Below are 57,671 nucleotides of genomic sequence, written 5' to 3'. Positions count from 1 at the left end.
CGATAAGTTGTTTTATTTTATTTTATATCTTTGCGCTCTGGAAATAGCGCCCTATCTGATTGTAGTTAAAATAGTTTTTTGATCGAGATCTGGGAGGGAAAAACTAAACAAATGGTCAATATGAAAGTGAAAACAATCTTGGTTTCTCAACCGGAGCCAAAAGTAGAAAATTCACCATATTTACAGCTTGTAGAAAAGCAAAAAGTAAAAATAGACTTCAGGCCTTTTATTCATGTGGAGGGGGTTAATGCAAAAGAGGTAAGGCAGCAAAAGATAGATTTGACCAAGTTTACTGCTATTATTCTTACCAGCAGAAACTCTGTTGACCACTTTTTTAGGATAGCCGAAGAAATGCGTTTCAAGGTTCCGGATACTATGAAGTACTTCTGTCAATCTGAAGCAGTAGCCTATTATTTACAGAAGTATGTAATATACCGCAAGCGCAAAATTTACGTGGGAAAACGAACCTTTCAGGAGTTGGCTCCTATGATTAAGAAATACAAAGACGAAGCCTTTCTCTTGCCTTCTTCCGATGTGTTGAAACCAGAAGTTCCTGAGATCTTAGACGAACTCAAGATAAACTGGAAAAGAGCCGTGCTGTACAAAACTGTTATCAGCGATCTTTCAGACCTGAGGGATGTGTATTACGACGTCTTGGTGTTTTTTAGTCCTTCGGGCATAGAGTCACTCTTCAAAAACTTCCCTGATTTTGAGCAAAAAGACACTCGCATTGCCGTATTTGGAAACACAACGGTAAAGGCGGCTACCGATGCCGGACTGCGCATTGACATTCAGGCGCCTACTCCCGAAACACCATCTATGACCATGGCATTGGAGAAGTATATTCTGGAGGTCAATAAAAAATAAGACATCCTTATTTTTAGTTTCTACAAGGAGTAAACAAAATACACTACAAACAAATCGGGCTGTCTTTTCAGAAAAGACAGCCCGATTTACTTTCAGTATTCACAATAGATTATTTCGGAGCTCCAGCCAAGATTTCCTCGTTGGCATTAGCTTCAAACTTGCTAAAGTTTTCTTTGAAAGCCTCTGAAAGACTTTCCAACTTTTGGTCGTATGCCTCCTTATCTTCCCAGGTATTTCTCGGATTGAGTACCTCTGAAGGTACATCTGGGCAAGATTGCGGTACTTCCAGACCGAAAACCGGATGCTTTTGGTATTCCACATCTTTGAGATCCCCTCTGAGTGCGGCATTGATCATAGCACGAGTATATTTGAGTTTCATACGTGTTCCGGTACCGTAAGCTCCACCGGTCCAACCTGTATTCACCAACCACACTCTCGTTCCAGTCTCCTTCATTTTAGCGCTGAGCATATCGGCATAAACCGTGGGATGCAGCGGCATAAAAGGAGCTCCAAAACAAGCAGAAAAAGAAGGTTCCGGCTCATTGACACCAGCTTCAGTACCCGCTACTTTTGCTGTATATCCAGAAATAAAGTGATAGGCTGCCTGCCCCGGACTAAGCCTAGAGATTGGAGGTAACACCCCAAAAGCATCTGCCGTGAGGAAAAATATATTCTCCGGGTTGCGACCCGCTGATGGGCGCTGAATATTATTTATGTGGAATATAGGATAACTAACCCTTGTGTTCTGTGTGATAGAAGCATCTTCAAAATCTACGTTGCCATCGGCGTCGAGAATCACATTTTCTAGCAAGGCTCCCTCTTTAATCGCTCCGTAAATATCCGGTTCGTTTTCCTGACTCAGGTTGATCACTTTTGCATAGCATCCACCTTCAAAATTGAATACCTCGTTTTTGGCTGTCCATCCGTGCTCATCATCTCCTATCAATTTGCGGTTCGGATCTGCCGACAGGGTAGTCTTTCCAGTACCTGACAGACCAAAAAACAGAGCCGTAGCACCATCTTCGCCCACATTAGCACTACAATGCATAGGTAAGGTGTTTTTGAAAACTGGCAGTTCGAAATTCAGTGCGGAAAAAATTCCCTTCTTTATCTCTCCAGTATATCCTGTACCTCCAATTAGAATAATTTTCTTGCTAAAATTCAGTATCGAAAAATTGCCCTGTCTCGTACCATCTGTCTCCGGATCTGCAAAAAAACCAGGAGCGTTGATTACGGTCCACTCTACCTCAAAATTTTCAAGTTCGCCCTCTTCAGGCCTCAAAAACATATTGTAGGCAAACAGATTGCTCCAAGCGTATTCGGTAATCACGCGAATATTGGCGCGATAATCTTCCGCTGCACAGGCGTAGCAATCGCGAACAAAAATTTCCTTTCCAGAGAGGTAAGTAGTCACCTTATCGTACAATTTGTCAAAATCAGCGGATTCAAAAGGGATGTTTACCGCTCCCCACCATACCTTATCGGCAGTAATTTCATCCTTTACAATAAAGCGGTCTTTGGGAGCTCTCCCTGTAAATTCTCCGGTGTTGATCGCGAGTGCTTTTGAAGATGCCTCAACACCCTGACCATTTGCAATAGCAATTCGCTTTAATTCTTCCGGAGGAAGTTGATAATTCACCTTGGCATTTTCAATGCCGTAATCGTCTGTAGAAAACATTTTTGTTTTTAGTGTGTTGTTAATCATTATAAAAAATAATTAGTGTGTGTTTACAGTACAAAAGTAAAAATTAATCGAAACGAAAACGTTTTCGTGTTGTATTTATTTGTTTTTAAGTCTTAGAACGTTATAAAACAATACCCCCCAAGCAGCTACGAGTAGCGTTCCTCCCAATGGAGTAATCAGCGCTATACTCCTGAAATCGAAAGCGCTGAGTTCATTGGTCGCCAATCCGTATACCGAACCTGAAAAAAAGATAACTCCTATTGTAGTAAGCCAGAAAATAGCCGTTCGAGCCTTTTCGGAAATCAAGGCTGTACTTCCTACAAACAGCAAAAACAGGGCGTGATACATCTGGTATTTTACTCCTGTCTCAAAAGTGAGTAGAGCAGCTTCATCTATCAGTTTTTTTAAACCATGGGCCCCGAAAGCACCAAGTACAATAGCAGTAAGCCCAAAAAAGGCAGCCGTAACAAGAATGTTTTTCTTCATTTTTTATTTTTTTTGTTACAAAAACAACGTTTTTGTATATTTGTGTTATAAATTAACAGCATACATGATATATGTATTCTCTAGTAAACAAAAGTACGTGATAAAAAAGTTTCACACACTTCAAAGGAGGATAATCGTGTTTATGAAAACTTTATCTCATTTCACATCCGGTAAAATAACTGTTCAACCCTAAACTACACACTCTTGAAAAACATTCTTATTATAGGTACAGGAAAATCTACTTCATATCTCATCGACTATTTGTACCGAACAACTAAAAGAGAAGAGGTTGGGATTACCTTAGGAGACAGAGACAGTGCACAACTCGCCCCTCTCAAGGCAAAATATCCGGGAATAAGCACTAAAGCTATAGACATTGCCAACCACGATTTGCTTCATAGCTGCGTACAAGCTGCAGATCTAGTTATTTCTATGCTTCCTGCAAACCTCCATATCGAGATCGCAAAAGCCTGTCTCAACTCGAGCAAGCACCTGGTAACAGCTTCTTATGTAAGTCCGGCTATGCAGGCATTAGACGAGGAAGTACGAAATAAAGGACTGGTGTTTATGAACGAAGCCGGGCTAGATCCAGGGATAGATCACATGAGCGCCATGCAAGTCATAGACCGCATCCGGGAACAGGGAGGTAAGATGTTGCTTTTCGAATCTTTTTGCGGGGGACTAGTAGCTCCGGAAAGCGACACCAACCTGTGGAACTACAAATTCACCTGGAACCCGAGAAACGTGGTTCTTGCAGGACAGGGTGGCACTGCCAAATTCATACAAGAAGGAGCCTACAAATACATCCCCTACCACAAACTGTTCCGGCGAACCGAATTTCTCGATATAGAAGACTATGGTACATTTGAGGCTTATGCCAACCGTGACTCCCTCAAATACCGCGAAGCTTACGGCTTGCGAGACATACTCACCTTGTACAGAGGAACCATGAGAAGAGTTGGTTTTTCGAAGGCGTGGAATATTTTTGTGCAGTTGGGCATGACCGACGACAGCTACATTATGGAAGGCTCTGAAAACATGAGTTACCGCGATTTTATCAATGCGTTCCTGCCGTTCTCTCATACCGATTCGGTAGAGCTCAAACTCCGGTATTACCTAAAAATAGACCAAGACGATATTATGTGGGCCAAACTTGAGGAACTCGGATTATTTGACAATCGCAAAAAAATCGGTCTTAAAAATGCCAGTCCGGCGCGTATACTCCAAAAGATACTGGAAGAGAGCTGGAGTTTAGACGAACACGACAAAGATATGATTGTCATGTACCACAAATTCGGTTACGAATTAGACGGAAAACGACATCAAATTGACACCAATATGGTAGTTATCGGTGAAGATCGAAAATACACCGCCATGGCAAAAACTGTCGGACTTCCCGTCGGTATGGTGGCACTAAACATCCTCAACGGTAAGATCACCGTGCCCGGAGTGAGAATACCTATCGACAAGGAAGTCTATGCGCCTATACTCACCGCTTTGGAAGAACAGGGTATCCGCTTTTCAGAGACCAAACACCCCTATACCGGATACAACCCTGATAAAGCGTCCAAATAATCGCTTCTATATCTTGCCATCTATACTTTTTTAAACACTCAAAAAGCTCAAACTCATACTACACCCTTAAAAGAGCTTTACAGGCTACAACAAAAATCGTTTCAATCTGTAAATAATTAGTGTTGTTTGAATGTTACATTGCCCATAATATTGTACATTTAGTTGCTTTTTTAAACATTCACCATGAAAATAGTCAATGAAACCGTCAATATAGATGGTATAGACAAAGAGATTTTGCGTTCTCTGATGAACGACGCCCGCAGACCGATACTGGAAATCGCGAGAAAAATAGGTATTTCAGGTGCCGCCATACATCAAAGACTCCGCAAGCTGGAAGAATCCGGGCTCATTTCCGGTTCTCGCTTTATCATTAATCCGCGCATTTTGGGATATACCACTATGGCCTTTATCGGCATCTATCTGGACAAGGCCATTCGAAACCCCGAAGCCGTAAAACAGCTAAAAGAAATACCAGAAGTCTTAGAATGCCATTACACCACCGGCAACTGGAGCATCCTGATCAAAATACTATGCAAAGACAACGAACACCTCATGGAATTGCTGAACCACAAAATTCAATCTATTGAGGGTATATCGCGTACGGAAACCTTTATCTCACTCCACCAGCAAATCGAAAGGCAAATCCAGCTTTAGTCCCACACACACCGTTGTCCACAGCTACAATCGGGATGGTGTAGACATAGAGCACAAACAGTTTGTATTTATTCTAAATAATGATTACTTTCGCCTCCGAAATGGAAGAGATTGTATTCAAATCGAAACACTACACTGCCTATCAATCGGATAGGGTACGGCGTTTTTCGGTGGAAATTCAGGGGCGCAAAATAGCGATGTCGTTCTGCCAATTGCTCGCTTTCCGCCAGAAAGTAATGGCGATTGATATCGATGCCCACTTTGATACTGAACGCAATCCTCACGGTTTTGATATCCTGACTCTCTGTAATGGAGAACACCTCTTTATACTCAACACCCTCGAAATCGTAGACCTCAAGATTTTTGTCGAAGGAATATTCTCGCTTTCGAGTGTTGGAGATATTATACCTGTCTGAAAAACCCACCTCTTATTTTTCGCAAAAGCTCCAAAGGAGCAAAAGTGTAATAAAAAAATTCATACTTTTAACACATTCATCTAACCTGAAATTATTTTCAATTATGAGCGAAGAACATAAAGAAGAAAAAGACTTCACAGAAAAAGCCAAAGACACCGCAAAAGAGATAGGTTCTGAGGCAAAAGAAGCCGCAAAAGAATTTGGCGAAGGGGTAAAAGAGGTGGTAAACAGCGGAGAAAATAAAAAAGTGCTCGCAGGAGTATTGGCTATTATTCTCGGAGGACTTGGCGTACACAAGTTTATCCTCGGCTACACCAAGGAAGGAATTATTCAAATTTTGCTTTCCTTTTTATGTGGTCTTGGCGGGATTATAGGTCTTGTAGAAGGTATTATCTACCTAGTCAAATCCGACGAAGAGTTTTACAACACTTACCAAGTAGGCAAAAAACCTTGGTTCTAAAAGGCACATCGACTCTCTCCGGAGAGTTTTTGACGACTAATTGTCGTTAAACAACACACAAGACCGTCAGCAGATTGAGATCTCGACGGTCTTTTGCTTTATGTAATCCACGCTGATTTCAGTATCTTTGTTCAACACTGAGCACAGCAATTCTATGTTAGAAGTAAAAGATATTTCTTTTGGTTTTTCCCAACATCCCGTACTCCGAGGAATCAGTTTTTCTTTAGATGAAGGGCAAATTCTCTCCGTTATAGGAGAAAGCGGATCGGGTAAGAGCACTTTGCTAAAGGCGCTATACGGACTTTACGACCTCGACAGAGGTACAATTAGGTGGAGTGATAAAAAAATACTCGGCCCCGCATACAACTTGGTTCCGGGAGAAGAATACATTAAATACCTCGCTCAAGACTTCGATCTGATGCCTTATATTTCAGTGCGTGAAAACATCGGAAAACACCTCTCCAACTTTTATCCCGAAGAGAAGGCAAACAGAATTTCGGAATTACTCGAAATAGTAGAACTCTCCGAACACGCGGAAAAGAAGCCCGGCGAACTAAGTGGGGGACAGCAACAACGGGTCGCTCTCGCCAGAGCTATGGCTCTTGAGCCCGAATTGCTGTTGTTGGACGAGCCTTTCAGTCATATCGACAGTTTTCGCACCAGCGCGCTGCGGAGAAATCTTTTTTCCTTTATCAGAAAAAAGGGAATCACCTGTGTTATCGCATCGCACGACAGCGTAGATGCACTGTCCTTTGCCGATAAAACCCTCGTTATGAAAAACGGAGAGGTTATCAGAGAAGACCATCCAAAAAAAGTGTATTCCGAACCCGAGACGTACTACACTGCCTCTCTCTTTGGCGAGGTAAACGAAATACAAGTCTCGCAAATGTTTCCCGAGCTACACACGGAAAAAACGATTTTTGCCTACGCAAACGAATTACAAGCGGACGAAACTTCACCTCTAAAAATAAGAGTAAAGGCGTCTTATTTCGAAGGGGGATATTACCTTATCCGTGGGCTTCACCAAGGCAAAACGCTGTTTTTCAACAGTCCGAATCCCATCCCTGCCGAGCAGATTGTCGCCGTTAGAGCTCCGATAGACCTCGTAAAAAAAAGACTGAATGCCAAAGACTAAATGTAGACTATTCCTTATATGTGAATTTTTGTACAGATGAAAAAAATATTATCCTATCCCATATCTGCGATTTACTATCTATGCTTTGGGTTTTCGCTAGTTTTATTTCACCCTATTCAGTGGATGTGCCTAAAACTGGGTTATGAGGCGCACAAGCGGAGCGTTTCCATACTCAATCTGTTTCTGGTGCGTTGTACCAATTTACTCGGCACCACCTACAACTTCGAAAATCGGGATTTAGTACCCGAAGGGGTTCCTCTGATTATCGTTTCCAACCATCAGAGCATGTACGATATCCCCGCTATCATATGGTATATGCGAAAATTCCACCCGAAGTTTATCAGTAAAAAAGAGTTGGGTAAAGGGATCCCGAGTGTTTCCTTTAACCTCAGGCACGGTGGCTCGGTACTGATAGATCGCAAAGATCCACGACAGGCGCTTCCCGCCATTAAGAGCATGGCCGAATACATAGAAAAACACAAGCGGTCGGCCGTAATTTTCCCCGAAGGCACCCGCAGTAAAAACGGCGTCCCTAAACGATTTTCCGAAAACGGCTTGAAAGCACTTTGCAAATACGCTCCCTCAGCCTATATCGTTCCTCTGAGTATAAACAATTCTTGGAAACTTGTGAGGAACGGGAATTTTCCTTTAACTTTGTGTAACCATCTGACCTTTACCGTACACCAGCCTTTTGCTGTGCGAGATGTTCCTTTTGAAGATCTTTTTGAACGAACTGAAAATGCAGTTAAACAAGGAATAATCAAATAATTATGTCTGTAAAAAACATTAGACTGGAAGTGATGAAACTCCTGGAAAAGGATATAGACACCTATGTCGACCAATACCTTATTCCAGTCGACACCATCTGGCAGCCCAGTGATTTTCTTCCAGATTCAGAAAACGATAAATTTCTTGAAGAAGTAAAAGAGCTTCGGGAACTTGCCAAAGAAATGCCCTATGATTTTTGGGTAGTTCTGGTAGGCGATACTATTACCGAAGAAGCCCTACCTACCTACGAGTCTTGGTTGATGGATGTAGAAGGCGTAGACCAGATAGCCAACAACGGATGGTCTAAATGGGTAAGACATTGGACCGGAGAAGAAAACCGTCACGGCGATGTACTCAACAAATATCTCTATCTCTCCGGAAGGGTAAATATGAGAGAGATTGAACGCACTACGCATCACCTTATCAACGACGGTTTTGACATCGGTACAGATACAGATCCCTATAAAAACTTTGTGTACACCAGCTTTCAGGAACTGGCGACCTATATCTCACACAATCGAGTGGCCAAACTGGCCAAAAAGTACAGCAATCACAAGCTCGCCAAAATGTGCCGTATCATCTCAGGTGACGAAATGCGCCACCACCAGGCATACAGTGAGTTCGTAAGGAGAATTTTTGAAGTAGACCCCAGCGAAATTATGCTTGCCTTCCAATATATGATGAAACAGAAAATCACTATGCCAGCACATTTCCTCAGAGAATCTGGGCAGAAACTTGGAGCCGCTTGGGAACATTTTTCCGATTCCGCACAGCGCATAGGGGTTTACACGGCAATGGACTATGTAGATATCATTCAGAGCTTGTTGTCTAAATGGCAAATAGACAAGGTTTCCGGACTTACCGATGAGGCCGAGAAGGCCAGAGACTACCTGATGAAACTGCCAGAAAGAATGCGCAGAGTCTCAGAACGCATCAAGATTCCGGACGAATCACATATATTTAAATGGGTACAACCCGCCCTAGTTCGATAAAATTTATGACCGATTCTCCCCTTATAACGGCTACCGTTTCTTTTGTAAAACAACAACTCCAGAATGCCGAAGGGGGTCACGACTGGTTTCATATAGAACGAGTATATCACAACGCCATGCGCATTGCCTCTGGCGAAAAAGCTGATATAACTGTAGTGCGATTGGGAGCCCTGCTTCACGATATTGCAGACAGTAAATTTCACGGAGGAGACGAAACCGTAGGTTCGAGTATTGCCCGAGACTTCCTAAGACGCCAAGACGTGGAACAACACATCGTCGAACACGTCATAAATATGATCAAACACATCTCCTTTAAAAACAGCTTCGAAGCGAAGGAGTTTAGCTCTATAGAGCTCGATATCGTACAAGATGCAGACCGTCTCGACGCTATCGGAGCCATCGGAATTGCCCGTACTTTTAATTACGGAGGCTTTAAAAACCGCGAACTCTACAATCCTGACATCCCTCCCGTGCACCATACCTCTGGAGAAAGCTACAAAAACAACACCGGGCCTACCATCAATCACTTCTATGAAAAGTTACTGCTGCTCAAGGATTCCATGAACACTGAAACCGGAAAGAAAATGGCTCTGGAAAGACACCGTTTTATGGAAAATTTTCTCCAGCAGTTTTTTGCCGAGTGGAAAGGAGAGCGCTAATTTGTGTTTAAAACAGCTTCAACTGCCCGTCTTTGTAACTCTCATGCAAAGTGGTATTCAGGTGAGGATAAGTGCTGTCTGCAAAATACTTCTTCCTCGCTATACGCACCATACTGCTTATCTGATCGGCAATTTTGCCCTCGCCAACCATCCGGGTACCATAACGGCTGTCGTTTAGACTTCCACCATGGCATTCCGCAATCTGGTGCAGCACGCGATCGGCCCTATCAGGCAGGGCCTTCCTTATCCAGTCTGAAAACAATTCGCCCACCACTCCGTTGAGCCTCACTACAGTGTGCCCTATGGAAACCGCCCCACAATCTGCTGCCGCCTTAGCCAATGGCAAAATTTCATGACTGTTTATTGACGGAATAATAGGAGCTATCATGACATTTACAGGAATATTTCGCTCCGACAGTTGCCTTACCGTTTCCAGTCGACGGCTGATGGTGGCTGTTCTCGGTTCGAGTACTCTCCTGATCTCCTCAGAAAGCGACGTAATCGAAATATTTACGGCAACCAACCCATCCGCTGCTAGCCCTTCCAGAAGGTCGAGGTCGCGAGTTATCAAAGCATTTTTGGTGATAATTTCCACCGGGTGGCGGTAGCGGTAAAACACCTCCAGGCATTTTCGGGTAATCCTGAATTTCTTCTCCGCCGGCTGATAGCAATCGGTATTGCCCGACATCATTATAGTGTAAGCCTTCCAGCTCTTTTTCCTCAGCTTTTCTTCTAGTAACTGCGCGGCGTTTTCCTTGACCAGTATTCGCCTTTCAAAATCAAGTCCTGCACTATACCCCCAATATTCATGGCTATTCCTAGCATAACAGTAAATACACCCATGCTCACACCCCTGATACATATTCATGGAGTACCTCATCCCCACATCGGTGCTGTTCACCTTGTTCACTATAGTTTTAGGGAACACTCGTATAAACTGCGTCTTATCGCTTTCTACTTCCTCTCCCTCTCTTCGACAGTACTCCAAAAAATCATCGCGAAACTCGTGAGACATTTCGAGAAAACTGTTTTTTACATTTCCCTGAGCACCTCTTCCCTTTATATATCCCTCCTTCTTCATAGCTATAAATTTACAGAAAACTGTTTATATACGGTCATTGAGAAGTGTCCAATTTTGACGAGGTAAATCCGTTTGTGAAATGTGAGGAATTCAGATGGGGGGAGGAGGTTACTGGGCTAATAGGTTATTGAGTTAATTAGACCATACCTAATAACTCAATAACCGAATAACTTAATAACTGAGTAACCAAACCAAGTTTACATACGCGTCAACCAACTGCGCATATCCGTTTCTTTCAGTATGATGGAGCGTACCTCATCAATGGCTACGCGTTGCTGTTCCATGGTATCGCGATGGCGAATAGTCACTGTATTATCTTCAAGAGTTTGGTGGTCGACAGTGATACAGAAAGGCGTTCCCGCGGCATCCTGCCTGCGGTATCGGCGCCCTACAGCGTCTTTCTCGTCATACTGCACCATAAAATCCCATTTCAAATCATTCACAATCTTTGTGGCTACTTCAGGAAGTCCGTCTTTTTTTACTAAAGGCAATACCGCTGCCTTATAAGGTGCCAGTACCGCCGGTATTCTGAGTACCGTACGAGTAGTTCCGCTCTCGAGTTCCTCCTCTCGAAGCGAATTTGAAAATACGGCCAAGAACATACGATCGAGCCCGATAGAAGTTTCTATTACATAAGGCACATAGCTTTCATTGAGTTCCGGATCGAAATACTGTAATTTCTTACCGGAGAATTTCTCGTGATTTCCAAGATCGAAATCGGTTCGAGAATGTATACCTTCCAATTCTTTGAATCCAAAGGGAAAACGAAACTCTATATCGGTAGCCGCATCGGCGTAATGAGCCAGTTTTTCATGATCGTGAAAGCGGTAATTATCTGCTCCCATTCCCAGTGAAAGGTGCCATTTCAGGCGAGTTTCCTTCCAGGTCTCATACCACTCTTTCTGAGTATTGGGTCGCACGAAGAACTGCATTTCCATCTGTTCAAATTCCCGCTGACGGAAAATAAACTGCCGAGCTACAATCTCGTTTCTGAATGCCTTTCCGGTTTGGGCAATACCAAACGGAATCTTCATTCTACCCGTTTTCTGTACATTCAGAAAATTGACAAAAATTCCCTGCGCCGTTTCCGGACGCAGATACAAGTCCATCGCACTATCTGCAGAAGCTCCGAGTTTGGTGCCAAACATCAGGTTGAACTGTTTGACATCGGTCCAATTTTTCGATCCGGTTTCGGGATCGGCAATTCCCAGCTCTTCAATCAGTGCCTTCACATCGGCCAAATCTTCATTCTCCAGCGATTTTCCCAATCTTTTGAGAATAGCATCGCCCTCTTCCCGGTATTTTATCACCCGCGGATTGGTGGCGAGAAACTGCTCTTTGTCAAACGAGTCTCCAAAACGCTTTTGAGCCTTGGCCACCTCTTTTTCTATCTTACCTTCTATTTTGGCGACATAATCTTCTACCAGCACATCTGCGCGATAGCGTTTCTTGGAGTCCTTATTGTCGATCAGCGGATCGTTGAAGGCATCTACGTGCCCCGATGCCTTCCAGGTTGTGGGGTGCATAAATATAGAAGCGTCTATCCCCACAATATTCCCGTGCATCTGAACCATCGCCTTCCACCAGTATTCCCGGATATTCTTCTTCAACTCCACCCCATTCTGGGCGTAATCGTATACTGCACTGAGCCCGTCATAGATTTCGCTGGAAGGAAAAATATAACCGTATTCCTTCGCATGGGCTATTACTTTCTTGAAATGTTCGTCTTGATTTGCCATGGCGCAAAAATAGGATTTTTTAAGGGGGAAAGATAAGATATTGCCCGCGAAAAAAGGGGATTTCCTCCTTATTTTTGTTGCAGACAACAAGTTCTCTGAACTCTGGTCACCGCAATCGGCAAAAGCGAACCAAAAAGAAGGTGTTTATATTGTTGTTTTGTAGGTTTTTACTTATTTTTAATTTTATTTTCAAGCCATATGAAATTCACAAACATTTTTGCCGATATATTCAATCTCTTCTTCCCTCAGTGTTGTCCGGGCTGTTCTTCACCTCTCTCTGCGGGAGAACAAATGCTGTGCACTTGGTGTAGGCACAATATTCCTGCAACTACCTACCACTTACAAGAACAGAATCCTGTGGTCAGATTGTTTTACGGGCGAATAAGGATTGTTTTTGCCACCGCTCTGCTGCGTTTTCGCAAAGAGGGCATCACTCAGCAACTCATCCACCATCTCAAATACAGAAATCGTCCTGACATAGGGCTGTTTCTCGGCAAATGGTACGGCTGTGTGTTGCGAGAAAGTCCTTTTCTCAAGGCGGTGGATCTCGTAGTTCCAGTACCTCTACATCCCAAAAAACAGCGAAAAAGAGGATATAATCAGGTAAATTACTTCGCTCGTTGTTTAGCCGAGGCTCTTCACGCACAGTATTGTACTACACTTCTGATAAAAAAGAAAGATCCCGGAGCGCAGGCATTTAGAGGCAAGGCTGGTCGCTGGGAAGAAACATACAACCTATTCGACATCAAGTCTGATCAGAATATTTGCAATTGCCACATACTGCTCGTAGATGACGTGGTAACCACCGGAGCTACCCTCGAACGCTGTACCTTGGCACTTCAGAAACTCTCGAATGTTAAAGTGAGTATTGCAACCATGGCCTTTACCGTGTAATTATTAAAAATAATCGTTACTTTGTCTGGCGATAATCAACGATCTCCGGATGAGACAAAAACTGATCAATACAGGCTTATTCCTCTTTATATTTCTCACCCTGCTCAACTGTGCCAAAAGGGGTACACCGACAGGAGGAGCAAAAGATATCACTCCTCCTAAAATGGTTTCGGCAGAGCCCGATACTTCCAGCATTCACTTTAAAGCGAAGAGAATTCGTATCTACTTTGACGAATACATCAAGCTGAAAGATTTGCAGAAACAGCTTATCGTATCACCTCCGATGAAAACCACCCCCGAGATCATGCCTCAGGGAACGGCGAGTAAGTATATCGACATCAAAATAAATGATACCCTAAAAGAAAACACCACCTATGTACTAAACTTCGGACAGAGTATAGTAGACAACAATGAGGACAACCCCTATTCGTTTTTCAAATATGTGTTTTCTACCGGAGACTATGTCGATTCACTCAAGGTAAAGGGGTATATTACCGATGCTATACAAAAAGAAGCAGACGATTTTGTCTCCGTTCTGATGTATGAAGTAGACACTACCTATACCGATTCTATTGTTTACAATCAGCTGCCCACTTATATCACCAATACGCTCGACAGCACCACTCTCTTTGAGATTACCAATGTCAAGGCGGGAAAATATCTGCTTATTGGTCTCAAAGACAATTCATCGACCAACACCTATGTCCCAAAAACGGATAAAATTGCTTTTATCAGCGATTTTATCGATGTTCCTACAGATTCTGTATACCATCTCAACCTTTTTGAAGACAATACTTACTATCGAGCTTCGCGCCCTGCATTGGCAGCTAAGAACAGAATAATTTTCGGTTACGAAGGTACGGCAGACAGCCTTGACATCGAGCTGCTATCGCCAGCTGAAGCTCCGGATGACTTTGCATACCGACTCGTAAAAGACAAGGAGAAAGACACCTTGCACTACTGGTTTAAAAACCTCGAAGCCGATTCCTTGATATTTCAGGTAACCAACCCCTTGTCGATGGTAAGGGATACTTTTACCGTAAAGATAAAAGAACTGTACAACGACACCCTTTTACTCAACCCCAACCAGCCCAATCTGTCGTTTAAAAAACCGTTTACCATAAGCGCCAACACCCCTATTAGCTCTGTTTCGGATACTTTTATCTCACTGATAGACAAGGATTCTGCAGAGGTAGAATTCGAAGCTACTGTCGACCTAAAGGAAAACAATGCCGTTATTAAATGGGATGTACAACCTGATCAGAAGTACCAACTCTCTCTGCTTCCTGGGGCAATCGAAGATTTTTTCGGAGAGCTAAACGACAGCTTGAGTTTTAACCTCAGCACTCGTGCTTTGGACGAATACGGTACGCTGAGAATGATACTTCACAATGTCGAATCATATCCCATTATCGTACAGCTCACTGACGACAACGGGGAGGTGAAAGACGAAATTTTTGCCGATGAGGAACAGCCTAGTTACGACTTCAATTATCTGGAACCCGGAAAATACCTGCTTCGCGTGATCTATGACGACAACGGCAACCGACAGTGGGATACAGGAGACTACCTCGAAAAAAGGCAACCCGAAAGGGTGAGACATTTTCCCGGAGAGCTGGACATCAAGGCCAACTGGGAGATTGAACAAGATTTCAGAATAACACCACCCTCACCACCACCTCCGCCGAAACCAAAAGACAGCATTCCGAATACAGACTAAGACTCGCTTAATACGAATTGATCTCTATCGTCTAGAAAACGAAATTTATTGCGATTGTGCGCTATTTCACTGCGATCGAGCAAAGTGTAAAGCGTTTCATCTCGATCTGAAAAAGCAAGTCGATTTCCCAGTACATCATACGCAGCCGAATGCCCCGGATACTTATGCCCGTTAACGTCTTCTCCTATGCGGTTTAGTCCGACGCAATAGCTCATATTCTCAATGGCTCGGGCTTTTAAAAGCGTATCCCATGCGGCTATTCTCGGCAGAGGCCAATTGGCCACATACACTATCAAGTCGTATTCAGAGGTATTGCGCGACCACACCGGAAAGCGGAGGTCGTAGCACACCATAGGACAAATCTTCCAGCCCATATACTCCACCAAAAGTCGCTTGTTTCCGGCATCGTACACCTCATCTTCACCCGCTAGAGTAAAGGTATGCCGTTTGTCGTAATACTCGACTTCTCCATCGGGATGAACAAACAGCAAACGGTTGTAATATTTTCCATTTTCAGTGATGACGACACTTCCTGTAATCGCGAGTTCTCTCTCCGAAGCCATGTTTCGCATCCATATTACCGTTTCCCCTTCCATCGTTTCCGCTACTACTTCCGGGTTCATAGTAAATCCGGAGGTAAACATCTCGGGAAGAATGGCGAGTTTGCTGTCCTTTTCCAAGGCTTTAATACGAGTTTCGAGAAGCGTTCTGTTGGCTTTAGGATCTTCCCATTCCAAGGTGGTTTGTATCAGTGCTACCTTCATAATGCCGTAATTTTCCACTAAGTTATGGTTTTTTGCGGTCTTTTTATCGCTTCCCCAATCCGCTTACATCATCCTTCGGATACACAATAATATCCCATTCAACCTCATTGTAGTTCGAATTAGGGGAAGTTATCCTCGTTTTCCTTCTAAAAGTTTTATCTGCACCCCAAATGTGATCTCCTCCAATTCCCACCCTGTCAATAAGTCTGTCATTCTTCAACAATACCACCTGATCATTGCCATTAAAGCTCATCGGAGTTCCTGATGTTCCTGCAATTTCTCCCGAATATATCAAGGCGCGGGTATGGGCGTACACTTTTGTCTCTCCCGCACCGATTTCTCCTTCGAGCGGCAATACATATCTTTCTCCAAATACACCATCCCCGTTGTTGTCCCTTCCCAAAGCATACCACTTCAGATCCACAGAACGAGATCCGGGGTTGTAAATTTCGATATATTTATTGTAGGATGAGCCCTCTATGTATTCGGTAATCATCAGCTCAGCACGCCTATCACATTGCTCCCTTTCTCCCTTAAAGTCGATCTCTGTAATATCGCGAAGTAAGAGGAAGGGCTGTCCGTCTTTAAAAGACATCATCGCTGTAATGCTCCCTTTCCCGGAGGGAACGGCCATTTCAGAAAAGCTAGCTTCTTCTGAGGTATACAGCCCTATATAATTCGCACAATCTGTAAGCAGGCTCTCGCCCAAAAAGGTACGCTCAACATGGTCGAACTGCAAGTGATCTATGCGCACCAAAGTACTTTCATGGGCAGCTAATTCTCCCGAAATCGATATTTCCGTCGGTTTTATAGAGGCCCCTTCTTCTGCAGAAATAATCCTTTCTTTAGTAAGTCTGCCAACACTCATTCCGCCCTCGTCTACTTCTAAGACGGCTCCGGATAGGTCGATCGTTATACTATCGTTGCGATTTAGAGCGTGTGCCTCCTCAAAAACACAACGCATTCCCCCTGTTTCATCCTGTATTATCGCCACTGTTTCGGGAGTAGTGCCAGAATTTCTATCCGATATTACCGTAGCGCTCACCTGTATACCTTCCGGGACGAGGGTTTTCTCTCCCTCGTAGAGCTGTCTTACAAAGTCCAACGAAACCCCTTTTCCTTCTTTACAGTCTTCCAGTACTACGCTATCACAGCGTTCGTCAGTGAGTTTTACATCACTTGTATCTCTTACTACAAGCTGATACTTTCCCGAATATTTTTCCAGAACGCCGACAACAGTTCCATTTCCTTTGGGAAGCACAACTTCTTGAAAATCTGCATATCCGCTATTGCGGAGTACTATTTCATTTCTTTCGCAGTCTTGCAATACCCTTTCGGTAGCAGACTCTCCAGCTATGGCATAGGTAGAGCACAGCTCTTTAACGGCGATTTCCAGTCCGTCTAGTTGTACTAGGGTTCCAATCAAGCTATCGTCTAAGTGTGTAAGCTTTATTTTTGTGGCTGCGATCTTCACAGGTGGGTCGCAAGTCGCAAAAAGGTGAAATTTAACCTGAGATGCCGGGAGTCTGCCAACAGACAGATTTCCACCTGCATTGGCGTACACTCCCCCTACGGCGTAGCTCTCCCGGCTTTTTCCCAGGTACATCCCTTGAAGGTTCACCACTACCTTCTGCCCCACGGGATAGTTCAAATAAGCATCTCTTATATCCAAGTCGACCCTCAATCCCTGCTCGGGCGAATCTGGGCTGTCTTGGAGATAAAGGCTACCATAAAAATTTCCGGCCTTATCATCAGAGATCACATACCCCTCCACCACAAGAGGTTCTGTTATTCGCATTACTCCATCAGTATACTGCTTTTTCAATTCAGAAAAAGTGGTATTGGCTTTTATCTCTTCCTGAACACAATCAGCTCCGGGAGCATCGTATTTGTCTGAAATACATCCACTTATAAATAAAATAGACAACAGTATATTTCGATATGTTTTCATGAAAGTGCTGTTTTATACCATTGATCGTTTGTCTCCTATCAGATCGCAACTGCTCAGTAGCTCAGTACCAGATTTAAAAAATAGGTTCGTCCAAACCCGTACCAGTATTTATTCCCAAATGAGGGTCTTCCTCCTTTGCTATCGGCTTCCATCTGTCCGAAGTTCCCATTTCGACTCTGTTCATAGCCCCCTGTTCGATACAGCTGATTGAACACATTGTTTACACTGACAAACAGTCCTATGTACTTTCCTTTGACAAGCCAAGATTTTCCACCGGTCAGATTGAGCAGATAAACCGGGTCTAAGCTCTCCTGTTCGAGCAGGGCTTCGAGCCGATTGCTGGTGATATCCGGAAAGGTTTCGCCGGTTTCCGGATTGAGGAGAAAACTCTGTGTTCGGGTAATTGCAGACACATCCACAAAACTGTCTGCCAAATAATTTGCTGTGAGTCCTACCCACCAATAGTCCGGATCTCGGTATTCGACACCGACACTTATGGCTCGTTGTGATCCGGTAGACAGGCGATACCCTTTGAGCTTTGCCGTGCCGAGATCGAGGAAGCCATCGGGACTAATTAGGTCTTCCTCTCTTCCTGCTGTGTCAAAATTGATGGCTGTACGGGGGTTTCGAGAGTATTTGAAATTACCGATTGCGCCTACCGCAGTGAGTTTCACCTCGGGAGAAAACTCGTAAGACAAGCTCAGTTCTCCTCCTACATATCGCTTGCCGATACCGCTGAGTGTCTGTTGCACAAAATCACTTCCCACTCCGGCATCTACATAAAAAAAGCTCACTTTAGCTGCATTGTCGATCTCTGTGAGGTACCCGCTAAATTTCAATTTAAGCCTTTGCAAGCGCAACAGATATGAAGCGTCTGCCGTCCACAAACTTTCCACTCCTATATCTTCTACGATATTATTGTTTTCTCTCGGGTTTACAAATACATTCTGCATGAGGGGAGCCCTTTGTATATAAGCTGACTGTAAGCGTAAAATATGTCGATCGGTAAAGCGGAATCCTATCCCGGCTTTGACTCCATAGTCGGAAAAACTCAAAGCCTCTCCCTGCCCCTCAGAGTTTTCGGGAAAACGTCCGTTTCTATAGTGCCCGATCCTCCTGTATGATGTACCTCCTATATTTCCCGACAAAAAGGCATCCCACTTTCTCCCCTCAGCTCTCGCTTGTACAAACCCCTCATATTTTGTAGCATCTACACTATAATTGTAGTTAAACCTCTCTCCTTGCCGCTTTTTCAAAGCACCATTTATATCGTTGGAAGTATCTGTAAAAGGGTCTTTATCCGTGTGAAAATCTGCTGCGAGCAGATCTCTGATTTCTGCGTAATTATGTGAATCCACACTGCGAGCAAAAACCCCTGCATCTAGAGTGAATCGGGGAGTAATGCGATAAGTAGCTGCGAGATTAAATGCGAGAGTTCTATCGTCGGTATGGTCTGCATACAGCATATAGGCCGCCTGCCCGTGCAACTCAGGATTGCGATTGGCTCCATAGAGAGAATTCCAGTCCAATTGAGGTGCTCTCAAAAAGCTATCTCTCGCGAGAAGTGCATTGTCGAAGTTTGCTCCCGAAGGGCTGTTGATATAAAAGCTGGGCATATAGCGATAGTATACCGGGTCTGGGTTTGGAGCGTTAAAATACCCCAAACGATCGCGCGCAAAACTTCCCGCCTGCCACATGGCTCCCGTGTGAATTTCTAGGTGCTCCCCTTCGTAATTATAGGACAACAGAGCCATAGGTTCGGAAATACGTCGCTCTCTGGAATTCCGAATCTTCCCGTCCTGTGTACCCCAATACGGGTTGTATCTGGAACCTGCAAGCTCAAATACCTCTTCAGTCAATGCTGCAGAGCCACCCCTGCGATTGGGAGTCCACATTCCCATAAGCTGAATGCTATTTCGGTCGTTCCATCGGTATTCCACAGCTCCAAAAAATGACCAGGCATCGTATAGCGTGCCATCGGTATAGGCTTCGGAAGCCCATCGTCGGGAAGTTGACACAGAAAATGCCAGGCCACTGGCCTGTGCTCCCGAATTGTAAGTAGCCATCAGTCGATTGTTGTAAAACCGATTAGAGGCCGAGGCCGATAGGCGAAAACCCGGACGAAAAGCAGAAGGACGGATACGGATATTGGTAGTACCGAGTATCCCTCCAAAATGAGAGGTCGAAGGTGACAACCCAAAGGAGAATTCCTGATCCCTCGTCACATCGTTCAATCCGTCCCAATTGTTCCATTGCGGACGTCCGTTGAACAGTTTATTTACGGGAATGCCATTGAGCATAACCACCCCTTCGGCAGCATCGTACCCCCGCACTTTAAAAAAAGCCTGTCCAAAATCGAAAGCTGCTCGTCTCAGATAAATATCTCCAAAGGCCTGTAATATACCCGGTGCTACCTCAGCACCGCTTTCGTCATCTTCCAGTTCGTCAGCCGAGATCATCCCTGCGCTTTCAGACATCTCTTCTACCAAGTCAAGGCTTAGAAATACCACTCCCAGATCGACTCCCGGCACTCCTTCTTCAGGCGGTTGTAAAGTATACTCGGCCTCCACATAATCTTTGGCTCCAATGTGCAATACGATTTCTTCTTTTTTGGAAACCCACAGCACAAAAGAACCGTCTTCCTCGCTCAACACCTCTATTCTTTCTTTATCTACAGTGTAAATATGGGCCCCGAAAATAGGAAGATGCGACCTGGAATCGGCAAGCTTTCCCTCAATATAAAAGGAAGATTGGCCAAATGCAGAACAATACACTGTAGAACAAATCAAAAATAAAAATTTCATTTTAGATATATTTTCCTACTCAAATATAAGAAAAATATTAATTTATTGATAAGTTATTTTTTTCATAACTTGATTGCGATTAAAAAGAACACCAGATGAAAGCAGCTGTTTACCCGATAATTTTGATTTTTAGTTATCTCCAGCTTTCTCCTTCTTTGCACGGACAGGAATACTATCACATCCGCACCATAGCCTTTTACAATACCGAAAATCTGTTCGACACCATCAGTAGTTCAGTATGGGATGAAGACCGCAGTCCACATGGCTCATATCGATGGACTTCGGAGCGCTATTTTGACAAGATCTCCAAATTGGCTAAAGTAATTGCTGGTATAGGGAGAGAACTAACCGCCACCGCTCCTGATATCGTTGGTTTGGCAGAAGTGGAAAATGCAGAGGTACTGCACCATCTGAGTTCACATCCCTTACTGCTGCCTTACAACTATGGGATAGTACATTTTGACAGTCCCGACCGCAGGGGAATTGACGTTGCCCTTCTCTATAAGAAAAAGACCTTCTTCCCCATAAGCACTTCCTCCATCCCTCTTAAAATATACGACGAAGAGGAAAACAGGCGCTATACCCGAGATCAGCTGCTGGTAAGTGGCATTTTGGACGAGGAGTTGATTTATTTTATCGTAAACCACTGGCCTTCGCGTTACGGTGGAGAAAAACACAGCCGTCCACACCGTCTGGAAGCGGCAAAACTGAACTTGCGGATTATAGATTCCATTCGCTCCATACTTCCCGAAGCCAAAATTATCAGTATGGGCGATCTGAACGACGACCCTTCCGACCCCAGTTTGAAAAAAGTGCTAAAAACTCTGGGGAAAAAGAAAGACACTGCTTCCGGCTACCTCTATAACCCCATGGAAGAGCTGGCTCGGAAAGGCATGGGAAGTCTCGGCTATGGCGATAGGTGGCATCTGTTTGACCAGATCTTTTTTACTTCCTCCTTACTCGACACCTCCACCACTTCTTATCGCTACTGGAAAGCAGGAATCTACAACAAAGCTTTTCTGATCACCCCTTCTGGAAAATATAAGGGGTATCCACTGAGAAGTTATGCGCTCGGAACCTATTCCGGGGGGTATAGCGATCACTTCCCCGTATATCTGTACCTCGTCAGTAAAAAAGCGAGTCCTTGAACAATTTTTAAAGCGATACTGTCATTTATCTGAATTATTCAATTGCAACATCGTTTATTAGGAATCAAAAAATTTGAAAAAGCGCAATTATTTTCGGATATTTGTTTATTATGATCCCGATATGGCAAGGTTTATTATCATATCTTCAATACCTCATTAAACGCAATCCGGAATGAGGCAGCTTGGCTTTTGTATTCTTTTATAAAGTTTAACCAAAACAAGCAGAGTATGCCTTTTTATCACAAGTTGGGGAAAATTCCCCATAAGCGACATACCACTTTTCGCAAACCTGACGGCAATCTCTATCGCGAACAGCTGTTTGGTACCATAGGTTTTGACGGGATGTATTCCAATATATATCACCAACACCAGCCAACGCAGGTAAAGGAGATAAAAGGTAGTACGGATGTCGCCCCTCGGATTGCGGTGGAGAACAATATACAATCATATCGCTTTCACGGGTTTAAAATAAAGCCCGAGAACGATTATCTGCAAAGCAGAAAGACTGTGCTTACCAACAGTGACTGCAGCATTATTCTAGCTGCGCCTAAACACAGTAGGGAAGATTATTTTTACAAAAATGCCGATGCAGACGAGCTGATTTTTATACACAGAGGCGAGGGAAGGCTGCGCACTCATCTCGGGAATCTGGATTTTAAATACGGTGACTACCTGCTGGTACCTCGGGGTGTTATTTACAAAATGGACTTCGACACCGAAGACAACCGTCTCTTTATCGTAGAGTCGCGACGCCCGATTTACACTCCAAAAAAGTACAGGAACTGGTTCGGGCAACTCTTGGAGCACTCGCCCTATTGCGAGCGCGACATCCGCAGGCCGGAAACACTGGAGACCCACGACGAAAAAGGAGATTTTCTGATCAAGATTAAAAAGAAAGACGAGATCTTCGACTTGATTTATGCCTCTCATCCTTTTGATGTGGTAGGCTACGACGGTTTTAACTATCCGTATGCCCTGTCTATCCACGATTTCGAACCCATCACGGGGCGCATTCACCAGCCGCCACCGGTACATCAAACTTTTGAAACCGATGCCTTTGTGGTGTGCAGTTTTGTGCCAAGGCTCTACGATTACCATCCGGAAAGCATCCCTGCTCCCTACAATCACAGCAATATAGACAGTGATGAAGTACTGTATTATGTAGACGGTGATTTTATGAGCAGAAACGATGTTGCCGCAGGTCATATCTCCCTGCATCCGGCTGGAATTCCGCACGGACCTCATCCCGGGGCTGTGGAACGAAGTATCGGTAAAAGAGAAACTGATGAACTCGCGGTAATGGTCGACACTTTTAAGCCACTGATGCTCACCAAAGAAGCCGTGGAAATCGCAGACGACTCATATTACAGGTCGTGGTTGGAGGAATGAGATAGCACGTGAGTTCTTTTGTATAGATTGATATATTAAAAGATATATCGCAAAATCACCTCCATAACCAAAATGGGAAAAAATCCCTGTACAATCCTCTTGTCCATTGATATATTGGTCAATTGGTATCTTTTCAAATTAACAATTTATCCTATTAAAAAATGAAAACAGACAATACATCATTACAGCTAGAAAAAACGGTTCCGCAAGCAGAAGATTTTCTGCCAATACTGGGCACCGACTATGTAGAACTCTACGTGGGCAATGCCAAGCAGGCGGCTCACTATTACCAATCTGCCTGGGGATTTCAGCCAGTGGCTTATGCCGGACTGGAAACGGGGGTAAAAGACCGGGTGTCGTATGTGTTACAACAAGACAAAATAAGACTGATGCTCACTTCTCCACTGCAATCGGACGGAGACATCAACAGGCATATCAACGCCCATGGAGACGGAGTAAAGGTGGTAGCCCTTTGGGTAGATGATGCTACAAAAAGCTATGAGGAAACCACCTCGAGAGGAGCGAAAAGTTATATGAAGCCCAAAACTGTAGAAGACGAACACGGGAAAGTAGTGCTCTCCGGAATACACACCTATGGCGAAACCGTGCATGTTTTTGTGGAAAGAAAAGATTACAAAGGCGTGTTTATGCCGGGCTTCAAGCCGTGGAATCCGACTTATAAACCCTCGGGTACCGGACTGAAATACATAGATCACATGGTGGGTAATGTAGGCTGGAACGAGATGAACAAATGGTGTGAATTCTATGCGAAAGTGATGGGGTTTGCACAGTTGATTTCCTTCGACGACAACGATATCTCTACCGAATACACCGCACTGATGAGCAAGGTGATGAGCAATGGCAATGGAAGGATTAAGTTTCCCATCAACGAACCTGCAGAAGGCCGCAAAAAATCGCAGATAGAAGAGTATATCGATTTTTACAATGGAGCTGGAGTACAGCATATAGCCGTAGCTACCGACAACATCATACAAACAGTAACTGAATTGCGCGACCGAGGAGTAGAATTCCTCAGCGTCCCCGAAACCTATTACGAAACCGTACTGAATAGGGTAGGAGAAATAGATGAAGATCTGGAACCTCTCAAGGATCTCGGAGTGCTGATAGATCGAGACGACGAAGGCTATCTGCTTCAAATATTTAGCAAGCCCGTACTGGATCGTCCTACCATGTTTTTTGAGATTATTCAGCGCAAAGGAGCCCAGTCATTCGGAAGAGGGAACTTTAAAGCCCTATTTGAAGCTATAGAACGGGAACAGGAACTGCGCGGCACCCTTTAACAAGAGGGTCAACCCATCCGCAAACAGACATTACAAACCCCTCTCCCCGAGGGGTTTTCTCATTTTAGACACAACCTCAACCACTGGAACACAAACACCCTACACCCCTTATTTACTGGGGTTTCCACGCATCAAAGATCTATTCGATACATATTTGTATCGAATAAATTTATTAAATTCTCTTTCAGAAATCTTGCCTATCGTATTACATCAATTCGTCAAGGGGGGGGGGGGGACGCAATATATTGCGTCTCTACGGCGTCTGGTACATATAAATTGTGCTCCTAACAACTAAGAACTAAAAAACTACAAATTAAAAAAGCCGCTCTGTACAATTACAGAGCGGCTTTTTTATGTCTTGGTCTGAAACAGTAATCAGTCTGCCAGAACGATAATTTTATTATTTCTCATCTCCACGGTTCCGGAGTCTATAGGCAGCAGGGTTTCTCCCTTCTCTCCCTTTGAGAATTTTTCCTCAAAGCTGGGTTCGACACTGATTTCACCGTAAATTTTCACATTCCCTTTTCCCAACAAAGAAACGATAGGGGCGTGATCTTTTAACATTTGAAATTCCCCGTTTATTCCCGGAACGGCAACCGAAGTCACTTCTCCACTAAAAAGGGTAGCCTCGGGGGACACTATTTCTAAATACATCGGTTTGCGTTTAATGGTTTGTTAGTTTGTAGTTTGTAGTTTGTAGTTGTTAGGCAACCAACTTTGTAACACTAAAACTGCAAACACCTATGCTTCTGCCAGCATTTTTTCTCCGGCTTCAACAACTTCTTCTATGGTTCCTTTCAAGTTAAAGGCAGCTTCTGGAAGGTGATCTAATTCACCGTCCATAATCATATTAAAGCCTTTAATAGTATCCTTGATGTCGACCAGTACTCCGGGGATTCCGGTAAATTGCTCAGCTACGTGGAAAGGCTGTGAAAGGAAACGCTGTACCCTTCTCGCACGTCCTACTGCTTGTTTGTCTTCTTCAGAAAGCTCTTCCATACCGAGAATCGCGATAATATCCTGGAGCTCTTTATATCGTTGCAACAGCTCTTTTACACGCTGTGCACAGGCATAATGATCGTTTCCAAGAATTTCAGGAGTAAGGATTCTAGAAGTAGAATCCAACGGATCTACCGCAGGATAAATACCGAGCTCAGCGATTTTACGAGACAGTACCGTAGTTGCATCGAGGTGGGCAAAAGTCGTTGCCGGTGCCGGGTCAGTAAGGTCATCCGCAGGTACGTATACCGCTTGAACCGAGGTAATAGACCCTCTTTTAGTCGAGGTAATTCGCTCTTGCATGGCACCCATCTCAGTAGCGAGAGTAGGCTGGTAACCCACTGCAGAAGGCATACGCCCAAGAAGTGCAGACACCTCAGAACCCGCTTGTGTAAATCGGAAGATATTGTCTACGAAAAACAGCACGTCTTTTCCTTGTCCGTCCCCTGCTCCATCGCGGAAATACTCCGCTATGGTCAGACCCGAAAGCGCTACTCGAGCACGTGCTCCGGGAGGTTCGTTCATCTGCCCGAACACGAAAGTAGCCTTAGATTCTTTCAGGCTCTCTTTGTTCACTTTGTTCAGATCCCATCCACCCTCTTCCATAGAGTGCATAAAATCGTCACCATATCTAATAATACCAGACTCCAGCATCTCTCTCAGCAGGTCGTTCCCCTCACGGGTACGCTCACCCACTCCGGCAAAAACTGAAAGTCCTCCATGCCCTTTGGCAATATTGTTAATCAATTCCTGAATCAGTACGGTTTTACCCACACCAGCTCCACCGAACAGTCCAATCTTACCTCCTTTGGCATAAGGTTCGATAAGGTCGATAACCTTAATTCCGGTAAACAACACTTCGGTAGAAGTAGAAAGTTCGTCAAATTTCGGCGCTTCTCTGTGTATCGGCAGACCTTCGTCTCCAGCTTTTGGCAGGTTGCCCAAACCGTCGATAGCATCGCCCATAACATTGAACAGACGACCGTAAACCTCGTCTCCAATAGGCATTTGTATCGGACTTCCAGTAGCTACTACTTCAGCTCCTCGGCTCAGACCATCTGTAGAGTCCATAGAGATTGTTCTCACAGTATCTTCACCGACGTGCGACTGTACTTCCAGCACGAGTTTTGAACCATCTTCTCTCGCTATTTCAAGAGAATCGTAAATCTTCGGGAGCTCGGCATCCGCAGCAAACGCAACGTCTACTACCGGACCAATAATTTGCGCAACTTTACCTGTAACTTTCGACATTATTTAAATCTTTAAAAATATAGCTTTTATAGTCCTTGAAAAAAACCGACATCTCAGGTTATCAACCTGTTGTCAACAGGGCTTTTTTCGCGCTGCAAAGATATATTTTTTATGAAGATATGGAAATTGTTTAGCCTTGTTTTTTACAAAAAATTAAATCTTCTGATTATATTACCTGACAGATATACACTCGATTATAAATTTTATTGTGCCTATCTCAGGCAAATATTTTGTAAATCTACATAAAACCGAATGTTTATCACCCAAAACCAGCAAGCAACTTCCGGAAGCCCATACCCTCCACCAACAGTCAGGTCTGCGATACTCCCACCTGCAAAAGCCCTTTATTCCCACTTAAATTCTTACTTTTGAAAATCTCAACAACAAACAACAAACCATAAACAACATGAAACATCACGTAACCACCAAATGGCTGGGTAAAATGGCTTTTGAGTCTACCAACCCGGCGGGAAGCCTCAAAATAGATGCCAGTCCCGAAGACGGAGGGGAAGGCAACGGACTTCGTCCAAAAGCGCTTATGCTCTCTGCTGTGGCAGGGTGCTCCGGACTCGACGTAGCTTCTCTGATAAAAAAAATGAAGCTGAAAGTAGACGATTTTGTCATTGAAACCGATGCTGAACTCACAGACGAACACCCTAAATACTACGACAAAGTAGCCATCGAGTATCACTTTTACGGCGCTGCCTTGGACGAAAAGAAACTACAGCGCGCAGTGGATCTCTCTGTAGAGAAATACTGTGGCGTTATGGAGATGTTCCGCCATTTTGCCAAGATCGATATCAAGACCTTTTTTCACCAAAAATAAATTCGAGGACACCCCTGTGTCCTTCCCCTGCCTCAAGACCAAAGAAAATAACTATGCGCTGGAAAAAAAAGACACCGCCAGACCGACTTGCAGTAACACAACTGGCCAAGGAGCTGGAGGTAGACGAGCTCATCACCTACTTGCTGGTGCAGCGGGGTATTTCCAGTTTTGAAGATGCCCGTCGCTTTTTTCGGCCCTCGTTGAACGACCTGCACGATCCTTTCTCGATGAAAGATATGGACAGAGCGGTAGAGCGCATAGAAAATGCCGTGGCTCGAGGAGAGCGGATACTAGTATACGGAGATTACGATGTAGACGGTACCACATCGGTAGCCCTGATGTCGTCTTACCTCCGCAGCTTTTATTCCGAGGTAGACACTTATATCCCCGACCGTTACAGCGAAGGTTATGGCATCTCCTATCAGGGTATAGACTACGCTTCCGACAATGGGATATCACTTGTCATAGCCCTAGACTGCGGCATCAAAGCCGTAGACAAAATCGCCTATGCTTCTACAAAGGGCATTGATTTTGTAGTATGCGATCACCATCGCCCGGGAACTGAACTCCCGCCAGCAGTGGCTGTTCTCGACCCCAAACGCCAGGATTGTAATTACCCCTACGACGAACTCTGTGGTTGCGGAGTCGGCTTTAAGCTCATTCAGGCACTGGCCTCTCGAAAAGGACAAACTATCGAAAGCATGATTCCCTATCTCGACTTGGTGGCTACAGCTATCGGCGCCGATATTGTACCTATTACCGGTGAAAACAGGGTATTGGCCCATTTCGGTTTAAAACAGATAAACCATTCGCCAAGACCCGGAATCAAAGCGCTTATTCACAGTCTAGAAAAAAAACAACTCAACATCACAGATGTCGTTTTTGTCATAGCCCCTCGCATCAATGCCGCTGGCAGGATAAAACACGGATTACACGCTGTAGAACTGCTCACCGAAACCGATACAGAACAGGCAAAGACATTCGCAGCTGAAATAGAACAGTTTAATCAAGACCGCAAACAACTGGACAGAAATATCACCGAAGAAGCCCTTCAACAGATCTTAGAACAAGGAGAAGAAAACCGCCATACTACGGTAGTTTATCACGAAAACTGGCACAAGGGAGTGATAGGCATTGTCGCCTCTCGACTCACAGAAACCTATTACCGCCCTACTCTGGTATTTACCAAAACAGGCGACAAACTGGCCGCCTCGGCTAGATCGGTAAAAGGATTTGACGTGTACAACGCTTTAGAGCAGTGCTCTGAGTATATCGAACAGTTTGGCGGACATAAATACGCGGCTGGACTCACACTGCTTCCTGAACAATACGAAAATTTCAAGCAACAATTCGAAACCGTAGTCTCCCAAACCATTAGTCCGGAGTTGCTCATCCCCGAAATTAGTGTCGATATGCAGATCTCACTCGGTGATATCAATCCGAAATTCTATCGTATTCTCAAACAATTCGCTCCTTTTGGACCCGGAAATCCGGCTCCGGTATTTCTCACCGAAAACCTGAAAGACACGGGGTACGGAAAACCTGTCGGTGAAAACGGCAAGCACCTCAAGGTTTCAGTTCGACAGGGCAATTCTGATATATTCGGAGGTGTCGGATTTAATCTGGGCGACAAATACTCCCTTGTAAAAGGGGGAAAGTCATTTGACGCGGTGTATTCCATAGACGAAAATCACTGGAACGGCTCGGTGAGTCTGCAGCTCAAGCTGTACGATATTAAGTAGGGGGGATGAGGTGAGGGGGAGACTTGGAGATGGGGTGACGCGGTGACGGGGAGACTTGGAGATGAGGTGACGTGGAGACTTGGTGAAGAGGAGATTTGGAGATACGGTGATGGGGTGATGCGGAGACGCGGAGATGGGTGATGGGGATTGCCAAGCGATCAAAGTAGAGGGAGCTGGGAATTCACTAAAAATAATACCCTGTAATTGGATTAAAACTTCTTAAATTTGTCGCCTGTACTCCTTTTTTGGGACAAAAACAGGAATCAATATAAAACCTATTCACTATGTTACAGGTACAATTTATCAGAGACAACAAAGACCGGGTTATCCGCGGATTGGAAAAGCGCAATTTCGGAGAAGAAGCATCGGAAATGGTCGAAGAAGTCCTCCGACTTGACGAAGAGCGCCGAGCTGTACAAACCAAGCTCGACAACACTCTTGCCTCGTCCAATAAATTGTCGAAAGAAATTGGAAACCTGTTTAAAAGCGGTGATCATCAGAAAGCTAATGAGCTCAAAGCGCAGACAAGCGAACTAAAATTGGAAGCCAAGACACTTGGGGATGAGCTCAACAAAGCCTCTGACGCCCTTACCGATTTGCTCTATCGCATTCCGAACATACCCCATGACACCGTACCTCCCGGAACCTCAGACGAAGACAACGAGGAAGTTTTCCGCCATGGAGACATCCCGCAATTAGACGACGACGCACTGCCACATTGGGAGCTGGCCAAAAAATACGATCTCATCGATTTCGATCTCGGGAGCAAAATCACCGGAGCTGGTTTTCCGGTATACAAGGGAAAGGGAGCCCGTTTGCAAAGAGCTCTGATCAATTATTTTCTCGACAAAAACCGGGAAGCGGGATACTTTGAGTACTTCCTCCCCTATTTTGTCAACGAAGCCTCTGGCTTGGGCACAGGGCAGCTTCCGGACAAGGAAGGACAGATGTATCACATAGAAAAAGACGATCTCTACGTAATCCCCACCGGAGAAGTCCCAATGATAAACTGCTATCGCGACACCATAGTAAATGAAGATGAGTTGCCCGTAAAGGCCACTACACACACGCCTTGCTTCCGCAGGGAAGCCGGATCGTATGGGGCACATGTAAGAGGACTCAACCGATTGCATCAGTTTGAGAAGGTAGAGATCATTCAAATCACCAAACCGGAGAATTCCTATGAAGCTCTTGACGAAATGATCACCCATGTAAAAGGCATATTGAACGAGCTGAAACTCCCCTATCGCATCTTACAACTCTGCGGAGGTGATCTCGGTTTCACCTCGGCTATAACCTTTGACTTTGAAGTTTTCTCTACCGCCCAAGACCGTTGGCTGGAAATCAGCTCAGTATCTAACTGTGAGGACTACCAAAGCAACAGGCTAAAACTCCGCTATAGAAATAGCGATGGAAAAATGACTCTGTGCCACGCCTTGAATGGCAGTTCGCTCGCTATTCCGCGGGTGCTGGCCGGAATTCTGGAAAATTACCAGGACAAAGACGGTATTAGGATTCCCGAAGTATTGGTTCCTTATACCGGTTTCGACAGAATTTCATAAATTAGGGGTTGATATTTGTCGGGGGGCATACCCCCGACCACTCCTTAAACCCGAAATACCATGAGCGTTACAAAAGCCATCTGCTGTTTGATAGGTCTCCTTTTCGCTTTTCAGGTATTCTCTCAGGAAGAAATACTGGCTCAGCAATATTTCGACGGAGGAGAATTCGGGAAAGCTCTTGCGCTCTACGAAAAACTGTATGAGACAAACCCTCGAAGCTCTTATATCCGCCAGCTCGTGGCCTGCTACCAACAACTGGAACAATACGACAAGGCCGAAGAAGTACTGCAGCAGGCAAGCACTCGCAAAAATGCCTCCCCCCTCCTTTTTATAGAGTTGGGATACAATTGTGGACTACAGGAAAAGAAGGAAGAAGCTGAAGCCTATTACAACAAAGCCATAGAGGCAGTAATACAACGCCCTGCCTATGCTTATACTGTAGGGCAGGGTTTTCAGGACAAAAACCTGCTTGATCGGGCTATCACCACTTACGAAAAGGGAAAAGAACTGGATTCCAAAATCAATGTAGATTACCAGATCGCACAGCTATACGGTGAAAAGGGCGATATGGACAAGATGTACAACAGCCTGCTGGATTTAATCTCTTCTCGAAAAAACACTAATTTATCTACCGTACGACAAATCATAGCACGGTTTATTTCAGAGGATCCTTCCAACCCAAACAACGTACTTCTCCGCAAACTGGTTCTCAAACGAGCTCAAGACAGCCCCAACACCCTTTGGAACGAAATACTCAGCTGGCTCTTTGTAAGACAGCGACAATACGACCGAGCTTTTAGTCAGGAAAAAGCTATTTTTAACCGCAGAGAAGGAGCCAGTCTGCAGCCCATCGCAGACCTTGGCCTCCAAGCTATGAACGACGAAGACTACGAGGTGGCCATTGAGGTTTTTGAATTCATCATCGCCCACAGTTCAGCCAGTGCACTTCAAATCGGAGCCCAGTTATACACGCTCAACATAAAGACCAAAATCGCTAGGAACAGTGACGATTACAGGCAAATAGACCAACAATACCAAAAACTGCTCAACGAATACGGCAAAGATGAAAATACACTGAGTCTTCAAATCTCCTATGCGAAATTCCTCGCCTTTACTGTGAACGATCTCACCGGTGCAGAAAACCTGCTCGACGAATGTAAAGATCTTCGGCTCGATCCTCACAAAGAGGCACAACTCAAAATGGCTCATGCCGACATCTTGTTATACGGAGAAAAATTCAACCGTGCGCTGATCTATTATTCACAGGTGCAGAAAATGATGAAAAACGATGTGATTGGGCAAGAAGCCAGGTTTAAAGTAGCCCAAGCCAGTTTTTATAAGGGAGACTTCAACTGGGCACTTACCCAACTCAAAGTGCTCCGAAGCTCAGCCTCTCAGCTCATCGCCAACGACGCCATGCAACTGAGCCTTCTCATATCTGACAATATGCAGGAAGACAGCACAAATACGGCGCTTAAACTATATGCCAAAGCCGATTTGCTCTCCTATCAGCAAAAACACGAAGAGGCTGTAGTACTGCTCGATTCAGTGCTGAACAACCACAGAGGAGAAAGTCTGGAAGACGAAGCCTTACTCAAACAAGCCGAGTTATACGTAAAACAGAAAGACTACGAAAAGGCCGAGTTCAATTACCTGAGAATCATAGAATTTTACCCCTTCGACATCCTTATAGACGACGCCTTGTACGCTCTTGCTGAATTATATGAAAAACATTTGGAAAACCCTGAAAAGGCACTTCCGTATTACGAAAAGATTATTTTTGAACACCAGGACAGCATCTATTTCATACCGGCTAGAAAAGCATATCGCAAGCTGAGAGGCGACCAGGGTGAAAAAGAAACCTGATAAAACAGAAAACATGTACATCTACAATGTGACGACCAATATAGACGAATCGCGACAGGACGAATGGCTGAAGTGGATGCGAGAAGAGCACATTCCCGAAATACTGGCTACCGGAAAGTTCTGCAACGCCAGGATACTCCGCGTATTGGTAGAAGAAGAGATGGGAGGTATCACCTATTCTGTACAATACATCGCAGAGAATAGAGATATGCTAGAAAAATACTATGAGGAAGACGCTACCATCTTCAACGAAAAGGCTCGACAGCGTTTTGGAGATCACCTAGTAGCATTCCGCACCGAACTACAAGTAGTAAGTGAGCATTAATAGCCGGAAAGGAAAAAGCATGGCAGTACACAACAAGACAAATACCGATCTGTACGGGGACGAAGGAAAAGTAAGGGCAAAAAAACAGCTCGGACAACATTTCCTAAACGATGAGAATATCGCCCAAAAAATAGCCGATACTCTTAGCTTAAACGGCTATGAGAAGATCCTTGAAATAGGTCCGGGTATGGGAGTACTTACCAAATACCTTCTCAAAAAGGATGTTATCACCTATGTGGTAGAGATCGACGACGAATCGGTAAGTTATCTAAATGCACATTATCCACAACTGTCACAGCGAATTGTAAACGAGGATTTTTTAAAATACGACATCCGAAAAGCTATGGGCGACGAACCCTTTGCCATTATCGGAAATTTTCCTTATAATATTTCCTCCCAAATCCTTTTCAGGGCACTGGAAATGCGAGAACAAGTACCGGAGTTCTCAGGTATGTTCCAAAAAGAAGTGGCCGAAAGAGTTTGTGAGCCCAAAGGGAGCAAGGCTTATGGTATACTATCAGTACTGGTCCAGACCTTTTACGAAGCTGAATATCTCTTTACCGTATCGGAACAGGTATTTACTCCTCCTCCAAAGGTAAAATCGGGGGTGTTGCGCTTGAAGCGGAAGGCAGATTTCAGGCTACCATGCGACGAATTACTGTTCTTTAAAGTAGTAAAAACAGCTTTCGGACAAAGGAGAAAAACACTTCGTAACAGTTTAAAAACTTTCAGTCTAACCGATAATTTGAAAGAAGATAGTATTTTTGACAAACGTCCCGAACAACTCGGTGTCGACGAATTTATCGGTCTAACTCAAAAGATAGCCTATGACATTCAAACTCAGCGATGAACTTTTAGAGCAGATAGAGCAACTGGTAGCGGATAAGAATAACAGTGGTTTATTAAATATCCTCAACGAGTTGCACTATGCTGATATTGCTGAGATTATCAACGAGCTCAACCTGGATGAGGCCACCTATCTCATCAAGCTGTTAGACAGCGAAAAGACCTCAGAAACCCTTACTGAGCTCGACGAAGACGTGCGGGAACGCATCCTCAAAAACCTATCTGCACAAGAGATTGCCGATGAGCTCTTAGAGCTGGACACCGACGATGCAGCCGATATTATCGCCGAACTCTCCGAGGAGCGCAAAAAGGAGGTTATCTCTCATATTGAAGACAAAGAACACGCCAACGACATTGTCGATCTGCTTCGATACGATGAGAATTCGGCGGGCGGACTTATGGCCAAAGAGCTGGTTAAGGTAAACGAAAACTGGAATGTGCTCACCTGTGTAAAGGAAATGCGCCTACAGGCCGAACACGTAACGCGAGTACACTCCATTTATGTGGTAGACGACGACGAAAAGCTAAAGGGAAGGCTTTCGCTCAAAGATTTACTCACCACCTCCACTCAAACCCATATACGCGACATCTATATTCCGAAAGTAGATTATGTCACTGTAACCACTAAGTCGGAAGACGTGGCCAGGGTGATGTCTAAATACGACTTAGAAGCCATCCCTGTAGTAGACGAGTCGGGAAAACTGGTGGGTCGGATTACCATTGACGATATTGTAGACGTAATACGGGAAGAGGCCGAAAAGGACTATCAGCTCGCCGCTGGTATTACCAGTGATGTAGAAGCCGACGACAGCGTGTGGAAGCTCACCAAGGCAAGGCTGCCTTGGTTGCTAATAGGTATGTTTGGCGGACTAGGAGCAGCCAGTATTATCACCGGATTCCAAGATGCCTTACAAACTTACCCTGTACTGCTGAGTTTTGTCCCGCTAATGCAGGCTACCGCCGGAAATGTGGGAGTACAGTCGTCGGCCATTGTAGTTCAGGGACTGGCCAACAATTCGATCAAGGGAGAGATTTTGAAGCGCCTGCTCAAGGAATTTTCTCTAGGACTCATCAATGGTCTTGCCATTGCTGCCATCGTACTGCTCATCAGCCACTTTGCCTTTGGCACTCCCTATCTCGTATCGTCTACCATTGGCTTGGGGCTTATCACCGTTATTGTAATCGCAGCTGTAATAGGCACCTTTATCCCTATCTTTCTAGACAAAAGAGGTATTGATCCAGCAGTAGCTACTGGTCCGTTTATCACTACGAGTAACGACGTACTGGGCATATTGATTTACTTTTCCATAGCCAAGTTGATACTCGGTTTTTAACAGAGTACAATAACCATCTGTCAAATTTGCTATCTTTGTATATAAGAGAACTGCCTGTTTTCAGGCACCTAATCAAAGTGTGATGCACATAGCCTTTTTCGACTCCGGGGTTGGTGGCCTTACCGTATTACACGAGGCCATACAGTGTATGCCTGGAGAGCGTTTTATCTATTTTGGCGACTCGCGAAACGCGCCTTATGGAACCAAGAGTAGGGAGCAGATTACGGGCTTGGTCTTGCAGGCTTGTGCCTTTCTCGAAGAAAAAAAACTCAAGGCTTTGGTTATTGCCTGTAACACGGCTACCAGTGTGGCGATACAAGCTGTTAGAGACCGCTACGACTTTCCAGTTATAGGTATGGAGCCCGCAGTAAAACCTGCTGTAGAAGGCAGCAGTGATAAAAGAGTACTGGTTTGCGCTACCGATCTCACTCTTAAAGAAGACAAACTCGACAAATTGGTTCAGGGACTACATGCTGAAGATCAGGTAGACTATCTCTCCCTGCAAGGGCTCGTTCTTTTGGCAGAACACTTTGAGATGAACGCCCCCGAAACAGACGCCTATCTCAGGGATAGATTTTCGGGCATAGCTTGGGATGCCTATCACGCCATCGTGCTCGGGTGTACTCATTTTATATACTTCCGGGAGCATATACGCAGGTTGATTCCACCCCATGTACGCATTATAAACGGCAACAAAGGCACAATAAGCAATCTTATAAGCCGAATAAATCAAGAAAGCAGCTTTGAAAAAAAAGAGATTCAGTATTTCATCTCCGGACAAAAAGCCGATACGGGGCATTTTGAAAAATACCTCGATTACCTAAACAACACACAGACACAGCAACTCTAGATATCAGCTGGTTTTTAGCCATCCGGTAATGCTGAGGCGTTGTCGCTCTACCGGTTTTACTTCGTGTTCGAGCAACTGACTCTCGAAGATGACCATCTTTCCCGGAAAAGGATAAATAGTTACCTCCTCTTCCTTGCCGTCACTACCTGTGTATATCACCAACTCCCCTCCGTACTCCGGTTTCCAGTCCTCTTCATTCAAGTAGAAAACCACAGAAAGTTTTCTGCGGTCGTCGTTTTGAAAGGTATCCAGATGCCGCTTGTAAAAAGTTCCTTTCGGATATACTGCATAGTGGAACTCCTTCTGCCTGATCCCCATAAAACAGGTCTTGTTCAAATAGTCTATCATATCGTTAATACGGCAGAAGAATTGATGTTCCGCTCCCTCGGCATCCCCTTCGTTGAGCCAAAAGATAAAGTCCCCCCGTATTTCTTTTTCAATCACCTCACTGTTGCGATTTCCTATTGCAGCCTTTTTGAAGCAGTCTTCCTCGTATTTTTCCAGTAGTGATTTGCGCAGGGCGACGACTTCTTCCTCGGGAAAGAAATTTTCAATGATACTGTACTGCCGCTCCATAAGGTCGGCAATCATCTTTTCGTACAGCGGATTTTCTTTAAAATCCAGCTGCTCAAACAGTTCGTTCACTGTCATTGGCCGTAAAAATAAAAGCCAGTAAATGTATGAAGAATTTTTTTTGACGCTTTAAAATATTTCGACAAAACGAAATGATTGGTATACCCTTCTTCGATATTATGATTTTAATCTATATATTAGTACTAAAGAATAAGGTTGATAAAACATTTGCCGACAAAAATTGGAACGAAATGACAACAACAGATAAAATAAGAAATGGACTGATAGACAAAATATTATCTATAAAAGACAAAGGTTTTTTAGAAGCTCTTGATAAACTAATCTCCTCTAATTTACCAACATCTGAAATCATCGAATTGACAAAAGAGCAAAAAGCAATGCTCGCAATGAGTGAACAGGATATTAAAAATGGAAAATTAATCTCTCAGGAAGCAATGGACAAAAGAAACCTAGAATGGTTAAACGCAATGTGATCTGGACAAGAACCGCCGATCTTCAGTTTGTCGGAATATTATAATACTGGGTTACAAGAAATAAATCTAAAGCCTATTCAAAAAAATTGATTCGATTAGTTTCAGAAAGAACCAAACAAATCTCCGAAGATCCGTTAATTTACAAGGCTACCAATTTTAACAATGTTAGAGTAGCTTCACTAGGAAATTTCAGTATTTATTACAAGGTCTTTGATAAAGAAATTATAATTACTGCTTTTTGGGACAATCGACAAGATCCAGAAAAACTTTTAAGAATATTAGAAAGCGAAAATTAGAATTATCAGGGTTCGTATAACCGCTTTCTCACGAATATTTCTGTCTTGTTTTAAAAACCCCCTCTTTCTATTTGGTTATCTTTGTGCCTTAGAAGTTTAATATTTCAGGCAGATTATGAGTAACATCCGTCTTACCAAGTTGTTTAATTTTGAAACCGGGCACGCCCTTTACGGCTACGATGGCAAGTGCAAGAACGTTCACGGGCACAGTTATAAACTCGCGGTAACTGTAATAGGAAAGCCTATTACCGACTCCTCTGATGTAAAATACGGCATGGTGGTCGATTTTGGGGACCTGAAAAAGATTGTAAAGGAAGAGATCGTAGACCGCTTTGACCACGCCACCGTATTCAACAAAAACACCCCTCACGTACAGCTGGCTGAAGAGCTCATCAAACACGGGCATCAGGTATTGCTGGTAGAGTATCAGCCTACCAGCGAGAATATGGTGATCGATTTTGCTGAGAGAATCAAACCCCGACTACCAGAAGGGGTTACACTGCACTCCTTAAAACTTCACGAAACTGAAAGCTCTTATGCCGAATGGTACGCCAACGACCAATAACACTCAGCTACTGCATTGAATACTGAAGCCATACATATAGATCTACCCGAAGGAAAGAAAATCTACTTCGCCTCCGACAATCACCTCGGTGCTCCTTCTCCTGGTGAGAGCCTGAGTAGGGAAAAGAAATTTGTGCAATGGCTAGATGAGGTAAAGACCGACGCTGCGGCAATCTTACTTTTGGGGGACCTCTTCGATTTTTGGTTTGAGTACAAAACCGTGGTTCCCAAAGGCTTTACCCGTACTCTCGGAAAACTGGCAGAGATTACTGATGCCGGTATTCCAGTCTTTTTCTTTGTGGGAAATCACGATTTGTGGATGGACGATTATTTTAAGCACGAGCTCGGCATACCTGTCTTCCATCACCCGCAAGTTTTCAACATAAAAGGAACACATTTCTTTATAGGTCACGGCGACGGTTTAGGTCCCGGAGACAAGGGGTATAAGCGAATGAAAAAACTATTTACCAACCCTGTGGCCAAATGGTTTTTTAGATGGCTTCATCCCGATATAGGAGTAAGGCTCGCACAATACCTCTCGGTAAAAAACAAGATTATTTCGGGAGATGAGGACGTAAAATTCCTCGGAGAGGACAAAGAATGGCTGGTACAATACGCCAGGCGAAAACTAGAAACTCAGCACTACGACTACTTTATTTTTGGACATCGCCACCTTCCTCTAGAGATCAAACTCGACGAGAATTCCCGCTATATCAACCTCGGGGATTGGATACACTACTACACCTACGCCGTCTTTGACGGGCAAGAGACCAAACTCTTGGAATACAAATAAACAGAGCTAATCAGTAAGGATTGGGGAGTATCCATGAGCTGTGGCGAAAGTGATCCCATTTTACTGAAGTCAGGTCTACCTTAGGATCTATAAATGTTTGTAGAGACCTTCGATTTACTCTCACCTTGCCTACGGCGTATACCGCTACATCTTTACCCTCTTGGGCGTATTCCTTTTTTAGTCGCTGTGCAAACTGCCATATCACATCGGGCTTGGTCGATATAATGCGCCTTTGCTTTACGCTCAGCCTATCCTTGGGAAACACAATTTCTTCGGCTCCTGTCTTCTTGTCTACCACCTTAAACCGTATATATCCCCCTCTGCTTCTCAGCATCATCCTCCAGCTCATACGATGCCCTTCCTCAGTCCACAACACATCGCCTGCTATGGCGTGATGCCTGAGTGGCAGACCAATTTGAATCAGAAAATAGATCATTCCAGCTACTACAATGAGGTTTCTGTGTTCCGGCACTCTTATCTCAGCTTCGGTATACTGCGGTTTTCTTTTGAGAAAGATTCGCCTTATGGTTTCCGGGGCAAAGAAAAACAAGGTAAAAGCCAGTGACATATATGGGAATATCCCGATCTGAAACACTGCCGAATTGAACAAGTGAAACACTATCGATGCCAGAAAGGCCAGTTTTCTAGTGGGTTTCCACAGCAACAAGGGCACTATAAGTCCGTCAAACAGTATTCCCGCCCAGCTGATAAACACATGCAGCCAGTGCTGTTGCAAGAGTTCGCCGACAACGGGATAATCCTTTCGCCCGAGCATCAGGTTTTCGGCCACCGAATAATTTAGCCAATCGGGATACAGTTTGGCTATAGCGGCAAAGGTATACACTATCCACAGCTGCAAAATGATAATCAGCGCACTCCACCGAGGCATGGAAATATCGCGAATAGCCGGATTCTGTCGAGCATCGACCGAAAGATAGCGGTTTGCGGGTTGCACCAACATCAGCAAGCACAAGAGTATAAGCAGGTAGTAGTGATTGTTATACGAGGCCTTCTGCATCAGGTATACCGCGGTCCACATCAAGGTAAAAGCCGCAAGACTCCATCGGTACTTATAACCTATCATCACAAAAAAACCGAAGAGTCCCATCAGTGCAAAGTAAAAATACATGCCGTTGCCCGGAAGTGGTTGCAGCCAGTCGAACCCGATAAAATTGAAGGTAAACTCGGGTTTGATAAGCGTAACTTTTATCCATCCCGTAAAGATAGCCCCTACCGATTCCAGAAAAATAAGGAGTCCGAATACAATTCGGAACACTATGAGTGGAGCATTGTCAATACGTTTAAACAGCAATGTATTCATATGCAGGTTCTCAGTGTTGTTCCGCTATGTATTTCAGGGCATTTTCCCTGTCTTTTCCGAGTTGTTCTACAAGTATTTCCACCGAATCAAAGCGCTCCTCATCTCGCAACCTCTTCAACATATCTATCTGGATTTTCTTTCCGTAAATATCACGGTCAAAATCAAAAAAATATGTTTCTATAGTTTGCCTATCACCGCCAACTGTAGGGTTGAGCCCTATACTCATCATCCCGTACACCTCTTTGCCATCTATTTTGCTTTTCACCACATAGACCCCTTTTGCCGGGATCAGTTTATAGCTTTCCTCTATGTGCAGATTGGCTGTAGGGTATCCCATCTGTCTTCCCAATCCCTTACCTCTTACCACTTCACCTGTAAGCATAAAGTCGTAGCCGAGATATTGATTGGCTGTTTCTATATCCCCTTCTTCCAGGGCTCTGCGAATCTTGGTAGAGCTCACCGATACGGCGTCTACCTCCTCCACACCGATTTCTTCCACCTCAAAATCGTATGTTTCTCCGTATTCTCTGAGGTGGTCGATGGTAGCTGTTCTATTGCGCCCAAAACGGTGGTCGTAACCGATAATCACCTTCTTTGCCCTGAGTTTGTCTACTATAATTTCCCGTACGAATTCTATAGCCGTAAGTCTGGAAAATTCGCGAGTAAAAGGATAAATAATCAACTGATCCAATCCGCTTTTTTCCAAAATAGAGATCTTTTCATCCAAGGTATTGATAAGCTTGATATTGGAATCTTGCTGTAACACCATACGCGGATGCGGAAAAAAGGTGAGCAAGGTAGATTGAAGCTTGTTGATTTTAGCCGTCTCAATCAGCCTTTCCAGTATTTTCCGGTGGCCTATATGTACCCCGTCGAACGTACCTATTGTTACTGCGGAAAAGTCCGCTTCACTATTCTCTGCAAGTGTTTTTCTAATAATCACGAATACGCTTTTTTATCCCACACTACAAAGTAACAAATTTTAATCTTTACATTTACAGCTAACAAACAGATGCCTATGAAAAGACACCTACTCTTATTCTTTGGTTTGCTGTTCACAGTATTTATCCTTGAGGCGCAAGAGTCTCCTTGGCAGAAAACATCCCTCCGCAACACTTCGTCTATGCTCTTAAAAAAGGGCATTTCTACAGACGCTTATCTGTTGCGAAGCGATGCTTTACGCGCACGACTCAAGACTTCTTCTTCCCGTTCTGTACAAGCTAGAAGCAGCAGTAATATCGTGGCCTTCCCCTCTCGTAGCGGCGATACCGAAGACTTTGAAGTAAAGGAAGTTTCTGTCTTATCTCCAGCACTGGCCAAAAAATATCCGGGTATCCGATCGTATCGCGGAGTTTCTGTCGCAGATCCCGACAAGGAAATCCGTTTTAGCATAGATGATTTCGGACTTCACGCCACAGTACACGATGCTGAAGGAACCTATTATATCAATCCCACCCACACCGACAAAGACCTTTATTACCTGGCTTCCCGCAAAGATTTTTCACCCTATGAAAAAGCATTCATCTGTGCACTCAACCCCAGCGATACCGGTGTGCAACTAAGAGAAACCCCCACCTCCGACGGGGGGGGGTCCGGAAGTGGTCCTAACGACGGGATGTTGCGCACCTACAGAATGGCCTTGGCCTGTACCGGAGAATTTGCACAGTTCCACATAGATCAAGCCGGAGTTTCCCAAGGCACTGAAATCGAAAAAAAGACCGCTGTACTGGCCGCAATGAACACTATTATGACTCGAGTAAACGATATTTACGAGCGTGATCTTTCGGTTTTTTTACAGCTTGTAGACAACAACGATGCCCTTATCTTTCTCGATGCCGATACCGACGGCTTCACCAACGATCAAGGCAGCACTCTTATCGAAGAGATACAAGACGTGATCGATTCTACCATAGGAACGGACAACTACGATCTCGGACATATATTCAGTACCGGAGGCGGAGGTGTGGCCGAAGTGGGGTCGCTTTGTAGCGAAAACAAGGCCAAAGGAGTTACCGGCACCTCTTCGCCTATGGACGATCCCTTTGCCATAGACTTTGTAGCTCACGAAATAGGTCATCAGCTAGGCGCCACCCACACCTTCAACAATCTCTGTTCTACAGAGCGCAGCAACCACACCGCCGTAGAGCCGGGCAGCGGCTCCACCATTATGGCATATTCGGGCATATGCCCTCCAAACATACAGATGAACAGCGACGCTTATTTTCACGCAGTCAGTATTTCCCAAATATGGAATCTCATCACTTCTTCGAGTTGTGGCTTAATAGAAAACACGGGAAATCAACCTCCCCAAGTTCAAGCCGGAGAAGACAAGGTGATCCCTCCCGGCACTCCTTTTGTGCTGAGCGGTACCGCGTCCGACCCCGACAACGACGCGCTCACCTATTCCTGGGAGCAGACCGACAATCAGGTTTACGAAGGATATCCAGATTCCTCCTCTCCGGGCGGACCGCTATTTCGTTCCCTTCCCCCTACTGAAATCCCGGTACGCTACTTCCCGCGAGAAGACGTCATTCTCTCCGGTTCCTTTGCTGAATCCGCATGGGAAGTACTCCCAGAAATAAATAGAGAATTAAACTTTTCATTTTTGGTACGCGACAACCGCAGCGGAGGAGGACAAACAGGCAGAGACCAGCTGCGGCTCACCGTGGCCGACGACGCAACGGCTCTTGTCGTAACTTCTCACAGCACCACAACCACACTTACCTCAGGTCAGGCCGAAACCGTTAGCTGGGATGTGGGGGGCACCAACAGTGGAACGATAAGCGCAGAGACCACCGACATCTACCTACTCCCCGACAACGACCTCAACAACCGTATACCACTGGCAGAGGGGATTCCTAATAACGGGGAAGCAACTGTAATTATCCCCGGTGGAATTACAAGCTCCGAAGCCCGTATTATGGTCAAGCCGTCTGATCAGGTGTTTTTTGCGATCAACAAGGCCCCTCTCAATATAATTCCAAGCGATTACAGCTTAGAGTTCGAAGAACTCACACAGACGATATGCACAGGTGAAGAAGCGAGCTACTCCTTTGTATATCACACCCACGACGATTTTTCGGACACCACTTATTTTTCGGTAGAAGCTCCGGAGGGCATCGATATAAGCATAACTCCCGAAAGTGCTTCTGCAGATAGCACTGAGGTCACTATAACCGCTTCGGGTGATACCGAAGGAACACACAGCCTACAACTGTTGACCACCCCCGACCCGGCAACGGAGATTCCGCTTACCCTCAGGATACAAAAGTCTGATTTTGATACCGTAAATCTCTCCCTCCCCGAGAACGGAGCGACGGAAGTCTCTCCCGACGGACTCGCCTTGGAATGGGAAGCCTTGGACAATGCCGACCGCTATGAAATACAACTCTCTGAAACCTCAGATTTTTCAGTATTGACACAACAAGACATCGTAGCTTTCCCCCTGTTTCGGCCTAGCTCACTACAAAACGACCACACCTATTACTGGAGGGTAAAGCCGTTGAACAACTGTGGAGAGGGAACTTACGGCACTCCTTTTTCTTTTAGCACTCCCATTACGGGCTGTAGCACCTATACCAGCAACGATATAGTGACCATCCCCGAAAACACTTCCGGTACGGTGACCTCAACACTGGAAATAACCGATAGCGACCTCATTACGGGAGGTATAACAGTAGCTCTAAACATCACCCACAGTTGGGTATCCGACCTCAGTGTTACCTTAAGTTCCCCTTCGGGCACTACAGTGCGATTATTTTCAAATATTTGTTCGGGATCGGAAAATATCGAGGTCATTTTTAGCGATGCAGGAGAGTCTTTAAGCTGTAACAACAATCCCGCTATAGGAGGAACAGTACGGCCTGATCAACCCCTGACGGCATTTCGGGGAGAAGAACTTGAAGGCATCTGGACACTGAATATTACAGACGACCACATCTCCGATGGCGGAACCATAAACGCTTTCAACATCACCCGCTGCCCCGACCCGGCTCCCGACAATTTTGTCGTCAAAACAACCGAGGTCTCCTGCGAGGGCAACGACGACGGCCTGATCTCAGTAAGTGCTCTGGCAACATTGCCTTACCAAGTGACAATAGAGGGGAACGGCATTCAGCGCACTGAAAACTTTACAGAACACTGGACTGCAGAGAACCTGTCGGAGGGCATCTACACCCTGTGTTTTACCGTAGCCGGCAATCCTTCATTCCAACAGTGTCAAGATGTAGAGATCGCTCTATCCAGCGGACTTTCAGTAATACCCATCATACACGAGGCCAACAACAGCTTAGAACTACAATTAAACGGCGGGCAACACTACACCATCAACCTCAATGGAACAGTGACCGAAACCGAGAGTGAAAATATCGTCCTCCCTCTCGATCTCGGTGAAAATACGCTATCGGTAACTTCTGAACGGGAGTGTCAGGGGCGATACGAAACCCGAATACACTATAATCCTAAAGATATCGTACTATATCCAAATCCCTTTACCGGACCGGTATACGCCAGTATTGGAAATCAAATAGAAGGCCCTTTTCACATACGGGTATACAGCATTTCGGGTATACTGATGGTCACTGCGACTTATGAGAAGACCTCTGCAAATATCCTTCTGGAAGATCTGCAAGGGCTTACGCCCGGGGTGTATATTGTAAGTATCAAGGGGAGGGATGTAAAAAAGACAGTCAAACTCATAAAGCGTCCGCTGTAATCACATCCTTCTAGGCTCTACAATTTGGGACTCTATCCGCATTTTGGGGTATTACCATATAGACAGGCTGCTTATGACGATGTCGAAAAATCCGTCTTTTGTTTTTGGGGGTGTTCAATACGGAGACGTGTTGAGAGACAAAAATGGTAATCGCTTCAGTTGCATATAGGCAGCCTGTTTTTTTAACACTTCCGGAGATTTCTTAACACGCTAATTGCCTTTTTTGAAGTATTATTGCACTACTATGAAGATTGTTATCGTGGAAGACGAAGATCTCGCCGCCCGATACCTGGAACAGGAATTGGTATTACTAAGGGGGGAGGACACTGATACCATTACTCGAATAAGTACGGTAAAGGAGGCCATTATGTGGTTTCGAGAACATACGGCAGACCTTGTTTTCTTAGACATTCACCTGGCCGATGGCAATAGTATGGAGATATTGGAAACCACAGACAATACTATTCCTATAATCTTTACTACGGCTTATGACGATTATGCCATACAGGCCTTTAAGCACTTTACGATAGACTATCTGCTAAAACCATTTGAGCCAGACGAGCTGAAAAAGGCCTTAGACAAGTATCATTTTATCAGAGATAAATACACAGGAGCCGATCATTTACAGGCATTTAGGTATCATTTGCAACAAGAGCAACAGAACTATCAAAAGCGTTTTCTCGTGAGCAGTGGACACCGACTTCTTCCCGTAGAAGCCGAAGAAGTCGCCTTTTTTTACGCTTCAGGGAAACATCTGTTTCTCCACACCAGAAATGAAGACAGTTATCTGTATAACAGCACGATAAGGGAGCTTGTCAAAAAATTGGATCCCAGCATCTTTCTCAGGGTAAACCGCAACTATATCGTACATATCGAAGCGGTATCTCGGGTGATAAAGCACCCTAATCAAAGGCTTGAATTGGTGTTACAACAAGCCCTTCCCGACAGTGAAAAGATATTTATAAGCAAGAGTGAAACCAAGCATTTTCGGGAATGGCTGAGGCAGTGAGGCCCCAAAGCCTTCCCGTAAATTCTCTGTTTGCTATAGTCGTTACTTGTTACTTAGCAAGTAGCAACTTCATCATTTCCGTCGCCGTAACCTTTCCTATAAGGGCAATTCGATCTCTAGGAGTATTGTCGCCTATTTCGTAGGTAATACCAACGGCGTTGTATCGCACTAAAAACCATCCTTTAGACACTGGTTTGGTACTGTTCCCAGAAGATTCGTTTACCTTGTAGTTGGGAATATTGGCTTCGAGAGCTTTAAACCAATCGTCTATAAAATTCGGGAATGTTGTTCCTTTACGCGTGGTATTGGTATAAAATACATCCTTGTAGGTGGAGTGAAAGTCCAGTCCCAACACTACTTTTCCATTGCTTTCTTTGACTTTCTTGTCGATGTATCGAACGGCTTGCTCCACTTCGGGTTGGCGGTATTTTGCCCAGTCCCTGTTGGTGTCTATCCCGCCTGCATTGTGTCTCCAGTGCCCTTCATCTACCCCGTCGGGGTTGAGCAATGGAAAGGCCAGCACTCTGTATTGTGACAGGAAATTCTCAGATAATCCAGACTCGGCAAGAAGGGTCTTCAAAAACGCCTGATAAGCGAAGTAACCTGTTACTTCGGGTGGATGCTGACGGGTGAGCAAAACCACTATGGGTTTGTCTTTTTTGTCGCCCTTGTAAATATCCATCACATATAGTTTACGACCCAATTTAGAGGTGCCGTATTCTTCTATATGTACATACTCCTTTCCGGCGACAAGTTCGGTATACCACTTGCGCACATCGGTAGAAGACTGTACTTCTTGAGCGGCTATAGTAACAGGAGTTTTATCGAGTTTCACCCCAATAGTCACCTGCTTGCCTTCTTTGTACACCTGGGTAGAATCGATAAATTTCCACGCTTGCCCTTCCTCTTTTAGTTTGGGCCAATAGCGGTGTTTGTACTTCTCCGGATACTGAAAGTGCACATACACTTTTTTGGCTTTGGGAGACCAGGCCTTAAACGCGTAATAAGGGCTGCGATTAATCGGTTCGTTTTCCGGAGTCACCATAACGCTTAAGGTACTGTCGTTTTTTTGAGTTGCCCCGTTTAATCGGGCAGCCTCAAATTCGTTGGTGAGATAAACATCTAGACCCGGAAGGTAAAAAGTATCTCGAGTTTGAAGGACTATCGGTTTGTCGCTGGTATCTACCGGTGTTTCAAAGGAAACTTTTTTAGGAGTACTACACTGAGTGAAGAATGCCCCTAAACTGAAGATAAGGGCACATTTGAGATAAACTGTTTGACGTTTCACTAAAATTGTGGTTTGATTAGGCTTCAAAAGTAAAACATCTGCTTTTAAAATTCAAGCTCAGTACTATTTAGTTATTGCAATCCTCTGCCCTACACAACATCGTCTATCTGTCTTTAGAGCTTTCCTTTTTACTCCTCTTCCACCTCGAGAAATTTACCCACTGGATCCATACCTCCTTTAGCCGAAGTGCCGCTCATAAAGGTATCGGCACTGCTTTTATGGGGGCCGTATTGCTGTTGTTCCGGATTGCGCGGGCGGACTACATACATCCCGCCGAGCTCGAAGAGAGCATTCATCTCTTCGGGCTCTTGTACCAGAAAAACCACATCGTTGCGCCCACCCATAGGTGCCGGGATTTTATAGGCCTGCATATTGACATCCATAGAACCAAAGCGCTTTATCTTAATGGTGTCTCCCAAAGGCATATAGAGTTCGAGATAGTAATAGCCGGCCGAATAGCTGATCGGGTTGAGCCCTTTACCGCTTTCCCTATCCTTTTCCTCATAACCTACCTTGTTGATAAAAGTGGTATCCCGCTCAGAGGATTTTTTTAGCATATCGGGCATAAGGTCTTTGAATTTGACCATGCGGATCGAATTGTATTTATCTGTATACTTTTCGGTTAAATCTATATTTAATTGAGCATATACCTCATTATTCTCTTCAACTCTATACCATTCCCCCTTAATTTTAAAGTAAAATTCTGTGTTGTAGTACACACTTTCGGCTTCCTTATACGTCTCATTAAATTTATTCACCCACTCTTTTGGGTCGCTAGTTTCCTTTACCAAGTCTGGAACAATAAATTTATGTTCTGTAGTATCGCCGTTTATCACCCAGTTGGAATAGTACTTATTCCATCTAAACATTGTTCCATCTGGAAGAATTGTATTGATATTATAAGTGTCTATGGTATTTCCCTGTACATCAATTTTTAACGATTGTGTTTCTCTATCTTTTTCTAATTTAGAACTGAGTGCCGACTTGACAATTATGTGTTTATCAATGGAATCAAATTGCACATCGTAAGCGTCCTTTTTTTCAGAAACTATGGGAACTACCTCATAATGTTCTGTCCCCGGATGTTTATGAAGCTCGTAATAATCCGTATAATCTTTTTTCTGGCTCATAGTACAGCTTTGAAATACTACACTCAATAAGAGGTATAAATACAGGTTTTTATTCATCGTTTAAATATTTGGGCTCTTTATACAACCTCTTTTCGGCGGTCTTCTGCGCTTCTTTATCTTTAACTATATAAGGTACATAAGCATCGATTACATCTTTGATATACGGAGTATCCGCTATAGAAGTAGAAATCATTTTTCGTTTATTTTTCTCTTTAGCAACTTCACTTTTAGCTTTTTGTCGTTTATCTTCTTCTGTCATTTCTACGACTACGTTTGGATCATCTCCGTAATCCACTCTATAAAATTTCTTTTCTCCTGCTTTTATTATCCGATCCCATATACTGCCTTTGCCGAGTTGGTCGTCGGGGAAGTCTGACAGCAACTTTTTGTGATTTATCAGTCCTACCGGGCTAAAGTGGGCGTATAGGTCGGCTTCCTGTAGCGGAGCATACCACCTTGCAGCTTGCAGATAGCTCCAATCTACTTTCAGGTGTTCCATATTTTTTAAAAGTATATTTCGGTCTCTATCGTATTCGGGCACATACCATTTTTCTTTGGCCACTTTATTGTACTCTTTTTTTAGGCTTTTGTACTTGGCTATGGCCAGTCCCCACTTTACGCACACATGCCGATAGTTGTCCCATTCTGCGCAGTGTTCCAGCTCTTCTTTATTCTCCTCGTCTACCTTGTCGAAATCAAATCTGCGATTGGCAATATACGGCGGTATGACTATAAAACCGCTTACACCCTCTTCTTCCTCAGAGAGGTCAATAATTTGTTTGTTCTGTTGGGTTTGGTAATAGTCGGGTATTTGTTCTCTTTCTGTAAAAAACTCCACACTGTACAGGCTAGTATCTCTATCAGGATTACAGGCGCTGTCCATTTCGGGTATATCCCCATCCCGAAGTACCAAATCGCCTCTGTCGTTGGCAAAGGTAAACTGAACTCCACGCATTTTAAAGTCGACCCAACTGCCGGTAATGGCTTTGAGGTGTTCAACTATACCTCTTTCGTTGAGCAATTTGTTGTATTTCTCATCGAATAAGTCGGAAATACTGTTTAGGTATTTCATTCCCTTTTCAGCCTCTTTACCGAATATTTTGATATAAAAATCGTCTACTTCGAGATGTTGTTTTTTCAATCTCAACAGACTTTTATATTCGTCACCTGCCAGCCCTTGAGGCTGGTGTACCCCGAGGTAAATCATATTCAGCGGAATCTCATCCCAATTCATTTCTGTTTTGGCAAAATACATAATACCCAGAGCAACCCCCGCCGCCGCTGCAGCTCCCTGGCTGTGGCCTACTATCGTTACAGGGGTATAAGCGGGCGAAAAACTCTCCACAAAGGGAGCTTCTTCTTTTAGTTCTTCAACATTTTCACGAGACCATATCTGCCAGTTGTGTTTGGCCCAGTGATAGCCCAGTGCGATTCCGTGATCTACGCGATGTGCTCCGTTGGACTGCAATCCGTGCGAACCGTTTATAAAATGTTCGTTTCCTCGGGCATTAAAATAGTTGGCGTAGGTTTCTACTGCTTTTTTCTTGTTGCTCTTATCGTTCCAATACCCCCAGTATTTTTCTTCGGGGGTATAGCTGAACGGCAATAGGGGTGTAGGCAGCTTTATTCTTGGTCCCTTCTCGTCTTCCCTTATGTTTTCCCACTTCTTGTTTTGTCGTTCGGCGTGTTCTTCTGCGGTGTAGATATCGTCGTCGTGTGCTCTGTTTTTTTCATCGACATTCTCCCCTTTCATCGTCCAGAAGCTATCCTCGTCGGGATTTCTGTCCATTATAGCATTGTAATGCGACTCGGTATTGGCAATAGGGTCGCTCAAATAGCCGTTTACAAAGATGATTTCGCCCTGAAAATTGGGTAAACTCATATCGAGTTCCGGAAATGCTTCTCCTATTACTCGCTTCTTTTGGTTGGGATTTTTAATCGTAATTAGTCCTCCCCTTCCGCATTTAATCATGGAACAGTCTAAGAGTGCCTTTTTACCTGCGATAGTAGATTTCCTCGCCGTGTGCTGCCACTGTTGTAGTTGGGGGCTGCAGGGCGGATTTGAAGACGAGCACTTACAATTACCAAAAAAGGGAGGTTCCAAAGTTTTTTCACCCTCATTGGCCAAAGCCTTGTCTGTTTCTCCTTCCCTCACAAAAGACTTTCTGTCTCCAACAACCATAAGCTTGCCGGGGGCAGTGCCCAGCGTACATTTCAGTTCTGCTTTTTCCGCTACAAAGTAGTTTTTAGACATGGCTGTTCTGTTTTGTTTATCTCATCGGATCTAATTCCGGCTTTTGGCACTTTTTACTTTAAAACCTTCTTTGTGCAATATGAGTTCACTTCCTTTTCTGACTACACCGTCCACCTCCATTTCGTCTAGTACACAGGTCCATTCTTTGGAGAACATCCCAAAGGTGGGTTTTGTCACATATTTAAAATTGCACACCCTATGAGATTCTCCCGTAGGCAATATAAGGACTAAGGTGTCATTTAATCCGATTTTATGCTCCCAATACAGCTCTCTTCTTTCTCTCAAACTATCCGTTATCGCCTCTTTAACTTTAGCCCGATAACTCAAAGACCGCTTGTTTTTTTGTATTATGGCAATGCCTCTAAGTTCGTCGTACTCATATCCCAAAAACCCTATATGTAAACCATCCATATGGGTCTTTTCGGTACATTCCTCCTGCACTTTTTTCATTCGTTCTTTTTGTTTTTTCTCCGAATCGCAGGAATACAGCATCGATACCGAAACGAACAGAACGACTACTAGTCTATTTAACTTTGATATAGCTATCAATTTATTCAGCCCACCGTTTAGCATTGCTTTTTCCACTACAAAGTATTTTTTTAACATCGCTACGCTGTTTTTTTAATTTTCACTCCCTGTTCATCGCAAGCGTTTCAACACTATTCTGCCCAGGTTGAGCGTATCGCTCACATAAATACTCTTATTAAAATCATACTCCCTAATGTCGATAGTGTCTATGTTGTATTCCGCTTTTTCCAAAACAATATAGGGCGAATTAAACATTCTTATTTTGGCAGGGTCTGGCCTTTTCAAAACATATTGTTTTTTGTTGTGGTCAATCTCAAAATATCCACTGCTATCTGTACGGGACGTCGCTCCATTTACAAATTTGATTTCTACATCACTCAACGGTTTTTCACCGTCCCATACTTCTCCCTTTACATAAGGTGTTAAATAATAGGTTGTACAACCCGATAGGGCAAACAAAAGCAACGATAAACACACACAAACTTTTTTCATTTCAATTCAAGTTTTGTCAACCAGATTAGACTTAATACATCTTTTTCTGCAGCTACAGATCTGTCAAAAAAGTGGCGTGGATAATATGCTTCATCCGAATATTTCATAATATCGATCTCTCCTGAAGTTGGATAGGGGGTGTTTGGTATAGTGCTTTGCATTAAGGTTGAGGTCCCTTTGTGTTTTTTAGAATACCTATGTCCGCCGTAGGCAAGTAAAATTTCATGTCCAATTTCGTGAGCTGAAGTATGTTGAAAATCATTGTTAATATAATTGTTGTCTGGCCATATCCATCTATCCTCCCCCTGTAGGTAGCCATCGTTGTAATACAGCTTTCGCGACAACTCCCAATTTCTCGACCGTCCTGGTTTGCCGTTGGTGTTGAAAATAATTTCCGGAGACGGCATACTATTGTTGCTGGTATTTATTGCAGAGACAAAAATTTCATAGTGTTTATCTTCTATATCGATTCCGTTTCCAATATTCCCTTGGTGTCTACTCCAGTACTTATAAATTCCATCCAAAGCCATTTGTAGTAAATCATCAAAACTTTTGCTTCTGGTTGTGAGGGGTTGTCTGTTATAAAAACTTATACGCTCATGAGGGACTCTATTCCCACTATTTAGTCCTTGTGCTCCCCCATCGGTAAGGTTCACTCGCAGTGTAGCATCTATCCGCATTGTATTTTTATTTATCCTGACATCTACCCAAGACACTTCTTTACGCTCGAATGAGAAGTTCTTCGTTACCGCAGTTTTAAAAGCAAAATCTGCTTCAGCCCTTATTTCAGCTCTGAAAGGTTCATCAGTGTCAAACAATGCACTGTCGAAAACACCACCATTGTCAAAGCCATCCCATTGCACCAAATATTCCCCCTCTACCCAAGTCTCGGATATGCTGTTATTTACTTCTTCGGAAGTTGTAGTAAACACTGGTATATTTCCTTTTTTAACTGTAAGTTCCCAGCGATCTACTGCATCTCCTGTGATTATTATCTTAAAAGTAAGAACACTATTTTCATTTACTTCGTCAAAACTTTTAACTCCCAGAACTACAAATTCTCTTTTTTCTTTTAGCAATTCAATTTGTATATTAAAGTTTAGAGCTTCCTCTTCCTGTGGAGCTTCGTAATCGGCATCTACAATCTTGGGTGCTTTTTGGTGTACCCCTTCCAAAGCGTAGTTTAAGAGACTGCCTCCGGCATCTCTGCGGATTTCATTGGCTCCTGCATACAACATATTTCCGCCAGCCAAGCGGACGTATCGGTTTCGGGCTATTTTTTTTATACTTCCCATAAATTTATCGATATCAGGAATTACCTACTTCGCTATCGGACTGGTTAAACAATTCTTTCTTTGCATTTTGTACGATGGATTTCTTGCTGTCTATCTGAAAGTCCCCTATGGTTTGTTCTCGGATATTGTCGGCTGTGGTTCTTATTTCGTCTACGGCCATTTCTTCTATATTCCCGGCAGTGATTCGCAGGTCGTTGCCTATGTTTTCGGTTTTGTCTTTACCTACATTTACCCTCATATCTTCCGCGGCCTGAATTTTTATGTTTTTGGCCTGTAATACCATATCCTCACCGGCACTAAGCGTCATATTGGCATTGGCGGTCACCGCGATATTATTGGCGGCTGTATCTATAAAAATCGAATTTTTGTTAGTGTCGGTAATCGTTATACTTTCCTTCCCCCTACTGTCGTCCAACTTGATAATATGTCCGCTTCGAGTATGAATTACTTTCAGGTTGTTATCAGCCGTAGCATATCCGCTCAGCTGACTGCCGTTGTACATGGTTCCGGCGACATAGGGCTTTTCGGCATTGCCTCCTTCAAAGGCCACCAGCACTTCCTCTCCTATCTCGGGGATAAAGTAAAAGCCTTTACCATTTCCGCCATGGGCTTGTAGCATACGTATCCACGGACTTTCGCCCTCCCAGAGAAACCTCACCTTTACCCGTCCCAATCCTTTGGGGTCGTTGTTGTCTGTGACTACGGCCGACTGAGTTTCTGCAACCGGCGGGGTTAACACATTGGTATAAGGCGGCACTTCTACCGAGTCGGGAACCCCGTGAAACTCATTGTTGTAATTTCCGATTTCATCGCAAACATGAGTGATAGAAGTGATGTAGTAACTTCCAAAGGACTCTTCCTTTACGCCGTCGACCAAATCCCCGGTCAGGGAGAATTTAGGTTCTTTGACATGTACAATATCCCCTAGGCGCAACCCCGGTTCGGTGGATATTCCACGAGCTGTGACCAATCCCGATGCCTCCCCTTGTAACTGAGTCTTCACCCTGTCGTGCAGATGGCTTTGGGCATTGCCTGCGGTTATAGGATGGTGGTAATACAAGGCCGCTCCATTGTCTGGAAATACCCGCTTGGAAGTCTCCAACATGGCACGAGTGAGCCCGATGCTGTCCACACTCACCTCTCCCGAGCCCGTTGTCTGGGTTTCGGCGGCTTCCGCATCGTATCCCGTGTATTGAAAACCGAGAGGTTTTATACTCATATGCCGTTTAAAGTGAGTTATGTTTTGCCCGTATACCAGCGAAAAAGAGCGAGATTGAGGCTTTCCGAATACCAGTCCGGTTCCGTTGTAGTAAAACCACTCTCCTTTCTTTCGAGCCATGCGACACAGAAAACCAAAATCGCTTTCTTTGTACTGCACCGTGTAATCGAGCAGCTCATCGCGATGAATCTGCAGCTGAAGATCCATACTTTCCTTATGAGAGCCTATAGTGTCCCATACAACAGCTGAGAACTCTTTTTGAAGATGAGATCGGGTGTTGTACACTCCGTCCATTTTTGCGGTGGGACTAATTCCTGAAATCACTATTTCACCGGCTGCCCCACGGCTGCGATCTACATCTACGTCGGTTACCAGCCCCTTAAAAATCAAACCCGTACCGGCATCTTTAATATGCTTTGGCCTTATCTCAATATGAATCTCTTGCCCAATATACTTCTGTGCCTTGTTGACCACCCCTGCAATAAAGGCCTTAGGCAATGGCTGCTTGACAAAAAAGCTGTGGTGAGAGAGCAATCCCTGCTGTATTCCCATCCTGGAAAATGTGGTAATCGCCTCTCCGTTGATACGAATCTCAATATTGGTCTGTATGGCCATGGCGTTGTGCTTATTTATATTTTTTGCAGTCTACAAGATATTAAATATCACCTTTATACACAAGATTTTGAACAACAACAAACTATTTTTCTTCTTTAATTGAGAAATAATATCAAGTAATCATATAGTTTTTTGCCTACAAACTAGAGTAAGAATATTAACGGAAAATTTTGAACGACTACACAACTCCGATTTTTTGTACTGACAGGGAATACTGAGCATATCTAAAAACATTTGCTGTATTACCTGACAAACCTATTGTATTTTTTAGTATTTTCGGTGCGTAAAAACTTATGTATTATGAAAATAAAATGCCTATCTTCCCGTCTGTTCGTTCTGACGGTTATCGCTATGAGCAGTTTTGTGTTTTTAGGATGTTCTAGCGACGACGATTCGCCTTCAAAAGGCGATGACTCACAAAGCTTTACGATCGACGGAAAACCCTATAGTGTAAATCTTTCGTCTCTAGGGATTAATCCTTATCCCGATTCCGATTTGCTCAACGGAACTGTTATCATCACGGGAGGTAATGAATCGACCATAGGCTCGCTGGTTTTTTCATTGAATTTTCCTGCCTCAGATGGTGTTGAAGGGACATACGGTCCCTCTGGTGATATCGTCTCTGCCTACACCTTTACCAGTCATCACGCAGCTTATGGTATTCAAAACGGCTCTGATATTCAAAACGGAGGCGACGCACAAGGCCAGGTAAAGGTCGTCCACCACGGAGGAGATGAGTACACCATACAGTTTAACTTTAAATTCTCTGATGGGATTGAAGCCTCAGGAAACCTAAAACGCGAGTTTCCTGCCCCTTAATCAAGAGTACAGCAATTAGCAAAATAAAAGCAGCTCTCCTATGTTTCGCGAGATTTGCTTTGTGCGAATAACCTCAGCACCCCCATCGTTTTTGCGGTGGGGGTGTTTGTAATTACATCTTTAGAGTGCACTCTTTAACGCATTGACCATGCTTTTGTATTTTGAGGGGTTACCGTTTTTAAGTTTAATAAGGTTCTGTAGCTTCCATTGTACCGCAGGAAAATGTTGAAAATCATAAACGCTCCAATCAGGTGTCCCTTTCCAAAAGCCCAATAGGAATTCCCTATCTTCGTCTGTTAGCTTTTGATGGATCACATTTACCAGTTCTGCCCGTGCTTTTTCAAAATCCTCATAGGTAAAGGGTTCTTGGCTCATACCTTCAAATTGATTGACCAGCGTTTGTCTTTGGTCGATAAAATTGGGGCTTAACATTTCGTGCAGAGGTCGGTTGCTACTCAAAAGGAACAATAGGAACCCTTTCCTAATCTCGTCGGTAAAACCTTCGTTTTGCAACAGATATTTCACATCGAATAAGTCTCTGGGGTGTTGGCGATCCAATGCCGCACAAATTTTCCCTCCGTACAATTGTCCAAAGGGAACCACCGGAACGGCACAGAAAGCATCAAATTCTACTTGGGCCGTTTCGCATAGCGGCAATGTTACCGTTTGGTCCATCACCCCTCTGTTTATTTGGTTCACTTCTATTTTTATCTGCGCATTTGCAGCAGTAAGCTGAAGTTTTAAAATTTTCGGCCTTAAGGAAACTTCCGCTTCCGGCAGGATCTTTTCTATCTTGGTCTTTAAGTAACCGAGGCGCTCTATAATTTGCTTAAAGGACGTTTCCCTATCCGCTATGGGGATGTAAGTCAAATCAATATCTACAGACAATCTGGGCATGTCCCGTACAAATAGATTGATTGCCGTATCCCCGTGTATGGCAAAAACTGGTTCTTTTGCCACCTCGGGCAATACCTGTAACAAAAGGGAGACCTGTAGCTTGTAATTACTCATAGTTTTCCAATGCTTTAGGAACAGTGGTAAGGTATTTGGCTATATAGACCCCATCTTTTACCAAGGAACGTTTCCCTTTTCCTAAATCTATATTCTCAAAATTGATATACTTAAACCAAGCGTGACCTGCCTTTTCTGCCATATACAGAAAAAGTCGCTTTACCTTTATGGAGGTACATGCCACCAAAAGTTCTTGTACCTGTTTGGGTCTAAGGTTGTTCAACCCTTCCATGATCTCATAGCACTCCACCAATTCTTGTTTTTGGGGTGCCAGGTACAGACATTCCATCAAAGCCCTTGCCGGGGTTGATACCAACAGACTGAGTGCTCCCTGTTCCAAAGATTGCAATCCCATTTCGGGTGGAAGGAAAGAGGAACTAAAGTAGTTCACCCTTATCCCCCAATCGTATTTCAAAAACCAAGCGGGCAGTCGCTCCTTGCTTCCCCCGAACAATGTTATTTGTTTGGTGACCAGCTCTAGGTAATGAGCCTTACCCAATAAGGATAAAGCCGTCTTACCTCCAAGATGGATATTCAGATTAGCCTGTCGTTGCAAAGCAAACAATGCCCCCTGATAGGTTGGACTGTCTCCCACCCGCATCCAAGCTCCCATTCCTATGGAATATATCCAATTGCTATTCTTATATCGGTTTAGCAATTGTGTGGAAAACCCGTTTTCCGTAAGCCACGAACTTAAATAGACTACACCAGATGGTTGCGCATTAAGAAGGCGGTTTATTTTTTGTTCTTTCTCCAAACTAATAGTTTCTATTTTAGACCTTTTTTAAACTAAAAGAATTTTACCTAAGTTTATTTTATTTCAAATATACAAACTATAAGTTCGTTAATTCATATATTTTTAAACTTTATTGTGACAAAATATGGAATTTTGATTTCCTGATTGACTTTTCTATTGGTTAAACGTTCGCGATAATTTTTCTCCGCTTATTTTTTCTTAAAAATTTTGAATCATAATGTGCCGATATATTCCCGAGCTAAAAATAGGTTGAATTATGCCTCTCAGAGCCCCCTAAGCCCCTTCAAAAATCGTTTAACGGGATTTAGACTACAACTATTAATAATAATTTCGTATATTTATACTTTCTTACTAGACCCCCTATAACCCTTTTAGCTGTATTTTGGGTTAAATGATGTTTTATAAGTATAT

At 44.1% G+C, this 57,671-nt stretch carries 51 protein-coding genes (1 of these 51 running past the window's edge); 30 read left to right on the top strand and 21 right to left on the bottom strand.

The window, feature by feature from the left end; genetic code table 11:
- Nucleotides 1-82, top strand: partial view of a DUF4271 domain-containing protein gene (locus ACYZZR_RS03055; protein WP_461532521.1) — the 3' portion only. It extends 566 nt beyond the left edge of the window; 82 of the gene's 648 nt are visible here — the last part of the coding sequence; its start codon lies beyond the left edge, outside the window; its stop codon occupies nt 80-82.
- A 38-nt stretch (nt 83-120) separates the two neighbouring features.
- Nucleotides 121-867 carry a uroporphyrinogen-III synthase gene (locus ACYZZR_RS03050; protein ID WP_461532520.1) on the top strand — a complete coding sequence of 249 codons (747 nt, stop codon included), beginning with the start codon at nt 121-123 and terminating at the stop codon, nt 865-867.
- Nucleotides 868-976: 109 nt separating this feature from the next.
- Here the strand turns inward: ACYZZR_RS03050 and pckA are convergent, their stop codons facing one another.
- Nucleotides 977-2,572 carry a phosphoenolpyruvate carboxykinase (ATP) gene (gene pckA, locus ACYZZR_RS03045; protein WP_461532519.1) on the bottom strand — a complete coding sequence of 532 codons (1,596 nt, stop codon included), beginning with the start codon at nt 2,570-2,572 and terminating at the stop codon, nt 977-979.
- Nucleotides 2,573-2,647: 75 nt separating this feature from the next.
- Complete coding sequence (locus ACYZZR_RS03040) at nt 2,648-3,037, bottom strand: DUF423 domain-containing protein (RefSeq protein WP_461532518.1); 390 nt, start codon at nt 3,035-3,037, stop codon at nt 2,648-2,650.
- A gap of 204 nt (nt 3,038-3,241) precedes the next feature.
- On the opposite strand from ACYZZR_RS03040, the gene ACYZZR_RS03035 reads away from it, so the two are divergent.
- The 8 genes from ACYZZR_RS03035 (at nt 3,242) to ACYZZR_RS03000 (ending at nt 9,696) form a co-directional block, all read left to right on the top strand.
- A complete protein-coding gene (locus tag ACYZZR_RS03035; RefSeq protein WP_461532517.1) occupies nt 3,242-4,612 on the top strand; it encodes a saccharopine dehydrogenase family protein in 1,371 nt (456 codons plus the stop codon).
- Nucleotides 4,613-4,795: 183 nt separating this feature from the next.
- Nucleotides 4,796-5,266 (top strand): Lrp/AsnC ligand binding domain-containing protein, encoded by a 471-nt coding sequence (locus tag ACYZZR_RS03030; protein ID WP_112372677.1) that lies wholly within the window; start codon nt 4,796-4,798, stop codon nt 5,264-5,266.
- A gap of 80 nt (nt 5,267-5,346) precedes the next feature.
- Nucleotides 5,347-5,682 carry a hypothetical protein gene (locus tag ACYZZR_RS03025; RefSeq protein WP_461532516.1) on the top strand — a complete coding sequence of 112 codons (336 nt, stop codon included), beginning with the start codon at nt 5,347-5,349 and terminating at the stop codon, nt 5,680-5,682.
- Nucleotides 5,683-5,785: 103 nt separating this feature from the next.
- Nucleotides 5,786-6,142 carry a TM2 domain-containing protein gene (locus ACYZZR_RS03020; RefSeq protein WP_461532515.1) on the top strand — a complete coding sequence of 119 codons (357 nt, stop codon included), beginning with the start codon at nt 5,786-5,788 and terminating at the stop codon, nt 6,140-6,142.
- 154 nt (nt 6,143-6,296) lie between these two features.
- Nucleotides 6,297-7,277, top strand: coding sequence for an ABC transporter ATP-binding protein (locus ACYZZR_RS03015; RefSeq protein WP_461532514.1), 981 nt, complete (start codon nt 6,297-6,299; stop codon nt 7,275-7,277).
- Nucleotides 7,278-7,313: 36 nt separating this feature from the next.
- Complete coding sequence (locus ACYZZR_RS03010; protein ID WP_461532513.1) at nt 7,314-8,045, top strand: lysophospholipid acyltransferase family protein; 732 nt, start codon at nt 7,314-7,316, stop codon at nt 8,043-8,045.
- A 2-nt stretch (nt 8,046-8,047) separates the two neighbouring features.
- Nucleotides 8,048-9,037 carry an acyl-ACP desaturase gene (locus tag ACYZZR_RS03005; RefSeq protein WP_461532512.1) on the top strand — a complete coding sequence of 330 codons (990 nt, stop codon included), beginning with the start codon at nt 8,048-8,050 and terminating at the stop codon, nt 9,035-9,037.
- 5 nt (nt 9,038-9,042) lie between these two features.
- Complete coding sequence (locus ACYZZR_RS03000; protein WP_461532511.1) at nt 9,043-9,696, top strand: HD domain-containing protein; 654 nt, start codon at nt 9,043-9,045, stop codon at nt 9,694-9,696.
- A 7-nt stretch (nt 9,697-9,703) separates the two neighbouring features.
- On the opposite strand, the gene ACYZZR_RS02995 is transcribed toward ACYZZR_RS03000, so the two are convergent.
- Together ACYZZR_RS02995 and ACYZZR_RS02990 are read right to left on the bottom strand one after the other, a co-directional pair.
- Entirely contained in the window at nt 9,704-10,777 is a 1,074-nt protein-coding gene (locus ACYZZR_RS02995) for a PA0069 family radical SAM protein (RefSeq protein ID WP_461532510.1), read from the bottom strand.
- Nucleotides 10,778-10,974: 197 nt separating this feature from the next.
- Nucleotides 10,975-12,516: a glycine--tRNA ligase gene (locus ACYZZR_RS02990; protein ID WP_461532509.1), complete on the bottom strand. Its 1,542-nt coding sequence runs from the start codon at nt 12,514-12,516 to the stop codon at nt 10,975-10,977.
- Between the two features lie 198 nt (nt 12,517-12,714).
- On the opposite strand from ACYZZR_RS02990, the gene ACYZZR_RS02985 reads away from it, so the two are divergent.
- On the top strand, nt 12,715-13,410 hold the full coding sequence (locus tag ACYZZR_RS02985; RefSeq protein ID WP_461532508.1) for a ComF family protein: 696 nt from the start codon (nt 12,715-12,717) through the stop codon (nt 13,408-13,410).
- Between the two features lie 49 nt (nt 13,411-13,459).
- Nucleotides 13,460-15,130 (top strand): Ig-like domain-containing domain, encoded by a 1,671-nt coding sequence (locus tag ACYZZR_RS02980; protein ID WP_461532507.1) that lies wholly within the window; start codon nt 13,460-13,462, stop codon nt 15,128-15,130.
- On the opposite strand, the gene ACYZZR_RS02975 is transcribed toward ACYZZR_RS02980, so the two are convergent.
- From ACYZZR_RS02975 to ACYZZR_RS02965, 3 genes are read right to left on the bottom strand one after another with little or no spacing between them, the layout of a single operon-like run.
- Nucleotides 15,127-15,894 carry an amidohydrolase gene (locus ACYZZR_RS02975; protein ID WP_461532506.1) on the bottom strand — a complete coding sequence of 256 codons (768 nt, stop codon included), beginning with the start codon at nt 15,892-15,894 and terminating at the stop codon, nt 15,127-15,129. The two genes, ACYZZR_RS02980 and ACYZZR_RS02975, sit on opposite strands and share 4 nt — an antisense overlap.
- Before the next feature lie 43 nt (nt 15,895-15,937).
- Nucleotides 15,938-17,845 carry a DUF5689 domain-containing protein gene (locus tag ACYZZR_RS02970; RefSeq protein WP_461532505.1) on the bottom strand — a complete coding sequence of 636 codons (1,908 nt, stop codon included), beginning with the start codon at nt 17,843-17,845 and terminating at the stop codon, nt 15,938-15,940.
- A 53-nt stretch (nt 17,846-17,898) separates the two neighbouring features.
- On the bottom strand, nt 17,899-20,649 hold the full coding sequence (locus tag ACYZZR_RS02965; protein WP_461532504.1) for a TonB-dependent receptor: 2,751 nt from the start codon (nt 20,647-20,649) through the stop codon (nt 17,899-17,901).
- A gap of 95 nt (nt 20,650-20,744) precedes the next feature.
- Between ACYZZR_RS02965 and ACYZZR_RS02960 the strand changes: the two genes are divergently transcribed.
- The 3 genes from ACYZZR_RS02960 (at nt 20,745) to hppD (ending at nt 24,487) form a co-directional block, all read left to right on the top strand.
- Nucleotides 20,745-21,797, top strand: a complete 1,053-nt coding sequence (locus ACYZZR_RS02960; RefSeq protein ID WP_461532503.1) for an endonuclease/exonuclease/phosphatase family protein — start codon at nt 20,745-20,747, stop codon at nt 21,795-21,797.
- A 228-nt stretch (nt 21,798-22,025) separates the two neighbouring features.
- Nucleotides 22,026-23,186, top strand: coding sequence for a homogentisate 1,2-dioxygenase (locus ACYZZR_RS02955; protein ID WP_461532502.1), 1,161 nt, complete (start codon nt 22,026-22,028; stop codon nt 23,184-23,186).
- Nucleotides 23,187-23,347: 161 nt separating this feature from the next.
- Entirely contained in the window at nt 23,348-24,487 is a 1,140-nt protein-coding gene (gene hppD, locus ACYZZR_RS02950; protein WP_461532501.1) for a 4-hydroxyphenylpyruvate dioxygenase, read from the top strand.
- A gap of 375 nt (nt 24,488-24,862) precedes the next feature.
- Here the strand turns inward: hppD and ACYZZR_RS02945 are convergent, their stop codons facing one another.
- Nucleotides 24,863-25,141, bottom strand: coding sequence for a F0F1 ATP synthase subunit epsilon (locus ACYZZR_RS02945; protein WP_461532500.1), 279 nt, complete (start codon nt 25,139-25,141; stop codon nt 24,863-24,865).
- 87 nt (nt 25,142-25,228) lie between these two features.
- Entirely contained in the window at nt 25,229-26,737 is a 1,509-nt protein-coding gene (gene atpD / locus ACYZZR_RS02940) for a F0F1 ATP synthase subunit beta (protein WP_461532499.1), read from the bottom strand.
- Nucleotides 26,738-27,143: 406 nt separating this feature from the next.
- Here atpD and ACYZZR_RS02935 point away from each other — a divergent pair, with 406 nt between their 5' ends.
- The 8 genes from ACYZZR_RS02935 (at nt 27,144) to murI (ending at nt 36,088) form a co-directional block, all read left to right on the top strand.
- On the top strand, nt 27,144-27,563 hold the full coding sequence (locus ACYZZR_RS02935; protein ID WP_461532498.1) for an OsmC family protein: 420 nt from the start codon (nt 27,144-27,146) through the stop codon (nt 27,561-27,563).
- A gap of 53 nt (nt 27,564-27,616) precedes the next feature.
- Entirely contained in the window at nt 27,617-29,305 is a 1,689-nt protein-coding gene (recJ, locus tag ACYZZR_RS02930) for a single-stranded-DNA-specific exonuclease RecJ (protein WP_461532497.1), read from the top strand.
- A gap of 284 nt (nt 29,306-29,589) precedes the next feature.
- A complete protein-coding gene (gene serS / locus ACYZZR_RS02925; protein ID WP_461532496.1) occupies nt 29,590-30,867 on the top strand; it encodes a serine--tRNA ligase in 1,278 nt (425 codons plus the stop codon).
- Between the two features lie 60 nt (nt 30,868-30,927).
- Complete coding sequence (locus tag ACYZZR_RS02920; RefSeq protein WP_461532495.1) at nt 30,928-32,733, top strand: tetratricopeptide repeat protein; 1,806 nt, start codon at nt 30,928-30,930, stop codon at nt 32,731-32,733.
- Nucleotides 32,734-32,746: 13 nt separating this feature from the next.
- Nucleotides 32,747-33,058 (top strand): DUF4286 family protein, encoded by a 312-nt coding sequence (locus tag ACYZZR_RS02915; RefSeq protein WP_461532494.1) that lies wholly within the window; start codon nt 32,747-32,749, stop codon nt 33,056-33,058.
- Nucleotides 33,059-33,077: 19 nt separating this feature from the next.
- Nucleotides 33,078-33,908, top strand: a complete 831-nt coding sequence (gene rsmA / locus ACYZZR_RS02910) for a 16S rRNA (adenine(1518)-N(6)/adenine(1519)-N(6))-dimethyltransferase RsmA (protein WP_461532493.1) — start codon at nt 33,078-33,080, stop codon at nt 33,906-33,908.
- Nucleotides 33,886-35,238 carry a magnesium transporter gene (gene mgtE / locus ACYZZR_RS02905; RefSeq protein ID WP_461532492.1) on the top strand — a complete coding sequence of 451 codons (1,353 nt, stop codon included), beginning with the start codon at nt 33,886-33,888 and terminating at the stop codon, nt 35,236-35,238. Before rsmA ends, mgtE begins: the two co-directional genes overlap by 23 nt.
- A gap of 82 nt (nt 35,239-35,320) precedes the next feature.
- The gene (gene murI / locus ACYZZR_RS02900; protein ID WP_461532491.1) at nt 35,321-36,088 is read left to right on the top strand and encodes a glutamate racemase; all 768 of its coding nucleotides are present in this window, start codon (nt 35,321-35,323) and stop codon (nt 36,086-36,088) included.
- 3 nt (nt 36,089-36,091) lie between these two features.
- Here murI and ACYZZR_RS02895 read toward each other — a convergent pair whose 3' ends face one another.
- Nucleotides 36,092-36,739, bottom strand: coding sequence for a 2OG-Fe(II) oxygenase (locus ACYZZR_RS02895; RefSeq protein WP_461532490.1), 648 nt, complete (start codon nt 36,737-36,739; stop codon nt 36,092-36,094).
- A 173-nt stretch (nt 36,740-36,912) separates the two neighbouring features.
- Here ACYZZR_RS02895 and ACYZZR_RS02890 point away from each other — a divergent pair, with 173 nt between their 5' ends.
- The 4 genes from ACYZZR_RS02890 (at nt 36,913) to ACYZZR_RS02875 (ending at nt 38,808) form a co-directional block, all read left to right on the top strand.
- Nucleotides 36,913-37,155 carry a hypothetical protein gene (locus tag ACYZZR_RS02890; RefSeq protein ID WP_461532489.1) on the top strand — a complete coding sequence of 81 codons (243 nt, stop codon included), beginning with the start codon at nt 36,913-36,915 and terminating at the stop codon, nt 37,153-37,155.
- 86 nt (nt 37,156-37,241) lie between these two features.
- Nucleotides 37,242-37,451, top strand: a complete 210-nt coding sequence (locus ACYZZR_RS02885; RefSeq protein ID WP_461532488.1) for a type II toxin-antitoxin system RelE/ParE family toxin — start codon at nt 37,242-37,244, stop codon at nt 37,449-37,451.
- Between the two features lie 115 nt (nt 37,452-37,566).
- Nucleotides 37,567-38,016, top strand: a complete 450-nt coding sequence (locus ACYZZR_RS02880) for a 6-pyruvoyl trahydropterin synthase family protein (RefSeq protein ID WP_461532487.1) — start codon at nt 37,567-37,569, stop codon at nt 38,014-38,016.
- 15 nt (nt 38,017-38,031) lie between these two features.
- Nucleotides 38,032-38,808, top strand: coding sequence for a UDP-2,3-diacylglucosamine diphosphatase (locus ACYZZR_RS02875; protein ID WP_461532486.1), 777 nt, complete (start codon nt 38,032-38,034; stop codon nt 38,806-38,808).
- Nucleotides 38,809-38,818: 10 nt separating this feature from the next.
- Here ACYZZR_RS02875 and ACYZZR_RS02870 read toward each other — a convergent pair whose 3' ends face one another.
- Both ACYZZR_RS02870 and ACYZZR_RS02865 read right to left on the bottom strand, forming a co-directional pair.
- Nucleotides 38,819-40,129 (bottom strand): HTTM domain-containing protein, encoded by a 1,311-nt coding sequence (locus ACYZZR_RS02870; RefSeq protein ID WP_461532485.1) that lies wholly within the window; start codon nt 40,127-40,129, stop codon nt 38,819-38,821.
- Nucleotides 40,130-40,139: 10 nt separating this feature from the next.
- Nucleotides 40,140-41,072, bottom strand: coding sequence for a bifunctional riboflavin kinase/FAD synthetase (locus ACYZZR_RS02865; RefSeq protein WP_461532484.1), 933 nt, complete (start codon nt 41,070-41,072; stop codon nt 40,140-40,142).
- 75 nt (nt 41,073-41,147) lie between these two features.
- On the opposite strand from ACYZZR_RS02865, the gene ACYZZR_RS02860 reads away from it, so the two are divergent.
- Both ACYZZR_RS02860 and ACYZZR_RS02855 read left to right on the top strand, forming a co-directional pair.
- Nucleotides 41,148-44,843 (top strand): reprolysin-like metallopeptidase, encoded by a 3,696-nt coding sequence (locus ACYZZR_RS02860; protein WP_461532483.1) that lies wholly within the window; start codon nt 41,148-41,150, stop codon nt 44,841-44,843.
- Nucleotides 44,844-45,087: 244 nt separating this feature from the next.
- Nucleotides 45,088-45,852, top strand: a complete 765-nt coding sequence (locus ACYZZR_RS02855) for a LytR/AlgR family response regulator transcription factor (RefSeq protein ID WP_461532482.1) — start codon at nt 45,088-45,090, stop codon at nt 45,850-45,852.
- A gap of 49 nt (nt 45,853-45,901) precedes the next feature.
- On the opposite strand, the gene ACYZZR_RS02850 is transcribed toward ACYZZR_RS02855, so the two are convergent.
- The 7 genes from ACYZZR_RS02850 to ACYZZR_RS02820 form a co-directional block, all read right to left on the bottom strand.
- The gene (locus ACYZZR_RS02850) at nt 45,902-47,140 is read right to left on the bottom strand and encodes a M14 family metallopeptidase (RefSeq protein ID WP_461532481.1); all 1,239 of its coding nucleotides are present in this window, start codon (nt 47,138-47,140) and stop codon (nt 45,902-45,904) included.
- A gap of 128 nt (nt 47,141-47,268) precedes the next feature.
- Nucleotides 47,269-48,327, bottom strand: coding sequence for a hypothetical protein (locus ACYZZR_RS02845; RefSeq protein ID WP_461532480.1), 1,059 nt, complete (start codon nt 48,325-48,327; stop codon nt 47,269-47,271).
- Nucleotides 48,320-50,524, bottom strand: a complete 2,205-nt coding sequence (locus tag ACYZZR_RS02840) for a DUF4280 domain-containing protein (RefSeq protein ID WP_461532479.1) — start codon at nt 50,522-50,524, stop codon at nt 48,320-48,322. Before ACYZZR_RS02840 ends, ACYZZR_RS02845 begins: the two co-directional genes overlap by 8 nt.
- Before the next feature lie 30 nt (nt 50,525-50,554).
- Complete coding sequence (locus ACYZZR_RS02835; RefSeq protein WP_461532478.1) at nt 50,555-51,130, bottom strand: hypothetical protein; 576 nt, start codon at nt 51,128-51,130, stop codon at nt 50,555-50,557.
- A gap of 33 nt (nt 51,131-51,163) precedes the next feature.
- On the bottom strand, nt 51,164-51,544 hold the full coding sequence (locus ACYZZR_RS02830; RefSeq protein WP_461532477.1) for a hypothetical protein: 381 nt from the start codon (nt 51,542-51,544) through the stop codon (nt 51,164-51,166).
- Nucleotides 51,541-52,839, bottom strand: a complete 1,299-nt coding sequence (locus ACYZZR_RS02825) for a hypothetical protein (protein ID WP_461532476.1) — start codon at nt 52,837-52,839, stop codon at nt 51,541-51,543. Before ACYZZR_RS02825 ends, ACYZZR_RS02830 begins: the two co-directional genes overlap by 4 nt.
- 13 nt (nt 52,840-52,852) lie before the next feature.
- Complete coding sequence (locus tag ACYZZR_RS02820) at nt 52,853-54,673, bottom strand: type VI secretion system Vgr family protein (protein ID WP_461532475.1); 1,821 nt, start codon at nt 54,671-54,673, stop codon at nt 52,853-52,855.
- A 300-nt stretch (nt 54,674-54,973) separates the two neighbouring features.
- On the opposite strand from ACYZZR_RS02820, the gene ACYZZR_RS02815 reads away from it, so the two are divergent.
- Nucleotides 54,974-55,492, top strand: coding sequence for a hypothetical protein (locus ACYZZR_RS02815; RefSeq protein WP_461532474.1), 519 nt, complete (start codon nt 54,974-54,976; stop codon nt 55,490-55,492).
- A gap of 120 nt (nt 55,493-55,612) precedes the next feature.
- Here ACYZZR_RS02815 and ACYZZR_RS02810 read toward each other — a convergent pair whose 3' ends face one another.
- Nucleotides 55,613-56,503, bottom strand: coding sequence for a nucleotidyl transferase AbiEii/AbiGii toxin family protein (locus ACYZZR_RS02810; protein ID WP_461532473.1), 891 nt, complete (start codon nt 56,501-56,503; stop codon nt 55,613-55,615).
- A complete protein-coding gene (locus ACYZZR_RS02805) occupies nt 56,496-57,260 on the bottom strand; it encodes a type IV toxin-antitoxin system AbiEi family antitoxin domain-containing protein (RefSeq protein WP_461532472.1) in 765 nt (254 codons plus the stop codon). The genes ACYZZR_RS02810 and ACYZZR_RS02805 overlap by 8 nt, the downstream gene beginning before the upstream one ends.
- Nucleotides 57,261-57,671: the final 411 nt, after the last annotated feature.

This window comes from Sinomicrobium sp. (genome assembly GCA_029266035.1).
GTDB lineage: Bacteria > Bacteroidota > Bacteroidia > Flavobacteriales > Flavobacteriaceae > Sinomicrobium.
This window is presented reverse-complemented; position numbering and strand designations above follow the sequence as displayed.

Excerpts from the sequence above, each read along its gene's own strand:
- serS (WP_461532496.1), top strand. The coding sequence starts at position 29,590 with ATGTTACAGGTACAATTTATCAGAGACAACAAAGACCGGGTTATCCGC.
- ACYZZR_RS02920 (WP_461532495.1), top strand. The coding sequence starts at position 30,928 with ATGAGCGTTACAAAAGCCATCTGCTGTTTGATAGGTCTCCTTTTCGCT.
- ACYZZR_RS03015 (WP_461532514.1), top strand. The coding sequence starts at position 6,297 with ATGTTAGAAGTAAAAGATATTTCTTTTGGTTTTTCCCAACATCCCGTA.
- ACYZZR_RS03010 (WP_461532513.1), top strand. The coding sequence starts at position 7,314 with ATGAAAAAAATATTATCCTATCCCATATCTGCGATTTACTATCTATGC.
- ACYZZR_RS02810 (WP_461532473.1), bottom strand. The coding sequence starts at position 56,503 with ATGAGTAATTACAAGCTACAGGTCTCCCTTTTGTTACAGGTATTGCCC.
- ACYZZR_RS03000 (WP_461532511.1), top strand. The coding sequence starts at position 9,043 with ATGACCGATTCTCCCCTTATAACGGCTACCGTTTCTTTTGTAAAACAA.
- ACYZZR_RS03020 (WP_461532515.1), top strand. The coding sequence starts at position 5,786 with ATGAGCGAAGAACATAAAGAAGAAAAAGACTTCACAGAAAAAGCCAAA.
- ACYZZR_RS03025 (WP_461532516.1), top strand. The coding sequence starts at position 5,347 with ATGATTACTTTCGCCTCCGAAATGGAAGAGATTGTATTCAAATCGAAA.
- ACYZZR_RS02870 (WP_461532485.1), bottom strand. The coding sequence starts at position 40,129 with ATGAATACATTGCTGTTTAAACGTATTGACAATGCTCCACTCATAGTG.
- ACYZZR_RS03005 (WP_461532512.1), top strand. The coding sequence starts at position 8,048 with ATGTCTGTAAAAAACATTAGACTGGAAGTGATGAAACTCCTGGAAAAG.
- ACYZZR_RS02845 (WP_461532480.1), bottom strand. The coding sequence starts at position 48,327 with ATGAATAAAAACCTGTATTTATACCTCTTATTGAGTGTAGTATTTCAA.
- ACYZZR_RS02960 (WP_461532503.1), top strand. The coding sequence starts at position 20,745 with ATGAAAGCAGCTGTTTACCCGATAATTTTGATTTTTAGTTATCTCCAG.
- ACYZZR_RS02915 (WP_461532494.1), top strand. The coding sequence starts at position 32,747 with ATGTACATCTACAATGTGACGACCAATATAGACGAATCGCGACAGGAC.
- ACYZZR_RS03030 (WP_112372677.1), top strand. The coding sequence starts at position 4,796 with ATGAAAATAGTCAATGAAACCGTCAATATAGATGGTATAGACAAAGAG.
- ACYZZR_RS02980 (WP_461532507.1), top strand. The coding sequence starts at position 13,460 with ATGAGACAAAAACTGATCAATACAGGCTTATTCCTCTTTATATTTCTC.
- pckA (WP_461532519.1), bottom strand. The coding sequence starts at position 2,572 with ATGATTAACAACACACTAAAAACAAAAATGTTTTCTACAGACGATTAC.
- ACYZZR_RS02970 (WP_461532505.1), bottom strand. The coding sequence starts at position 17,845 with ATGAAAACATATCGAAATATACTGTTGTCTATTTTATTTATAAGTGGA.
- ACYZZR_RS02985 (WP_461532508.1), top strand. The coding sequence starts at position 12,715 with ATGAAATTCACAAACATTTTTGCCGATATATTCAATCTCTTCTTCCCT.
- ACYZZR_RS02825 (WP_461532476.1), bottom strand. The coding sequence starts at position 52,839 with ATGGGAAGTATAAAAAAAATAGCCCGAAACCGATACGTCCGCTTGGCT.
- ACYZZR_RS03050 (WP_461532520.1), top strand. The coding sequence starts at position 121 with ATGAAAGTGAAAACAATCTTGGTTTCTCAACCGGAGCCAAAAGTAGAA.
- ACYZZR_RS02860 (WP_461532483.1), top strand. The coding sequence starts at position 41,148 with ATGAAAAGACACCTACTCTTATTCTTTGGTTTGCTGTTCACAGTATTT.
- ACYZZR_RS02855 (WP_461532482.1), top strand. The coding sequence starts at position 45,088 with ATGAAGATTGTTATCGTGGAAGACGAAGATCTCGCCGCCCGATACCTG.
- ACYZZR_RS02820 (WP_461532475.1), bottom strand. The coding sequence starts at position 54,673 with ATGGCCATACAGACCAATATTGAGATTCGTATCAACGGAGAGGCGATT.
- ACYZZR_RS02945 (WP_461532500.1), bottom strand. The coding sequence starts at position 25,141 with ATGTATTTAGAAATAGTGTCCCCCGAGGCTACCCTTTTTAGTGGAGAA.
- ACYZZR_RS02975 (WP_461532506.1), bottom strand. The coding sequence starts at position 15,894 with ATGAAGGTAGCACTGATACAAACCACCTTGGAATGGGAAGATCCTAAA.
- ACYZZR_RS02990 (WP_461532509.1), bottom strand. The coding sequence starts at position 12,516 with ATGGCAAATCAAGACGAACATTTCAAGAAAGTAATAGCCCATGCGAAG.
- ACYZZR_RS02995 (WP_461532510.1), bottom strand. The coding sequence starts at position 10,777 with ATGAAGAAGGAGGGATATATAAAGGGAAGAGGTGCTCAGGGAAATGTA.
- ACYZZR_RS02965 (WP_461532504.1), bottom strand. The coding sequence starts at position 20,649 with ATGAAATTTTTATTTTTGATTTGTTCTACAGTGTATTGTTCTGCATTT.
- atpD (WP_461532499.1), bottom strand. The coding sequence starts at position 26,737 with ATGTCGAAAGTTACAGGTAAAGTTGCGCAAATTATTGGTCCGGTAGTA.
- hppD (WP_461532501.1), top strand. The coding sequence starts at position 23,348 with ATGAAAACAGACAATACATCATTACAGCTAGAAAAAACGGTTCCGCAA.
- mgtE (WP_461532492.1), top strand. The coding sequence starts at position 33,886 with ATGACATTCAAACTCAGCGATGAACTTTTAGAGCAGATAGAGCAACTG.
- murI (WP_461532491.1), top strand. The coding sequence starts at position 35,321 with ATGCACATAGCCTTTTTCGACTCCGGGGTTGGTGGCCTTACCGTATTA.
- ACYZZR_RS02835 (WP_461532478.1), bottom strand. The coding sequence starts at position 51,130 with ATGTTAAAAAAATACTTTGTAGTGGAAAAAGCAATGCTAAACGGTGGG.
- ACYZZR_RS02830 (WP_461532477.1), bottom strand. The coding sequence starts at position 51,544 with ATGAAAAAAGTTTGTGTGTGTTTATCGTTGCTTTTGTTTGCCCTATCG.
- recJ (WP_461532497.1), top strand. The coding sequence starts at position 27,617 with ATGCGCTGGAAAAAAAAGACACCGCCAGACCGACTTGCAGTAACACAA.
- rsmA (WP_461532493.1), top strand. The coding sequence starts at position 33,078 with ATGGCAGTACACAACAAGACAAATACCGATCTGTACGGGGACGAAGGA.
- ACYZZR_RS02955 (WP_461532502.1), top strand. The coding sequence starts at position 22,026 with ATGCCTTTTTATCACAAGTTGGGGAAAATTCCCCATAAGCGACATACC.
- ACYZZR_RS02880 (WP_461532487.1), top strand. The coding sequence starts at position 37,567 with ATGAGTAACATCCGTCTTACCAAGTTGTTTAATTTTGAAACCGGGCAC.
- ACYZZR_RS02890 (WP_461532489.1), top strand. The coding sequence starts at position 36,913 with ATGACAACAACAGATAAAATAAGAAATGGACTGATAGACAAAATATTA.
- ACYZZR_RS02815 (WP_461532474.1), top strand. The coding sequence starts at position 54,974 with ATGAAAATAAAATGCCTATCTTCCCGTCTGTTCGTTCTGACGGTTATC.
- ACYZZR_RS02895 (WP_461532490.1), bottom strand. The coding sequence starts at position 36,739 with ATGACAGTGAACGAACTGTTTGAGCAGCTGGATTTTAAAGAAAATCCG.
- ACYZZR_RS02840 (WP_461532479.1), bottom strand. The coding sequence starts at position 50,524 with ATGTCTAAAAACTACTTTGTAGCGGAAAAAGCAGAACTGAAATGTACG.
- ACYZZR_RS03040 (WP_461532518.1), bottom strand. The coding sequence starts at position 3,037 with ATGAAGAAAAACATTCTTGTTACGGCTGCCTTTTTTGGGCTTACTGCT.
- ACYZZR_RS02935 (WP_461532498.1), top strand. The coding sequence starts at position 27,144 with ATGAAACATCACGTAACCACCAAATGGCTGGGTAAAATGGCTTTTGAG.